A 45,753-nucleotide genomic window follows, 5' to 3' on the forward strand; every position below is an offset into this window, starting at 1 on the left:
GATTGTAATATAACAATCATCGAATGAATTAAACGCAACATAGTCTTGCATTAAAATATTACGTTTAGATAAAATCTCGTTTATTTTTTTATTTAATAAATTAATCGTTTCAATCTCTCTCACCTGATGTTCTAATTCTCTTGCTCGATAGTGTCGTGAATCGAGATGTTTAAAAACTGCAAAGACCGCAATCCCTGTCAGTCCCGCTCCAATTAATACGCCGATTAATCCAATAAGTGCAATTTCCACGTTTGTTCCTCCTACTGTATAATGATAAAATTATTTTTGCAAAAAACTACTTCGAACCAATTAATCTTTTTTTGATAGTCGTACTCGATTCTATCGAAAATAGGTCGATTGTCTTATTCTTATCGTTATTAATAGTACCATATTTCCTTGTTTCTTTGATAGTTTGACTCACGTAAAAAAATCAAAGCCTTATATTTGACCAAAACTGACCAACGTTGTATACTTTTTTTAGTTTTAGCAATCCAACCTTGTTTGTGCTAAACTAATCTACAAACAATATTTTAAGGAGGATTCACTATGAATTTAGTTCCTACAGTCATTGAACAATCATCTCGTGGCGAACGTGCTTACGACATTTACTCTCGTTTATTAAAAGACCGCATCATTATGTTGAGCGGCGAAGTAAACGACGATATGGCAAACACCATCATCGCCCAATTACTTTTCTTGGATGCCCAAGATTCTGAAAAAGATATTTATTTGTATATCAATTCTCCAGGAGGCAGCGTATCAGCTGGCTTGGCAATTTTCGATACAATGAACTTTGTTAAAGCAGATGTACAAACTATCGTACTTGGTATGGCAGCATCTATGGGTAGTTTCTTGTTAACAGCTGGCGCTAAGGGCAAACGTTTTGCCTTGCCAAACGCTGAGATTATGATTCATCAACCGCTTGGCGGTGCTCAAGGGCAAGCAACTGAAATCGAAATTGCTGCTCGTCATATCCTAAAAACACGTGAACGATTAAACAACATTTTATCGGAACGCACAGGTCAACCGATCGATGTGATCGAACGCGATACCGATCGTGACAACTTCATGTCTGCTGAAGAAGCAAAAGCTTATGGCTTGATCGATGAAGTTATGGAAAACAGTAGTTCATTGAATTAATGACTTTAAAAAAACCGAGGAGATCCTCGGTTTTTTTATTGCCCAATTTATCGTTCAAATATCTTTTATTTCACTACAATCTTGCTATTTATGAACTCGTTTAACAAGCAGCTCTTCTTATCATAAAAAAACTGCCTAACCGAAAAATTAGGCAGTTCAATGTTATTCTTTTTGTGAATACCCCGTCTTATAATCAATTTGAATCCCTTTTTGCACATTGTAAATAAATAGATTAAAAGAAATCTGCTCATCTTCAATACTTTGCGCTTCCATTTGAACTCCTCGAGCAACTAATTCTTCTCCCTTGAAATAAGGCGTCACTCGATAGCGAACATGATGGCCCGTTTTCCGAATATCATTTCCGATTTCGATCTCATGAACATTCATACCAGGGTCATTCATCGATGCTGTTCCAGTCATTAAATTTTTCAGATTATTGTTTTCACCAGAAAATTGATAGGCAATCAAATGTGCACGATTATATAACGGCTCATCTTGATAAAATTTTTGATGCCAACCAGTCGGTTTCACGTATAGCCGTTCTCTTTCCTGATGAGGCATCAGCTCTTTTCCCAGCATTCCTTCAGCAGTTCCTACTCGGTTTAATTTATCTAAATCAGAAAAACGCGTCCAAGTTCCCTTATTTAATGAGAGATCCTCCTCAGAAAAGTCGGGTTGATTGTGATTGATTTCAATCGTTTGCTGCTTGCCAGTATAAGCGGGAATCTCTGATAATTGACTGACGCTGACTTCTTTTACTACATTGTTTGAAGATTCAGGGGCTATTTGCGAATAGATTCCATAAATTCCTGCTACTATAACAACTAGCGCAGAAATAATCTTCGGACTTTGTTTCTTCGCGATGTTTTTTCAACTCCTAATTAACTTTAAATCTTTCAGTCCTAATACCGTAACAAACCGTTCAGTCTGAGAAGTTATTGCTGCCAATCAGAACAGGTTTTGTTATTTTGTTTGTTGCCAAAGCTCTTTGATTGCTGGTACATTGCCAAGCTCTGTCAGATTGCTGGGCATAATAACTGTGTTTCCGTTGTTTTCAACAACATGTTTGAATGCTTCGATACCTAAGTAGGCAATCATCTCATCGGTTAAATGACTTTCAGCAATCGCTTTGTTGATTTCTTTGATCCGAGCCGTCTCTGCTTCTGTGATCATAGCGATTCGATCAGCTTCGGCAGCAGCATCGATTTTAGTCCGTTCAGCACGAGCATCCGCATCAATCTTTGTTTGTCTTGCTCGCGCTTCTGCATCGATCTGCATCTCAGATGATTTTGCTTCAGACTCCAAAATCACAGATTGTTTCTTCCCTTCAGAAATCGTAATCAAGGATTCTTTGTCTCGACTAGCGGTAATTAATTTATTCATTGAATTGACGATTTCATCTGAAACTGAGATTTCTCCGATATTGATTCGATCAATCGACAATCCGTAACCAGAAGTAATATCTTTGACACTTTCATAAAGATTCAAATTGATCTCTTCTGTCCCATTCAACACTTCATTTAATTCCATCTTACCAATGATTCCACGTAAATTAGATTGACAATCTTGGATCATTGACGTGACAGAATCTTCATTATCATAGACAAATGCTCGAGCATCTGTCACATGATATTTGATGGCTTCATCAATTTCTACGATGACATTATCTCGTGTGATTACACTTTGTGGTTCAATTTGAATCGGGGTCTGCTTCAAAGAAACACGCCGGCGGACCACATATAAAATTGGAATCAAAAAGTGCAAGCCTGGATCTAATGTTTTCACATATTTCCCAAAACTTTCAACCACTTTTACTTCTCCTTGTTGAACGATCACGACCAACTGACTGATGATAAAAAAGACTACGATGACTGCGACTACTAATAGAATAATATTAACTATTAACAATATAATTCACATCACTTTCTTCTAGATTATTGTTGATAACCACTAATAATTCCCGGCTAGTAAAATCGATAACTTCCAACATATCTCCTAGCTCAGGTGACCCATTGATCACTTTGTAATCATACCAACTCCCTAAGATTCGAACGAGTCCAGTGATATTTGTTCCTTTACTGCGAAAAAACTTTCCCATCGTCTTTTGCATCTGATAATCTGACAAAGACTCAACTCCTTTTTTCTTAGATACTCCTACACTATAAATAGAACGTCGGTTCTTTAATCAGTATACCAAACCTTCCAGCAATAAATTCAAATAATTTTAATAGCAACTAATTCTCTCTCTTAGGCAATGATTTTTGCCGCTGATTTTATTGTCTGTCCCTAGCAAAATAATAGCAATTGATTCCTCTTCCAACAAGGATACTCTCAACTAGTGAGAAACCTCTTAAATAATCGGTGTAAGCAGCACTTCTTCCTCGTACCACTGACTTGCTTTTAAAATATTCTTTTATGCATAATCGGTTTAAAAAAAATCAACGCTCAGCCACAAACGTTGATTTTATCAGGATATATTACCCTAAGTGGAAACTTCTTCCCACATCTTCTTTAGAATAATCAATTATCTAGCGAATAGCAAGGCACATCAGCAGAAAAGTCTCCACGAGGAATCAAAAAAATCAGTATGCTCACTAAAAATTTTAGTTAGTGCCTTATCTTTTTTTCATTTTAATCATTTTTCCAGATAATTATGCTTATTTTTAGAAACTATTTAAGGATCTATGATAGAATAAATAATGTAAAAGTATTGATAAAAGATACTTTAAAAATAACTATTTGTATAAAAATAATAGAAACTAGAATGGAGATGTTATTATGAAATTAGGTTTTTTAAAGACAGATTTTCCTCACGAGCGCCGACTTCCTTTATTGCCTGAACACATCAAGCAATTCGCTAATTCAATTTATGTTGAAAGCGGCTTTGGTGATTCTTTAGGCATTCTTGATGAAGAATATCAAAAAGCCGGTTGTACTATCTTAAACCGCTCAGAGATCTTTGCCTTATGTGATGGCATCTTCTCTCTAAAAATCATCCAACCATGTGATTATGATTTGATTCGTCCAAATCAGATCATCATTGGCTGGACTCATCCACTGGGGTCTGGCAAAGAATTTATGAAAACTCAAGCAATCCCTAAAAATCTGTACATTCTTGACATTGATAATCAAAAACCGACTATGTTTTATCAAGGAAAATCCTATCCTTCAAAAATTATTCCTAAGAACTTTGTTTATCAAAACAGTTTCTACGCCGGCTATGCTGGAACACTGCATGCGCTGCTTAATTTTGGGCTTTTGCCAACTAGTGAGCACGAGATTGCTATTTTAGGTTCCGGAAATACTGCTCAAGGTGCTTTTCACGCAGTATCGAAACTTTCTTCATCTGTCCAACTTTTTTACAGAAAAACATTACCAAATTTTAAACGACAATTATCCAAATACTCTATTATCATCAATGGCATCAGAGTCGGTGATTTTGGTGATCCAATCTTATCCATCGAAGAACAAGCACAATTAAAAAAAGGAGCATTTATTATTGATATCGCTGCAGATGCAGGAAATGCCATTGAAGGAAACCGTTTTACGACTGTTGACCATCCAATCTATGAAAAAAACGGTCTCTACCACTATGCGTTACCTAATACACCTACCTTTGCTTATCGAAATGTTAGTAGCGTATTAAGCGAACAATTTAGTCACTATATTTTTAAACATGATCTCTCAGTTTTTATTGATGAGATTGCTGATCAACATCCAAATGAACCAGAAATCAAATTACTCAACAATGTCTAAAATCAACAAATAAAAAAAGTGCCGCGTCCTTTTAACATCAAGGAATCGGCACTTTTTTAAAGCGGGTGACGAGAATCGAACTCGCGACGGAAGCTTGGGAAGCTTCTGTTTTACCACTAAACTACACCCGCAACACATTAGAGAGTATAACGCTTTTTGTTCAATCGGACAACCTTTTATTTCAAACAATAAAATTGACAGATTGATCTTTTCTGATTATCTTACAGATAGTATCAGTCAACAAGAAAGGAACATCCCTTATGACTAGCCTAGCACATGTTAAACAAGCGATTACTCAGGACATGAACAATATTGTATTCATTTCTTCTGAAACATGTAGTATTTGTCATGTCGATGAACCGAAAGTCCGCAAGATTGCTGAAACAAATGGAATTACTTTTCATCATTTAGATATTATACAAGAACCAGAATTGACCGGTCTTTTTTCTGTTATGACCGTCCCTGCTGTTTTGGTCTATCACAATGGAAAAGAAGTTGCACGTCAAGCTCGTTTCATTGACTTTCGCTCATTGGAAGAATTACTGCAGCAACTGCCAAAAGATTTCCAAACGACTGATTACCAATCATTATTTAGCGAACTCTAGCTGCATATAAATAAAAGACTGAGCAGATGCTCAGTCTTTTATTTATTATCCGTATTATGGTGCAAGAAATAAATCAATGTTTGCAATTCATTGGTCAAGTCAACACTTTGGATAATAATGTTGTCTGGGGCCGTTAGACGAGCGGCAGTAAAGTTTAGAATTCCTTTAATCCCTGCTTCTGCCAATTGATCAACTACTTGTTGGCCTTGTTCAGCAGGCAGTGTCAAAATCGCAATTTCGATTTGTTGTAACTTAATCTGTTCAACCATGCTCTCTAATGGATAAACTGGGATACCATCTACGATACGTCCGACGATATCTTCTTTAATATCAAAAGCACAACTTACACGAATACTATTGCTTTGATGGAATTTGAATTTTAATAACGCACTACCTAAATTCCCCACACCAACCAACGCTACATTCGTCAATTGATCGTCGTTTAAGATTTTCCCAAAGAAATACATCAAATCTTCGACATCGTAGCCATAGCCGCGTTTGCCCAACTCACCAAAATAAGAAAAATCACGGCGAATCGTAGCACTGTCGACTTGGATTGCTTCACTTAGTTCCGTTGAAGACACTTTAGTCTTTCCTGCATTATTTAATATACGTAAATACCGATAGTATAACGGTAATCGTTTAACAGTCGCTTTTGGAATTGAACTTTCTTTCACAATAACTCTCCTTCATTAAAAAAAATCATAAATGTTTACTACTGAACTATAATAGCAAGAATGTTCATGTAATTGCAACGTACTTGCTCGAATTTTGTGAAAAAATCACGATTAATTGAAATGACCGCTTCCAATCGCAAGGTCTGTAAAAATATGGTAGACTGAATCCATTCGGAAAAATAAATTTAAGGAAGATATCCAATGATTTTATTACAAGCAAATCAAATCGCTCGCTATTTTGGAGCCGACACTTTATTTGAAAATATTCACCTTGAAGTCAACAGCAAAGCATGTATCGGTCTAGTTGGACGAAATGGTGCTGGAAAATCTACGCTATTAAAAATTATCGCTGCTATCGAAGCTCCGGATGCCGGACAAGTGATAAAAAATAAACAAGCAACTTTAGGCTATCTAGCTCAAGATACGGGACTAGATTCCAATGAAACCGTTTGGAATGAAATGCTGAAAGCTTTTGAGCATGTTCGTCAGATGGAAACGCGCATGCGAGAAGTCGAAGTGAAACTTGGCGAAACATCGGAAAACGATAGCCGCTATGCTGCTTTGTTAAAAGAATACGATCAACTTCAACATGATTTCAATGAACAAAACGGTTATGGTTATGAAAACGAGATTCGCAGTGTGCTTCATGGATTCAAATTTGATGAAGATTTTTATGACAAAGAAATCAGCACCTTATCTGGCGGTCAAAAAACACGTTTAGCTCTTGCTCGTATGCTACTTGTCAGACCTGACATTTTGATTCTAGATGAACCGACCAATCATTTAGACATCGAGACCTTAGCTTGGCTTGAAGATTACTTACAAGGGTACTCTGGAGCGCTGCTGATTGTTTCCCATGACCGTTACTTTTTAGATCGGGTCGTCAATGAAATCTATGAGATTTCACGTCATAAAATTCGCCATTATACTGGCAATTATTCTCGTTACCTAGATTTAAAAGCCGCACAACTTGCTAGTGACTGGAAAGCCTACGAGAAACAACAAGACCAGATTGAAAAACTTGAAGATTTTGTCGCTCGAAATCTAGTGCGTGCGTCAACTACCAAACGGGCACAGAGCCGGCGGAAAACATTGGAAAAAATGGATCGCTTGGATCGGCCGGATGGAAAAGAAAAATCGGCAAAATTTATGTTTGCTATCGATAAAGCTTCCGGCAATGTCGTCTTACAACTCGAAGACGCGGCGATTGGTTATGAAAAAACATTATCTGAACCCATCGACCTAGATATTCGTAAAGAAGATGCAATCGCTCTTGTCGGACCAAATGGGATTGGAAAATCTACTTTATTGAAATCCATCATTGGCCAGCTTCCCTTTATCAAAGGTGAAGCACATATTGGAACCAATGTTACAATCGGTTACTATGATCAAGGACAAGCGGATTTACATGGAAATAAAACGATTTTAGCCGAACTATGGGACGAACATCCGACTACTCCAGAAAAAGATATTCGAAACGTGTTAGGCGGCTTTTTATTCAGCGGTGAAGATGTTGAAAAAACGATTCCTTTACTCAGTGGTGGTGAAAAAGCGCGCGTCGCTCTAGCAAAACTTTCTATGAACAAAGAAAACTTTTTGATTCTTGACGAACCAACAAACCACTTGGATATCGATAACAAAGAAGTCTTAGAAAATGCCTTAATCGATTACCAAGGAACCTTATTGTTCGTTTCTCATGACCGCTATTTTATCAATCGTATCGCCAACAAAGTGATTGAACTTTCTCCTGAAGGCAGTAAGCTATATCTTGGTGATTATGACTATTATTTAGAAAAGAAAAAAGAAGAAGAAGAGCTTGCCGAATTGCGCGCAAAAGAAACGGCGCCTATTGAAGCACCCAAAAAGAAATTTCACCAAAACAAAGAACAACAGAAACTAATCCGCAGTTTGCGACGAAAGATCGAAACAATTGAAGAAACTCTTACTACTTTAGATCAAGAAATTTCTGAATTAGAACTGCAAATGAGTCAACCTGATGTTTTGAATGATCATGTTCAATTATTAGAATTGACAAACGATTTGGATACTAAAAAAGCCCAACAAGAAGAATTGTTAGCAAGTTGGGAAGAGCTTAGTTTAGAATTGGAAGCATTCGAATGATTTACAACTTTTGACCGATGACACCTCACACTTTTTTCGTTTTAATGAATAAGTGGAGGTGCTTTTATGCGACGAATACGTCCCTTTTCAATTTTACTAGGAATTTTTTTAGTGGTCATCAGTCTAGGAATCCTCTCTACCCAAATTTTCCACTTTGATCGTGTAGTCAATAGTCAACAAGACTTTTCTGCAACTGCTAATCAATACCTACAAGAACATGGGCAAGACTTTCCTTTGATTATACAAACCGATCCTCGTTGGGCACAAGAAGCATACGGCAGCGGCTCTGATCAAAATGATCTAGCTACAAATGGGTGTGCGATTACTTCGTTAGCTATGATTCTGTCTTATCGAGAACATCGAACAGTTTATCCAACCGAGATTTTACAATGGAGCGGCAACCGTTATTACGAAACTGGACAAGGAACTGCTTGGTCGATCTTTCCAGCTTTTGCGCAAAAGTATGGATTTCATTTACAAGAACTTGGGAAAAACCAAGTGAAGATTCAACAGCACTTAAACCAAAATCTCCCCATCGTTGTCTCAGTCACTCCGGGTGAATTTACGGATGTCGGACATATCATGGTCATTAAAAAAAGTGTCCAAAACGAGCAACTCATCATTTATGATCCGAATGATCGTTCTGACAAAGAGCATTACAAGCAGTTGTATTCACTTGATCGGCTTATGCCTCAACTTGCAAATGCTTGGACATTTAGCTAACCTTCTAAAACAAAAAGCTGACGCTTAAGCGTCAGCTTTTTTAGGGTCTTCTATTCTCACAGGGGAAAAATTAGGTTACATTTACTATTTGAATAAGTATAAGAACAAATCATGAATTCCTAATGAAATTTCTAAACGGAACTAATTAATCTCTTTTCTCACTGTATCCTTTTTCATCAATGGCTGTCTTTGATCCTCTCTGCAAAAAATAAGTTAAATTTATCACAATTTATTTTTGTTATTAAATTCTCATATTTTTTCTATTACAACAGATTTATACTATTCATCAAGTTATTTTATTGTACTTTGGGCGTTAATTGATGTATTAAATACCAAAAAAGGGTTTACAAACGTTAGAAATCCCTGTATATTGTGTGTGAAAACATTAAAGTAATATTTACTTAAAAAGGAGATTTTCTACATGTCAAATAACCTAGATTCCCAAGACTACTTAAATAAAGTCGATGCTTGGTGGCGTGCTGCCAACTATATCTCTGTCGCTCAAATGTATTTGAAAGACAATCCATTATTAAAGCAACCACTAAAAAAAGAAGATGTAAAAACTCATCCAATCGGTCACTGGGGCACAATCGCTGGACAAAACTTTGTTTACGCTCACTTAAATCGTGTGATCAACAAATATGATTTGAACATGTTTTATATTGAAGGACCTGGACACGGCGGCCAAGTGATGGTCTCAAATTCTTATATTGACGGTAGTTATACTGAAACGTATCCAGAAATCACAGAAGATGAAGCCGGACTTAAAAAACTGTGCAAAATCTTCTCTTTCCCTGGTGGAATCGCTTCTCATGCGGCACCAGAAACACCTGGTTCTATCCATGAAGGCGGCGAACTTGGTTATGCCCTTTCACATGCGACAGGTGCTGTCTTAGACAATCCTGATGTGATTGCTGCAACTGTTGTTGGTGATGGCGAAGCTGAAACTGGACCACTTGCCACTGGTTGGTTCTCAAATACTTTTATCAATCCTGTCAACGATGGTGCTGTTTTGCCGATTCTTTACTTAAATGGCGGCAAAATCTCTAATCCAACAATCTTATCACGTAAAAGCGATGAAGATTTGAAAAAATACTTTGAAGGAATGGGTTGGAAGCCTTACTTTGTTGTTGGAACAGATCCAGAAAAAGTGCATCCACTTATGGCGAAAGTTTTAGATGAAGTAATTGAAGAAATCAAAGCAATCCAAAGCAAAGCGCGCAAAGGCAAAGCTGAAGAAGCCAACATGCCAGCATGGCCAGTTATCATTTTTAGAACACCTAAAGGTTGGACTGGACCTAAAACATGGGCTGGTGATCAACTTGAAGGAACTTTCCGTGCCCATCAAGTCCCAATCCCTGTTGGTTCAGAAGATATGGAACACGCAGACAAATTAGTTGAATGGTTGAAATCTTACCGTCCTGAAGAATTATTTGATGAAAATGGTAAAATTGTTGACTCATTAAAAGAATTATCTCCTAAAGGTCCTAAACGGATGTCTAGCAATCCAATCACTAATGGTGGGATTGATCCAAAACCAATGGATATGCCTGATTGGAAACAATATGCAATCGATACAACAACTCCTGGTTCAGTGACGGCGCAAGATATGATTATCTTTGGTCAACAAGCTCGTGATATGATTTCAAAAAACCCAACAAATTTCCGAATCTTTGGACCAGATGAAACAAAATCAAATCGTTTGAATAAAATTTTTGACGTAACAAACCGTCAATGGTTAGAACCTAAAAATAGTACAGATGAATGGCAATCTTCAGCTGGTCGAGTGATTGATGGCCAATTGTCTGAACACCAAGCAGAAGGTTTCTTAGAAGGCTATGTCTTAACTGGTCGTCACGGTTTCTTCGCAAGTTATGAATCATTCTTACGTGTGGTAGACTCTATGCTAACTCAACATTTCAAATGGATGCGTAAAGCAAGTGCCCATGCATGGCGTAAAGAATATCCTGCTTTGAATGTCATCGCAACATCAACCGTCTTCCAACAAGATCACAATGGCTATACTCACCAAGATCCAGGTGTATTAACTCACTTAGCTGAGAAAAAACCTGAGTTTATTCGTGAATACTTACCAGCTGATGCAAATAGTTTGATGGCTGTTATGGATAAAGCGATGCAAGACAAACAAGTAATCAACTTGATCGTTTCAAGTAAACATCCTCGTCCACAATTTTATTCAGCTGCCGAAGCAGAAGAACTTGTAGAAGAAGGATTGAAAGTCATTGATTGGGCAAGTACTGATAATGGTGCAGAACCTGATTTAGTTATTGCTGCTGCTGGGACAGAACCCAACTTGGAAGCATTAGCTGCTGTTTCTATCTTAAATAAACAGTTCCCAGAATTAAAAATCCGTTTTGTCAATGTCGTTGATCTATTGAGATTACGCCATCCAGAAATTGATCCTCGTGGATTAAGTGATGATCAATTTGATGAAATCTTCACTAAAGACAAACCAATCGTCTTTGCATTCCATGGTTACGAAGGAATGGTCCGTGATATTTTCTTCAATCGTCACAATCATAACATCCTTATCCATGGCTATCGTGAAAATGGCGATATTACGACTCCATTTGATATGCGTGTCTTCAGTGAAATGGATCGCTTCCATTTAGCTCAAGATGGTGCTAATGCAGTCTATGGTGCAAAAGCAGCTGACTTCTCTCAAACTATGGATCAAACGTTACAAAAACATCATGCGTTCATTCGTTCAGAAGGAACCGATCTTCCAGAAGTAGAAAATTGGAAATGGGCCCCTCTACAATAAACAACTATAAAAAAGCATCCGGAGAAAAATTTCTCCGGATGCTTTTTTTGCTTATTTAATCTTCTCAACTAATGACTGTAAAATTTGACTCATTCTTTCACCATTATCTTCTTTGACTATTTCTTCAGATAAGATGAATGATCCTCCTACACCTAGAACATGTGGATTTTCAAGATACTCTACGAAGTTGTTTTCATTAATCCCACCTGTTGGTAGAAATCTTATGTCATAAAACGGGCCGCTCAACGCATTGATCGCCTTTAGGCCGCCATAAATATCTGCTGGGAAAAATTTTACCACTTTGATTCCATATGCTGCTGCCGATTGGATATCTCTCGGTGTCGCTGTCCCAGGGAAGACAGGAATATCTTGTGCTAGACAATACTCGATCACTTCAGGAACAACAGCTGGAGAAACAACGAACTGAGCACCATTTTCAACAGCATTTTTGGCCTCTGCTAGTGTTCGAACTGTTCCTGCACCAACCATGATTTTGCCGGATTTTGATAACTGTTTTATGGCTTCGACTGCTAATTTACTACGAAAAGTCACTTCGATCAACGGAACATTGTTCTCTAACAAAAGTTCCTCTACTTTCGCTAAATAGCTTAAATCTGTCGCTGTATAAAGCGGCAATAATTTTGTTTTTTCTAACTGTTCATAGACTGGATGATTCATATTTACTGACATTTTTTTCTCTCGCTTTCTAGACAGTCACTTTTTTTTGCTTTTAGTGATGGCTTCGTGCAATCCTTGCATATAAGTGATGCCCATCGCACGGTCGTATAAACCGTAACCAGGTCTTGCAACTTCACCCCAAAGCGTCCGGCCATGATCAGGACGGATTACACCATCAAAACCAACTTCCACCAGGGCTTCCATAATCGCATACATATCAAGAGAACCTTCTGTTGATAAATGAGCCGTTTCTTTAAATTTGCGATAGCCTAAAAATTCTACATTGCGGAAATGAACGAAATTAATTCGATCTCCTACTTCATGAATAATTTTCACCATATCGTTGTTAGGGTCTGCCCCTAATGCACCAGTACATAACGTGATGCCATTATACGGTGAATCAACCATGCTGACGATTCGTTTTAGATCCTCTAAATTTTTCGTGATTCTTGGGAATCCAAAGATTTCCCAAGGTGGATCATCCGGATGAATCCCCATTTTTACATCGGTTTCTTCACAAACAGGAATAATTCTTTCAAGGAAATATTTCAAATTATCAAATAAATCTTCTTCGGTTACGCCATCATACATTTCGACTAAAGAATTGAATTTATTTAAGCGTTCTTCTTCCCAACCAGAAAGCTGAAACCCTTTAGACTGGCTGCTGATTAATTTATACATGTCGCCTGGTTCCATATTATCCACTACAGCTTGATCGTATAATAACGCTAGGCTACCATCTTCATTTTCATAATTCAGTGTTGTTTTTGCCCAACCAAAAATCGGTTTGAAACTATAACAGATCAAATGAACACCACATTCAGACAAATTTCTAATCGTTTGAATATAGTTATCGATATAGTGATCTCGTTCAGCGGTTCCCGCTTTGATCGCATCGTGGATCGCAACACTTTCAATTCCTAATAGTGCCAACTGTTCTTTTTCAATCGATTCTTTTAATTCACGAATTTCTGATACTTCCCAAACATCTCCAGGAAGCTTGTTTAGTAATGTTCCTACGACTCCATTAATTCCTGGAATTTGGCGGATGTTGTTTAAGGAAATAGAATCTCCTTTTTCTCCATACCATCTAAAGCCCCACTTCATTGATTCCGTCCTCCTGACTTTCTAAAAATCATCTTCATCATCTACTTCATCAATTTCTGAAACATGCCAAACATCTAAACTATTTGCTCCTTGAGCAAGTACAGCTGACGCGATTTCTTCAACTGGCGTACTTAAAATTTGATGATTGATTGTTTCTAACAACATCGGCAGATTCACACCGCCGATTACATAGACTTTTGCTTGAAGTTCTGGTTCTAAACCGTTCGTAATCAAAACAGATTGATTATACGGGCTAGCACTTACTAAATCTGTTAACACGATCACTCCTGCATCATCATCGACCTCTTTAATAGCTGACTCAATTTGTTTCCCCAATTCCTGGACATCATCGCCGGGGTTCAAATTGACTGTAGCGATATTATTGGTTGTTCCTACAATCACTTCTGCAGCGTCTTTTAAGCCATCACTTAATTTCCCATGTGTAGCGATTACGATTCCTAACATAATATCCTCCTCACTTTTCTTACTGAAACAAATTTGTTACAGCAGTGATGTTTTCCATATTTAATTGTTTTTTCTTTAAATCAGCAGGATTTAGATAAAACACAGCTGTTTCTTGATCTTTCCGTGCACTAAAAAGATAATTTATCGTTTGATCAACGGCCTGGTACTCAATCGTTTCATCCACTATTTTATTCTTAGGCATTTCTCCTAATAAATGCAATGGCGCTGAGGCACCGACACTATCTAAGTAATAGATCTTACTATTTCTTTTGACTTGTTTTTGCAACTCGTCTAAGCCTTTACTGCCATAACTTCCTTCATCTAAAAAAGCATAAGCCACCGTTTTTGTTTTATTTTCTGCAATCATTTTTAACATTGCTAATAGTGATGAGGTATTTCGAACTAACGTTTTTCTATTGGATAATCCTTTAGTTATTTTTCCTAATAAGGCAAAATAACCTGCATAGATCGCCATGATTCCCAAGGTACGAATAGAGTTAAATTGAAACGAATCTGGTGAAATCCGCATATAGATCAATGTTCCAATTACGCCTAAGAAAATCATGAGCAGCGTAGTCGCCAAAATAAATACCGTCGTTTTTTTGGCTTGATCTTTACGATTAAACAGCTGATAAGAGCCTACACTTTCAGGAGGGGTATCATAGAAGGTGCAAATCACTTGATCTGCTTGTTTAATGTCCCCTACATAAACATTGCGCGACGCATATTTTTTTTGACGATCGTATTCAATCACATGCACATCTTCCCGCATTTTGGCAATGTCTGTCACTAGAGCTGCGAGAAATCTTTTTTTACTTTTTTCTGTTCGTCGCAATCGATAAACATATTGATAACGAAACAGCCAGTCTTTAAACACCTCTGTTTGCTCCATCTATTCACCCTCCTGTCGTTAGATTTTATAACCCAAATTGTTTTAAAACATCTTTTAAGCTTGATTTTGGTGCAGAAGGAGTTGCTTGGAAATAAATATCTTCAACACCATAGTTTTCATTCATATCTTTTAATTTCTCTGCGTCTGCTTTATTCAAATAAACAGATTTTGTAACTAGTAGATCTTTCTCTGGATCTTTTTGAGCGATTCCGCCGATATTCAATTCCTTCATCGGTACACCGTGTTTTACTAGGTCGTAAATAACGCCGACTGTTTTCGCGATCAAAATACAGTTGTACTCTTTAAAATTGAATTCATCCCAATAAAATTTGGCTTTTTCCGGTGTGATTACAATTGTTTTTTGTCCAGTCCGGCTACCGGCATTTTTATATAGATCTCGCATGAATTTATCTTTTGCTACAACTTCATCCACGACAAAGATTGAATTTACTCCACTTTTTTGTGATAAAGTCATCATTACTTGTCCGTGGATCAATCGTTCATCCACCCTAGCTAAATTAATTACGCCCATTTCAAACACTTCCTTTTCAAATTATAAGATTCCGATTCCAGCTAAAATAATTAAGATTAATGTTAGCCAGAGCAATGCTTGTGTTACTTTTAATCCTTTTTTCGTATAGAACCAATAAACGCCCATAACAACTACCAATGGCAAAAGTCCAGGTACAATCTGATCAAGGATTTCTTGAATAACAAACTTCCGACCAGAGATCACAAATTTCAATGTCGATTCAACTTTTACATAATTTCCGGCTAAAATCCCCATCATAAACAATCCCAATACAGACAATGCTTCGATCGCTGTTTGAACACCTGTACTTTGCATCAATCCTGTTGCGTTTCGACCCATAGTAAAAGATTGTCTGGCAAAGAAGACACCTAGTGCTGCCTGATAAATAGCAAAGAACACGAATGGGAACAAAGCGCCTAATGCACTACCTTGTTGTGCCCAGGGAACTGCAATTGCAATAAAGATATATTGAACTGTCCCAGAATCAATCGCATCACCGATTCCTGCCAAAGCACCCATCAATCCAGCTTTTGTGTTATACATTAAATCATCTTGCATCAAGACTTCTTTCTTCTCATACTCTTCTTGAGCACGCTGTTGCTCCATAGAAGACATTAATCCTGTGATAACACCGCCGCCCCAACTTAATTGAGTATTGAAAAAGAGCAGTTGCCGCTTATAAGCAGCTTTCAAGGCATCATCGTCTTTGTATAATTTTTTCAAGATCGGCATCATCGCATAAAGCAAGGACGGCGCCAAGTAACGTTCAAAAGAGTGAGGAATTTCGTTGGCAAAATGCCATCTTAAATACGCTTTAGTGACATCTTTACTAGTAATTTCTTCAGGTGCTAAGCTTTTATTTGCTGTTGTATTCGATACTTCAGTCATATTTTTTCCCTCCTAGTTTATTAAAATCCGTCATCATAATCATCGTCATCATCAAAAGTGGCCGATGAACTTTTTCCTGCTGATTCAGCTGCAGGAGCAGCTCCTTTGCCTTTTTGTGATTGAACGAAGATCAATGCGATTACGATTCCAAAGATTGCGTAAGTAACCATCGTGATTTCAATGGATTTAAACACAACACTCATGAAATACGCTAGGAAGAAAAAGACCATGTAATCTTTTCGACCGATGACATACACAGTAGTCGCGATACCGATAGCAGCCAATCCGCCACCTACTACTTCGAGGATATGGATGACAACTGTTCCTTCAAGGGCATTGATGACATCTGCAATAATTGGTGCTCCTAAATAAAGTGCAATAAATACTAATGGAACAAACAAAATAAATGAAGCAATTGTCGGATATAAAATGATCGAGCGTTTGATTGCTTTTGTATTTAAATCTTCGACCGCTTTATCTGTATACTTTCCTAAGAAGGTATTGATAAAGAAGCGGAATTGGTACAAATAACTACCTAGCAATCCAACCGGCACGGCAACAGCGATTGCCGCTTCTGGTTTTAAGTTTCCTAATAATGCTACTGGAACCGCAATTGCCGCAGCAATCGATGGTTCAGCTGGCATTGATCCGCCGGGTGAAAATACTCCCATATAAATCATTTGCAAGGCAGCCGTTACGATCATCGCTTGAGCAACGTCTCCCATGATAATCCCTACGACTAAACCTGTCATAAGAGGCGAGAAACGTAAGGTTAAAGTAGCTCCCCCTCCTAACCAACGCGACATTACCGCAGCGACCCACAAAGCAATCAACAAACTCTGCATTACACTTAAAGTATCCATAAGCTCCTCCTAATTCCTATTAATCTACCTTTTCTCATCTTGAGAAAGCAGGCTTAATAATATTTGACTATCCTTCTGAAGAAACCAAAAGAATCGTTGTTTATTCTTGATTGATATAATTTTCTAACTCAAAAATTGATTCTTTCAATAAATCTGTGGTAATCGGTATCGGTAATAAATGAACTTTTTCCTTTGAATCCACAAAAGTTACAATCTGATCAATCACTGTTTCATCTTCTGGTAAAAGTTTCATCTGACTTAACGACATCGGTAAATCTAATTCTCGATAAAACGGAATTAATGCAGCAATTTGTTCCCATTTTTTCTCTACAGCTAACTGATAAAAAATACCATAGGCAACTTTCTCTCCATGCAAGAAATGATGACTAGCAGGAAGGTATTTGCTCAATCCATCATGCATCGCATGAGCAATAGCATTTCTAGCATATTTATCACCTAAACCACCAACTAATCCTGCCACAGCAAAAACAATTTCAGATAGATGGATGAACTCTTCTGTCGCTTTGCCAGCTTTCATATCTGCAATTGCTTTTGCAGAATCATTCAGAATTGCTGTTTTACAAAGCTCTGAAGTATAGCCGGCTAACTGCAAGAAAGGTTCATTTTTTAAATGTTCTTGCTGTAAAATCGCGTCTGATTCATACCATTTTGCGATAGTGTCCGCGAGCCCTGCCACAAAATAGTTCACAGGAGCATCTACGACCAACTCAGGATCAGTAATAAAGAACGCCGCTTGACGCAAAAAATGTTCACTTTTTCCTTCTGATTCTCCGTTTTCCTTATACATTACTGCAAGGGGTGTCCAAGGAGCACAATTGCTAGCAAGTGTCGGAATCACGCCAAAATTCACATTTACCATGTGAGCAGCATATCCGACTAAATCGGCTAATTTTCCGCCGCCGACGCCAATAATAAAATCAATTTGGTTTTCCTGAACAACTTTGGCGATTTGTTCTGCGCCGTAATAACTACACTCGCCGGTATATTGAAAAAATTGGAAATTATACTCAGTTTTTTTTAAAAAACTTAGAAACGGTTCAGCTTTTTCAAAAGAGCGTTGTCCACGGACAACTAAAACATTTTTTGCTGAGAATTCTTGTAATATCTCTGGTACAAAATCAATTGCGCCAACATGATAACGATAAAATTGTGGACCAACTTTAACCTTTAAATCTGTTAACATTGATTTCCTCCTTAGTAGCAAGCATGAGAATCACTTACATAAAATGATACGTCGTGGTAACTCTCATATTCGCTCATTAAAAACTGTGTTAATAGAAATTTTCTACGTTAACTAAATTCTTTGCTCGTTGCTTGAACAGCTCGTTCAGGAATTTTCCCTGCAACGACATCTTCAACATCATGAAGACATTTTGCTCCCATTTCTTGTAGACATTCCATTGTGTAAGCTGATGTATGAGGCGTCATGACCACGTTACTAAAAGCCAAATAAGGGTGATCTTTTCGACCAGGTTCTTCTTCTAAAACATCTGTTGCTAAACCAGCGATTTTCCCAGATGATAAAGCGCTAACAATTGCTTTTTCATCAAGTAACGCGCCGCGAGCGCTATTAGATAAGTAGACATTATCTTTCATTTGTGCAATTTCTTTAGTAGAAATCATATGATAATTTTCTTCATTCAAGCTCGCACATAGACAGATGACATCTGCTTCTTTTAATAATTGCGGCAAATCAACTTTTTTAGCTCCATAACTTTCGATGTGCAATGCTGATTGATAAGGATCATAGGCCAAAACATTGCATCGGAACCCGTTTCTTACTATTTCTACTACACAACTGCCTGTATTACCGACACCAATGACACCGACTGTCTTATTAAACAATGTGCGGCCAACAAATTTTGCACGATCTTCCCAACGATCATTTTTTACACTTAAATCGGCTTCAATAGTTTTTCTTAAAAGAGCCAATAAATTGGTCACATTATTTTCTGCTACCGCATCTCTTTCAACTAATGCCGGAATAATTGAAACAAGGGTATCGTGCTTTTTAGCTGCTTCAATATCAATATTATTGTATCCAATACCATGTCTTGTAATTAAAATAAGTTCATCTTTGTGCTCAAAAAATTCTTGCGTAAAAAATGGTGTGACACTCGCAATAATGATATTGTATCCTTGTAACAATTCCGCTAATTCACGTCCGCCAATTTCTCCATCTACGGTAAACGAGCGAACTTCGCCGATTTTTTCAAGCCGTTCCAATTGATCATGAAAAATTTTTCCGAAACTACTTGAATTAACGATTGCAATTTTGTATTCTCCCATCCTTAAGCTCCTTTAACATTGCTACTCCTGACTGACAACTCCACCCTTTCAACTAAGTCAGTTATCCTCCTAGGCAATCCCCCTTTCACTGTTTTATCATCAACTATCAAAAAATATTTTATGATAGCGCATACATCTTATAATTCCATTATACAAAAAAATATTTTTTTGTAAACAGAAAAAATAAAAAACTTTTTTGTTGATTTTTTATTTTTTAGCTAGTATCTTATGGATAAAGACGTATTGGATGAAGGAGGTAGACAATATGGCGAGCCCAATTCGCTTACAAATTAAATCAATGTATACCGATTTTAGTCCTAAAGAACAAGCAATCGCTGATTACATACTAGAAAATCCTAGCAAGGTTAGCCATGGTTCCATTAGTGATCTTGCCTCTGAGTTAGGCATTGCTGATTCAACTTTTTTTCAATTCACAAAAAAATTAGGCTTCAACGGGTTCAAAGATTTTAAATTGGCCTTATTAAAACAAGAGAATGACCTATCTGCTGTCACCATCCATGAAAATATTCAAAAAAATGATTCTGAATTGATGATGGCTCAAAAAGTCTTCAACTCAAATATGAAGACATTAACTGATACGAGAAAATTATTAAAAGAAGAAGATCTAATAAAAGCAGTCCAACTAATCACAGCATCTCGACGACTCTATTTCTTTGGTGTTGGAGGCTCCGAAATTGTTGCTACCGATGCCTATCACAAATTTTTACGCTCCCCCATTCCTGTAGGCCACAGTACAGACTATCATATTCAATTAATGGAAGCTTCCTTGTTAACTGAAGAAGACTGCGCGCTGCTAATCTCACATTCAGGTAAATCGAAGGAAACGATCCATATCGCAGAAGCTGCAAAAAAAGCTGGAGCTAAAATTATTATTGTAACTAGTCATGCAAATTCTCCCTTAGCAAAATTAGGGGATGTCGTCTTTATCTCAATTTCTGAGGAGATTGAATTTCGTTCTGAAGCATTGGCTTCTCGAATTGCTCAATTAAGTATCATTGATTCTCTTTATGTGATTATGATGTTCCGCAACCGCGAGAATGCGCAAGAAACGATCTCAAAAGTTAGAGAAGTCATCTTAGGTTTAAAAGATTCTAAATCGGATTGATCAATAAAACTTCCTTTTAAAAAGGCTGGACGAATGATTCGTCCAGCCTTATGTTTATTCAACTAAATATCAGCAACTATGCTTTGAGTGATAAATGTTATTTCCGATACATCTTAAATTCCAAGTAGAGATCATTATAAATCCCTAAATACTTAGCCCCTAGATTTTTATAGACTTCTAGATGGCTGATGGTTTTATCATCTGGATAAAATTGTTTATCGCCAGAGATATTTTTTGGCAGCATCGCTAAGGCTGTTTTGTTTGGCGTTGAATAACCGATATATTCTGCATTTTGTTGGGCAATCTCTGGTTTCAACATAAAATTAATAAAATCGTAAGCACCTTCTTGATTCTTAGATGTTTTTGGAATCACGATATTATCAAACCAAAGATTTGAACCTTCTGGCGGAATAACGTAATGAAGATGTTCGTTTTCTGCCATCATGTCAGCTGCTTCGCCAGAAAAGGTTACCGCTACTGCACTTTCCTCATTAGCCATATACATTTTGATTTCGTCAGCCACGATGGCTTTGACATTTGGTGTTAGAGCATTTAATTTTTTCGTTGCTTGTGTTAAGTTTTTTTTATCTTTGCTGTTGATGGAATGACCAAACGTTGTCAAAGACAAGCCCATGACCTCGCGAGCGCCATCGATTAACATGATATTGTTCTTCAATTCCGGTCGCCAGAGATCTTCCCAATGTTTGATCTTGTCCCCATCAACAAATTTATCATTGTAGACAATTCCTAATGTTCCCCAAAAATATGGAATCGAATAGCGGTTCTCTTTATCAAAATCCAAATCTAAAAAACGAGGATCGATATTTTTCAATCCATGGATTTTAGTATGATCCAATGAGGACAGCAAGTGTTCTTTTTTCATCTTTTGAATCATATATTCACTAGGAATTGCAATATCATAGGCTGTTCCGCCTTGTTTGATCTTAGCTTCCATCGCTTCATTTGAATCAAATGTTTCATAATTTACTTTATATCCATATTCTTTTTCAAATTGTTTCAGCAGCTCAGGATCAATGTAATCTCCCCAATTATAAATATTCAACACTTGCGAACTCGCATTGGAAGAGTGATTTAAGCGAACAACTGAAAAGGTCAGCAACAAAATGATTGCAATAACCCCGATGAAAAGCGACTGCAATTTTCTCATTTCAGTACTGGCACCTCCTCAAATTCCCGTTTCCGTGTTTTTTTCGAGGTGTCTCGACTGATAAAATAATATCCTACCACTAACAACAAGGAGAAAATAAAGACAAGCGTTGATAGGGCATTGATTTCTAAACTGATTCCTTGACGAGCACGTGAATAGATTTCGACTGAAAGTGTCGTAAAGCCGTTACCGGTCACAAAGAAAGTCACTGCAAAATCATCTAAAGAATACGTAAATGCCATGAAATAGCCGGCAATGATCCCCGGTGTCAAAAAAGGCAAGATGATATCACGCAACACCTGGAAATTATTTGCGCCTAGATCTCTGGCAGCATCGATCATTGAGTCATTCATCTCTTTTAATTTTGGTAACACCATCAATACCACGATTGGAATACTGAAAGCTACATGGGAAAGTAATACACTGACAAATCCAAGTTGGAAATTTTTCAACACACCGCCCAACATGGTAAATAAAATCAGAAAGCTCGCACCTATAATAACATCTGGTGAGACCATCAAAATATTATTCAGACCTAGCAGAACATTGCGTGAATTACGTTTGCGTGTATAATAAATCCCCATCGCACCAAATGTTCCAATCATCGTTGCCAACAAGGCAGATAAAAAGGCCAGAATAAAAGTTTGTACCACGATGATGATCAAACGCCGATCCGAAAAAAGATTTTGGTAATGTTCCCAAGTAAAACCAGTAAAAGAACTCATGTTTCCAGCTTGATTAAATGAATAGAAAATCAAATAAAAGATCGGGATATACAATAAAATAAACACAAGAATCAGATAAATCGTCGACCAAGAAAATCGTCTCTTTTTCATTTCACTCGACCTCCTTTACGTTTTTCCCCTGTCACCATCATTACAAGGAACATTGCCACAATCAAAATGACACCGATTGTTGAACCCATTCCCCAGTTTTGTGTGACTAAGAAATGCTCTTCGATTGCTGTTCCCAGCGTAATCACACGGTTTCCTCCAATCAAACGTGTTAACATGAAAAGGGAAAGTGATGGGATAAAGACCGCTTGGACACCGCTTTTTACCCCATTTAAAGAAAGAGGAAAAATCACCCGACGGAATGTATCAAAATTATTTGCTCCTAAATCTCGACTGGCACTGATCAAAGAAGGATTAATCTCATCCAGCGCATTAAAAATCGGCATAATCATAAATGGCAATTCGATATAAGCCGCCACAAACATGAAACTAAAGTCGGTAAATAATAGCTGTTTTTGTCCAATTCCAATGAAACTTAAAAAATCATTGACTGAACCATTTGTACTAAAAATACCAATGAAGGCATATGCCTTTAGTAATAAATTGATCCAAGTAGGTAAAACAACTAGCAATAACAGTAATTGACGATGTTTCAACTTTGATAAAAAATAGGCTGTCGGATAACTGATCAAAAGGGTCATCAAAGTAATCAAGAAGGCAAATAATACAGAATTGATCGTCATCATCAAATAGGTCTTTGAAGTCAGATAAGTATGGTAATTACTCAACGTAAGGTTCCCATGCATATCAAAAAATGATTGGTAGACAATCAAGATCACCGGTGCGATGACAAAGAACAAAAGCCAAAAGAAATAAGGAATCGAATAAAATCGTCGCATATTTTTCATTGTACGCTCCTCCTAATCCTCATAGCTGTCTAGACGCGCTTCAAAATCTTCTTCGCTTTCATTAAAACGCATCACATGGATATCCTCAGGTTCAAACGACAACCCAACTTTGCTGCCTTTTTTGGCTTTTTTAGTTGAATGGACCATCCATTCGTTGCCATCAGCATCGATACAGTTCATTTCATAATGAACACCGCGGAACAATTGAGTATCGACTGTTACGACCAATTTCCCTTTTTCAGGTGTTGTCAACGTTAAATCTTCTGGACGTAAAACCACTTCAACCGGTTCGTTTGGACGCATCCCACCGTCGACACATTCAAATGTTTTACCGACAAATTTAACTAAATTGTCTTCAACCATCTCTCCAGCTACAATATTGCTCTCCCCAACAAAATCAGCAACAAAATGATTGATTGGTTCATCATAGATATCGACTGGCGTGCCGCTTTGAATGATTTTTCCTTTGTTCATCACAAAAATCTCATCACTCATAGCCAGCGCCTCTTCTTGATCATGAGTGACAAAAATAAAGGTGATGCCCAAACGTTTTTGCAATGCTCGTAGTTCATACTGCATGTCTGTCCGTAGTTTTAAATCCAAAGCAGATAACGGTTCATCTAATAACAAAATTTTTGGTTCATTGACGATAGCTCGTGCGATTGCCACCCGTTGACGCTGCCCCCCAGACATTTCTGTGATTTCGCGGTTTTCATATCCAGGTAATTGGACTAACTTCAACGCTTCCAAAACTTTTTTTTCGATTTCTTTTTTTGATAATTTCTTTATTTTTAATCCAAAAGCAACATTATCAAAAACATTCATATGAGGAAACAATGCATAATCCTGAAAAACTGTATTCACTTGCCGCTTATTGGCTGGGATATTATTCATCTTCTTTCCTTCAAAATAAATATCACCCGCACTGACATCTGTAAATCCGGCGATGATTCGCAAAATCGTTGTCTTTCCACAGCCGGAAGGCCCCAATAAGGTATAAAAACGACCTTCTTCAATATCAAAATTAATTTTTTTCAATACCGGATCATCATCGTCGTATTGTTTACTGATATCTTTAAAAGAAATAATTGTATTTGCCATGACTTCACTCCTCGTTTTAAAGGGATTTATTTTTTTATTCAAATGATCCTGATTCTCGCTTTATCGATCATTCTATTTGTTCATCTATTCAAAAAATTTATACTTAGTTTCTTTAGGAATCTCGCTCCTCTTCGCTTGATTAAAGTCGCGGATTTTTTTTACAAATAAGATTCTGTTGCAACGATCAATACTTTACTGATACCAGAGGCTTGATTTTGTAAGCGATGGGGTTTGCTGGCTTCGTAATAGATACTTTCGCCTTTTTTTGCTTCATACAGTGTTTCACCAAATTGCAATGCAATCTTTCCTTCTAACACATGGATGAACGTTTCAGAAAGCGAGGGAGTAAATTGTTTATACTGCCCTTCTCGTTCCAACGTTAACAAAATCGGCTCCATCTCATTTTCATTTGATTCGGGAATCAGCCATTTAATATGATACCCATGTTCTTCGTCTGTATAAAAAGTTGTATCTGATTCTTTATAGACAATCTTTTGATCCCCCGTCTTTTGTTTAAAAAACTCAGCCGGTGTCACGCCTAAAACTTCTAAGATATCAAAAAAAGTCTCCATTGACGGAGAGCTTAGATCACGTTCTAATTGAGAGATATATCCTTTAGATAGATCCGTTCGTTCCCCTAGCTCTTCTTGTGTCAAGTTCTTTTGAATCCTTAAATTACGCAGCTTTTCACCAATCTCCATGATTATCACCTCTTGATTTTGATTATTTTAAAAAAAAATTTACTCGCTGCATCTTTTTAGCTAGAATTATTTTTAAACAAAAAAATAGAAATACCTAAAGCTTCATTAGTTTGCTAAAAGTAAACTTATAGTTTAATATTGCCCTACTAAAGTATACGGACTTTTTGTTAAAAATCAAGTTCTTTTAACGATTTTCATCCCGCTCTTTTTCCAGTATATATAGAGAAAAGAAATTTGCTTTTTCCCTTATTTCCGCTAAGATAATAGTAACTGATTGGACGATTCGGTTTTTACAATTTACATTGCTGAATCGTTGGGTTACATTTATATTTATTGATTACTAATGGGTCAACTACATTTAAACAGACCTTTTCTGATCCGTTAGGCACAGCGCACGTATTTATTAACGTATGGGGCTTTCCCTACGACATTATTTGTTGGAATAAAATTAGGAGGAACAAACATGACTGAGTATCGGCGTTTACGAGTATTGAAAGATGAGACCGTTCACACACAAATTGAAACCTTCACTAAACCTGAAATCGATGAAGGACATGTTTTAATTGCGGTAAGCTATTCTGGAATCAATTATAAAGATGCCTTGGCTACTAAAGCCAACACAGGTGTTCTAAGAGATTATCCAATGACTCCGGGAGTCGATCTAACGGGTAAGATTATCGCTTCAAACGATGATGCTTTTCATAGCGGTGACTTAGTCTTAGTAACTGGTTTTGGTTTAGGAGTCAAACAAGATGGCGGCCTAAGTGATCTTCAAGTAGTTCCTGCCTCTTGGTGTGTAAAATTACCTGAGACACTGTCAGAAAAACAAGCGATGACTTTTGGAACTGCTGGATTTACAGCAGCACTAGCAGTCGATGCATTACAAAAACACGGTTTGACCGAGAAAAGTCGCGTCCTTGTGACTGGGGCAACTGGTGGCGTTGGCGGATTTGCCTTACACTTTTTAAGCCAAATTGGCTGCCAAGAGATTACTGCTTTGAGCCGTAAAGATTCCCAAAATGATTATTTGAGACAATTAGGCGCAACAACAGTCACTTCACCTGCCGAATTATTCCCAGAAAAAAATCGGCCGTTGAATAAACAGCTTTTTGATTTTGTAATCGATGCAGTTGGTGGAGAAACACTGGCACAGGTTATTCCTTTTGTTAATTATGGCGGAAGTTTAGCTCTTTGCGGAAATGCTGGTGGGATTAAATTAAACACAACGGTCTTACCATTTATTTTACGAGGTATCAATCTACTCGGTATCGATTCAGTTGAAGCTTCTATGGACCAACGAAAAAAACTTTGGCAAAAAATGGCTGGGGAATGGGCAGTACCAACTGCTCTTCAAGTACAAGAAATTCAGTTGGAACAAGTTCTAGAAACAGCAGATGCCCTGCTCTCTGGAAATCATGTGGGACGTACAATTGTTGCTTTAGGAGGAGACGTTCAATGAGGATCTTAGTTACTTCCGGTGGGACTTCAGAAAAAATCGATGATGTCCGTGCCATCACCAATCATTCCAGTGGAAAATTGGGCAAGGCAATCGTGGAGAGTTTTGCAAAAGACCAAGTCATCGTTGATTTGATTACCACTCGGCTTGCTGTCAAACCAGAAGGACCCACAATCAATCTTCATTACATCGAAACAACAGCTGACTTGGAAAAAAAATTAAAAGAATTGATGACCACACATTCCTATGATGCGGTGATTCACAGTATGGCTGTCAGTGACTTTACTCCAGAAAGCTCGGTCACTTTAGAAGATTTAGAATCAGCGATTGCTTTGCAAACTGATTTACCAACAACATTGCTTGAAATTGCTAATAAACGAACGACGAAAAAGATTTCTTCTGACACAGATCATTTAGTGATCGTTTTAAAGAAAAATCCGAAAATTATCTCTTTGATCAAAAAATTGCAGCCGCAAACGATTTTAGTAGGATTCAAACTCTTGGTTGATGTCCCGATGATCGAATTATTGAATGTCGCAAAAGAAAGCCTTGAAAAAAATCACGCCGATTTTATCTTAGCAAATGATCTAACCGAGATTCACGGAGAAAAACATCATGGATATTTGATTAATCAACAGCAAAAAGTCAAAGAGGCTCATACAAAGACAGAGATTGCTGAATTAATCAAAAAAGAAATTATGGCCTTGGAGGGACCACGATGAAAACTATCTTATTGGGTATCAGTGGCAGTATCTCAGCCTATAAAGCCGCAGATATTACCAACGAATTGACGAAAATGGGCTATAAATTAGACGTTGTGATGACTAAAAATAGCACAGAGTTCATCACACCATTAGCGATCCAATCACTATCCCACCGCCGCGTCCATCTTGACGTGATGGATGAACCTGATGCGGCTTTGATCAATCATATTGCTCTAGCCAAAAATGCCGATCTTTTTTTAGTAGCACCGGCTTCAGCTAATATGGTCGGCAAATTAGCAAATGGGATTGCCGATGATTTACTATCTACTGTTGCGTTGGCTTTATTGCCTGATACGCCTAAAATCATAGCACCAGCGATGAATACCTACATGTACCAAAATCCGATTGTCCAACGTAATCTCAAAACACTAAAAGACGTCGGTTACCAAGAAATCGTACCAAGAGAAGCTTTACTAGCTTGCGGTGATTATGGTCGCGGTGCTTTAGCAAATGTTTCTGATATCGTACATGTAGTAAATTCAAAATTAAAGGAGTAACAAATGAAAGAGAACAATGTAAGAGGCTTTACTTTAACGGCGATGTTTTTAGCAATCATGATTATTTTAGCGGTCACGCCGCTTGGCTTTATCCCAATTGGTCCAATCAATGCGACGACGATGCACATTCCAGTCATCATTGCTTCGATTGTTTTGGGACCGCGTATTGGAGCAGGATTAGGAACGATCTTTGGGGTGATTAGTTTGGCACGATCGACGATTCTTATTACACCGATGTCCTTTGTCTTCTCTCCTTTTATTGCAAATCCATTGACAAACCAAGGAGATTGGCGCGCTGTACTAATCGCTATCATCCCTCGGATGTTGATTGGTGTCGTACCTTATTTTGTCTATCGAGGACTTCATCACTTGATGAAACAAAAAGCACGCCCTATCAGTTTATTCATTGCTGGAGTAGCAGGCTCTATGACTAATACTATTTTGGTGATGAATCTGATTTTTCTTTTCTTTAAAGATAGTTATGCCAATGTCTTACAAGTTACAGCAGATGCTGTTTATGGAGTCATTTTAGGAATTATTTTTGGCAGCGGCTTAGTTGAAGCTGTCGTTGCCGGTATCGCAACAATGGGAGTCTGTGCCGTCTTGTTACGCTTGATGAAAAAATAAAAAAACTTGCTAGAAACCAATTTAAGTTTCTAGCAAGTTTTTTTATTTTGGTTCTTCTCCTAAAATCCGAACTTCTGTTTCTAAAGCCACATCAAATTTTTCTTTAATCGTTTGTTTGATATGGGCAATCAATTCAATATAATCAGTTGCTGTCGCGTGATTGATATTCACAATAAATCCTGCATGTTTTTCAGAAATTTGCGCGCCTCCCCAAACTAAGCCTTGTAAGCCTGCATCTTGGATCAGTTTACCTGTAAAATGTCCGACTGGGCGTTTGAACACACTGCCACATGAAGGATATTCCAACGGTTGTTTCAACTCACGCAGCTCAGTAAGTTCAGTCATTCTTTTTTTGATCTGCTCCGGCTCACCAGAAGTCAAAGTAAATCGCGCACTCAATACGATCGCTGGTTGTTCTTGAATCGCAGAATGACGGTAGGAAAAGTTCATCTGATCTTTGTCCCATGTCTCAAACGTTCCATCTGCTAATAGTACATCAACAGATTCAAAAACATCCTCTAATTGACCATCATACGCACCGGCATTCATAAAGACGGCTCCACCGATACTCCCAGGAATACCACAAGCAAATTCAAAGCCAGTCAATGCATGATCCAACGCAACATAAGTGGTATCGGTTAGTTTGGCACCAGCTTGAGCAATAATCGTATGATCTTCTACACGAATGGTCGTCATATCTGACAACATGATTACCACACCGCGAATCCCACCATCTTTGACAATCAGATTGCTGGCATTGCCTAAAACAATCCATGGTAGATTATTTAAACGACAGTAGTCGACTATTGCTTTTACTTCTTCATTGTCTTTAGGAAATGCTAAAGCATCCACCGGACCACCAGTTTTTGTAAAGGTATAATTCATTAACGGTTCATCCAAAAGGATTTTCAAGTTAGGTAAGGTTTCTGTCAATGCTGATATTTTCACTTTGATAAGCCTTTCTCGTTCACTACGGGTAAATTTTTCAAACGTCTTTGCTATTTTAGCACGCGAGAAAAAAACTTGCCACCCCTTATAATTGATGACGAATATGTTGTTGAAGCATCTGAGCACATAATTCATGACTCAACAAAACATTTTTTTGTCTTAAATCAACGTCTTTTCCTTTCAAAGCAGCTATAAAGTGCTGGACCAACTGTTCAAATCCGCGTTTTTCTAATGTCGTCGTCCAATCACCAAAGCGCTGGATTTCTTCTTTTTGTCCACGTTTGATAGCCAAATCCGTCAATTGATCCACAATCATCGTTTGTTTTGATGAACTTACATGATAGCGTTCCATTTTTCCTCCGCTCATCAAATCCATTGATAATAGGCATTCACTCGTCGCTGTTGAAAGCTGCATCTGAGCATAGACCATCTTCCCATTTTCCTCACGAATCTTTGAGTGTACGCTCATGATTTCATCGTCTAATAAATAAACTGCTGTATCAACTAAATGAATGAACAAATCATAAATGCCGTATTGTGTAGCCATCCCATGATCTGGTTCGTTTTTTTCTAAGTGAATAACGCGTTTTTGTTCTAATTGTTTCAATTGTTCAACCATTGGCGCAAAACGACGATTAAAACCGACCATGAACAAAAGATTTTTTTCTTGAGCAAGTTTTTGCAATGTCTGGACTTCCTGAAAGTCTTCACTAACAGGTTTATCAATAAAAACTGCCACTCCTGCTTCTAAACATTTTTTAGCGATTTCAAAATGCACACTGGTCGCTACGTGGATAAAACAAGCGGCAATCTTTTCTGCCAACAATTGATCGATTGTTTCAACCGTATTCTCAAAATTATGTTCTTTTGCAAGTGCCTCTCGTACCTTATCATTGCGTGTCGCAAAAATAAACGTCGCTTCCTTGCGTATTTTTGTATAGGTGGGTAAGTAAGCTTTTTGTGCGATCCCGCCAATACCAATCACTCCGGTTTTCATACTAACACTCCTTACATATTCTATTATCTTATTCTTCATCTGTTTATTTTTAAATTAAAAAAGATTCTGCTCTAGTTGAAATAAATGGAACTTTCTTTGCTTTCTCGACTTTTTTCGTTACAATTAGTCCATGATTGAATCTATTATTGTTGGAGGAATGTCTTGTGAAATTGATTTCTTGGAACGTCAATGGGCTACGTGCCGTGATGAAAAAGAATTTTATGGAAGTTTTTAATGAATTAGATGCTGATTTTTTCTGTCTGCAAGAAACAAAATTACAAGCTGGTCAGATCGAAATGGATCTACCTGGCTATTATGACTACTGGAACTACGCTGAGAAAAAAGGGTATTCTGGCACGGCGATTTTTACCAAACATAAACCAATCAGTGTCGCTTATGGTCTAGGTATCGAAGAACATGATCAAGAAGGCCGTGTCATTACTTTAGAATATCCTGAATATTACGTAATCACCTGTTACACGCCAAATTCACAAAATGAATTAAAGCGGCTGGACTATCGTATGACTTGGGAAGATGTCTTTTTAACTTACTTGAACCAATTAAAAGAACAAAAACCGGTCATTTTTTGCGGAGATTTGAATGTCGCCCATGAAAACATCGACTTAAAGAACTGGAAGACCAATCAAAAAAATGCAGGGTTTACTCCCCAAGAACGCGAGAAATTTCATACCTTATTAGAGAATGGGTATATCGATACTTTCCGATATTTTTATCCTGAACAAGCCGGCATTTACTCATGGTGGAGCTATCGTTTTAATGCACGTAAAAATAATGCCGGTTGGCGTATCGACTATTTTATCGTTTCTAACCAGTTGCAAGATCAATTACAAGACGCAAAGATTCATACCGAGATTTTCGGCAGTGACCACTGTCCAGTTGAATTAGATATCAACCTTTAAAATTTCTGAATCTTTTTGACACAAGGCTTTTATCAATGAATAGTGTTAAAACAAGACGAAGAGGTGAACCTATTGAATTTTATCGCAATGGACTTTGAAACAGCAAACTATCAAGCCCACAGTGCCTGTTCATTGGCACTTGTAATGGTAAAAAATAGTCAAATTGTTGGCGAGTATTATTCGATGATCAAACCAGAAACTGACTTTTTTTGGAAAAATATCCAGATTCATGGTATTCATCCAGAAGATGTCGCAAATGCCCCAAAATTTCCTGAAGTATGGCAAGAAATCCAACATTATTATCAAAATAATCGTTTAATTGTCGCTCATAATGCTGGGTTTGATACGAAGGTCTTAGCTGGCTGTCTAGACTATTATCAACTCGATCAACCTTCATATCTTTCTCTTTGCACAGTCCGAACAAGTCGGCGGTTGTTTCCTGAGATGCCAAATCATCGCTTGAATACTGTCTGTAATAAGCTAAACATCCCATTAGAGCATCACCATGACGCTTTAGAAGATAGTCGTGCCTGTGCAAAGATTTTACTTTATCAAGAAGATCACTTTGGGGTCGATCCGTTGAAGAAATTAGTTTTACCCATGTAAGCGAAGCCTTTAGCTTCGCTTTTTTAATTGATCAATCTGCTCATTAATAAGACATCAAGAAAGTCGCCATGCAATGTTTTTGCTCCACGTGCCATCGTCGCTTCTGTTATAAAACCAAATTTTTCATACAAATATCGTGCGCGCTCATTTCTTTTTTGAACCGTTAATTCTAAACGACGTAAAGAAGATTCCTTTTCACTCCAGTCGATGACTTCTGCTAGCAAGGTACTTCCCAGACCGATTCCCCAAAATTCTTTCAACACACTTACGCCAATTTCACCAATATGTGCCACGGCAGATTCCCTTGCCGCTTTGACAGAAGCCATCCCGATTATTTTTTCATCCGCAAAAGCCAATAAAAGCAGATTATTTTCACTTTCATATAAATCTGCTAATTGCAGCGCCAACAACTCTGTGTTTAACCCTAAACCTGCTTCATCCATAATCAAAAAATCTGTTTCTTGGGCAATTTTGTGACTGACTTGTAATAATTCTGCGGCATCGTCAGGAATGGCTTCTCTTGACGTAATCTCAATGTCGCTCATTTTGTTTCCCACGCGTTTAAGATACATGCCTGAAATTTTTCCGCTTTATCTCCATGGATGAGCCACTCGACTTGACGCAGCTGTTCCTCTTGCTCATCTTTTGCTAGAATCAGTTCCAAATAATCTTCTGGCAAGTATTCTCCTAATTGTTTGCCCCATTCGATTACTGAAAGGCCTTCCCCTTCAAAATAATCATCTAGCCCTAAATCATCTGCCCCAGACTCAATTCGATAGACATCCATATGATAAAGCGGCAAACGCCCTTGTTGGTACTCACGAATAATCGTATAGGTCGGACTTTTTATCATTTGATCAATTCCTAAACCTAGAGCGATTCCTTTAGTTAATGTTGTTTTTCCTGCCCCAAGGTCACCGGTCAACACTAAATTATCACCTGGTTCTGCTACTGAACCAATAATTTTTCCTAATTTTTCTGTTGCATTTGTATTTAATAAAGTTAACACTATTTCCCCTCTTTTCTTTTACCAATTCAGTATACCGATTTAAAACAAGAGAGCAAAGTAAAAAATTCCCTGATTCTGTGATGATCGAACAAACAACAGCTGATTCTGTATCAAAAATAAGTTTTTGACAGTAAAAAAGCAAGAATTCGAGGGTAGTCGAATTCTTGCTTTTTATAGTTACTGACCAAAAAGATTGATTAGTTCATCAATGATTGGGCTGCTGTGATGATTGAAAGTTTATAGACATCTTCTTCATTAGAACCACGAGAAAGATCAGAGATTGGTTTATTCAATCCTTGTAAGATCGGTCCAATTGCTTCGAATCCACCGAAACGTTGTGCAATCTTATAACCGATATTTCCTGATTGTAATTCAGGGAAAACAAATACAGTTGCTTGACCTGCTACTTTTGATTCAGGAGCTTTCAGCTGTGCCACACCTGGGATATAGGCAGCATCAAATTGTAATTCTCCATCAATCAAGTAATCTGGTGCTAATTCTTGTGCAAGTTTTGTTGCTTCTGCAACTTTTTCAACTTCTGGTGCTTTTGCAGAACCTTTAGTTGAGAAGCTCATCATTGCAACTTTTGGTTCGATATCGAACAATTCTGCAGTCTTAGCTGATTCTACAGCGATTTCTGCTAATTCTTGTGCACTTGGGTTCACGTTGATGGCACAATCAGAGAACAAATATTTTTCTTGATCACGACCACGAACCATCAAGAACGCTCCACTTGTACGACTAACGCCTGGTTTTGTTTTAATGATTTGTAAAGCTGGACGAACAGTGTCCCCAGTTGAATGAATTGCTCCAGAAACCATCCCTTCAGTAATGCCCATATAAGTTAACATTGTACCAAAATAGTTTTCATCTTTAAGCATTTTTTCAGCGTCTTCTTTGCTGACTTTTCCTTTACGACGTTCAACAAAAGCTTCTACCATTTCATCCCAACGATCAAAGTTGTCAGGATCGATGATTGTGAAGTTCTCTAAAGCGATTCCACGAATGCTTGCAGCTTTTTCGATTTCTGCTAAATTACCAATTAAGACAGGTTCAATCAATTCTTCTGCCTTTAAACGAGATGCCGCACCTAAAATACGTGCGTCAGTTGCTTCAGGAAATGCCACTTTAATGTTGCGACGAATAATTTTAAATTTCAAACTGTCAAATAGATCCACGATAAAACCCTCCAGATATTTATTTCTTATTAATCATACAACACTTCATCCAAAAAGAAAAGAACAGAATAAAATACCTGTACTACTAATTAGAATCTAGTAAATATGAATTAAGCACATTTTCACAAACTGTCTCTATAACAGAAACCGTTGTCATATCACACTGTTTCAGGTAATTGCCAATCAATCGGCGTCTCTCCCCAATTCGTTAAAAATTGATTTGTTCTTGAAAATGGCTTTGATCCAAAGAACCCGCGATGAGCCGATAGCGGGGAAGGATGAACAGATTTGATAGTGGCATGTTTACTAGTGTCGATCATTTTGCTTTTTTCTTGAGCCGGTTTCCCCCATAAGATAAAAACGATTGGCTTTTCTCTTTCATTTAATCGCTCAATGATTGCATCTGTTAATTGTTCCCAGCCCTTTCCTCGATGAGAATATGCTTGCCCTTCTCGAACGGTTAAAACAGTATTCAACAATAACACGCCTTGTTTTGCCCAGCTTACTAGATTGCCGTGTTGTACGGGAGGGATTCCTAAATCATTTTGCATTTCTTGATAAATATTACGTAATGACGGAGGGATTTTCACTCCTGGTTGTACAGAAAAAGACAACCCATGGGCTTGATTGATTCCATGATACGGATCTTGTCCTAAAATAACGACTTTGACTTTGTCAAAAGAAGTTAACTCCAACGCTTCAAAAATATGGTACATATCCGGATGAATCGTTTGCGTCCGGTATTCTTCTTTTAAAAATTCTCGTAAATTCAAATAATATGGCGCTTGAAACTGATCTGCCAAAACTTTCTGCCAATCATTATGGATGATTTCTTTCATGCAATCCACTCCCAATTTTTATTAATTATGGCTGATTCTTAGTCAGAATATGCTTGCACGACTAATTCTTTTTTAAGAATCTGCTCGATAAGCTTTCCTACTCTAGGATTATGGTACACTATCGGTGTACGATAGGAAAGCTAGGTGAATAATTTTGATAAAACTCATTGCCTCTGATATGGACGGTACACTGTTGAACAATCAAATGCAAGTCCCAACAGCCAATATCAAAGCCATTCAGAAAGCTCAAGCACAAGGAATCGAATTCATTGCAGCAACTGGACGTGGAATGAGTCATGCAAAAATTTCGTTGGACGAATCAAATATACGTGTACCAATGATCTTATTAAATGGTGCCCACGTTGTAAACGCTGACCGGGAGACCATCTTTACCATCCCAATCGGAAAACAAAAAACATTGGACGTGATGGATACTATTGAAAAGGCTGGACTTTACTATGAAGTTTTTACTGCTGAACATGTTTATTCAGCAAATCAACCAATGCGGATTGACTTTTTCGCTGAACATATCTTAAGTAAAGTTCCAGAAATGTCAAAAAAAATGGCAATCGCTGCCTCTTCACAACACTTGTCTTTGACGCCTATTACTTTTGTTGAAGACATCCGACAAACATTAGCTACTAATAACGAAGAAGTTTTAAAAATCATCACGTTTGACAAAAAAGGACCGGAACAACTGAAAGGAATTACTGGTGAATTAGAAAAAATAGGCGATCTTGCTATTGCGGCTTCTGAATTGACCAATATTGAAATCAATCATGTCAACGCACAAAAAGGGATTGCTTTAAAGCAATTTGCTGAAGAACGTGGGTTTACAGCTAGTCAAGTTATGGCACTTGGCGATAATTTTAACGACGTTAGCATGTTGACGTATGCAGGTAAAAGTTTTGCAATGGGCAATGCTGCAGAAGCCATCAAAAAAATCGCTAATAACATCACTGATACCAATGAAGAAAACGGCGTAGCAACGGCAATCGATCGAATCCTTTCTGAATAATCAAAATCAAAAGGTGTGACTAGCATGACCGAGTTTTTTATTCAAGAAAAACAATTAAGCTCCACGACACGAACGATCGTCAAAGACAACAACGGTGTGCCTTTATATTTGATGGTAGGACACTGGGGACGTAAAGGAAACGTCCTCTCCCTCTATGCAATGGATGGTCAAATCGTCGCTTACATCAAACAAGCCAGTGTTATTTTTGGGCGTAAGTTTGAAATCTACTATAAACATACAAAAGTAGGTGTGCTGCATAAGATTTTCCATTGGCCAGGCGACTTTTATTATATCCAGCAGCTCCACTGGGCCGTTTATGGCGATATTTACAATCACAAATATAAGATCAACCACTTTAACCAATCAATTATGACAATGGACAAGGCGACTTTACTGACTGGTGACTATTATGTCTTGGATGTCACTGATCCAGCTGATGCCCCTGTTTGTATTTGTGTTGCGGCAATCATGGATTACTGGTTGTATAATCGTAACAAACATGCCAATCCAGAAACAAATCTAAAAGTAACTTTTTCTCAAAATTAAAAGAACTATGCCGCTGTTGGCACAGTTCTTTTTTGTTGATCAGTTTTGATTGCTAATTGTTGATAGGTTTGACTTTTCGCTGCATATGATCATACATATGTCCGCTAATCATTATTTCTCCTGCATCAGCAAAACCTTCCCGTAAGTATAAGCGTTTGGCATTGGGATTTGCTTTATCGACATTTAAGCCGATTACTCGCTCTCCTTCATGCATCGCTAACCGATCAACTGCTGTCAATAATTTAGCGCCGATTCCCTGACCCCGAAATTTTTCATCAACTGCAATCGAATCTAAATACCACTCGTTAGGAAAAGCTTCCGTATCACTGAACATTTGGGTATCTTCTTTTATTCCTTGAGAATGGAGATATTTTTTTAACGGTCGATCAATAATCGCTTCTTTGTCTGCAGGATAGCCAAATACTGCACCAGCGATAGTTCCATCAATTTCCTCCACCAAGCCGCGAGCATAGCCGAAGCGATAGGTTGGATCTTCAAAACAAGTCGCAATGGCATCCAAAGTTTTTTCTTCCCCAAACTCAGCTAAAAAGTCCAGCTCCATATCTTTTAAAATAACCAATATCAGTTTAGCGACATCTGCGCCATCTTCTTTTTTAGCAAATCGAATCATTTTAAAACCTCTCTTTTAATAACGTTTAATTCTACTATTTTAGTGTAACATGCAAGCTGGGTTTATGAAAGCGGAGATATTTTGTATTCACTAAAAAGTCTGATATGATACTGAAGAAATGATTTTTGGTTAAAAACAGCCAATTTATCTTTGACGATTTACGATACAGATTCAAACAATCAGGAGGACTATCATGAAAAAGATCATAAAAATTTTTTTAGGGATAATTAGCGTACTTATCATTGTTTTTGGAGGTTATTTAATCAATTTATTTGCCAGTTATGACCGCTTGCCAGATGGCATCGCCTTAGATCCTAAAAATACCCAAAAGCAGTCGTTAAAAATAAACAAGAAGTATCGAGCTATGAGTCATAATATTGGCTACGGTGCTTATCCGCCAAGTTATAGCTTCTTTATGGATGGCGGAGACTATTCACGTGCCTATGATAAAAAAACGGTCAAAGAAAACATGACAGGGATCGTCCAAACAACTAAAGACTTAGCACCGACCTTTGCATTTTATCAAGAAGTCGATCAAAACGGTGATCGTTCTCAACACGTGGACGAAGTTGCCTTTTTGAAAGAGCATTTAGCTGCCTACAATAGTCTTTATGGACAAAACTACGATTCCGCTTACCTGTTCTACCCATTTACCGATCCAATCGGTCAGGCAAAATCAGGCTTGGTCACACTGAGTCAAGCTGAGATTACCAGCAGTAAACGCTATTCATTGCCGATTGAAACAAATTTCAATAAATTTTTTGATTTGGATCGTGCCTTTACAGTCAGTCGAGTCCCCGTTCAAAACGGCCATGAATTCATCGCGATTAATACCCATCTATCTGCTTTTACGAAAGATCGCTCGATTCAAGCAGCCCAATTAAATAAAATCTTTTCGGTGATGGAAAATGAATACAAAAAAGGCAACTATGTAATGGTCGCTGGCGATTACAATCACGATGTATTGGGAAACAGCCCTGATGTCTTCAATACGAGTAAGAAAAGAGAAACATGGACACATCCTTTTCCAAAAGATCAATTACCATCTGGGTTTCATCTTCCGACAGGAAACTTAGCTGCAGAACGTCGCCCTTCTGCTCGAGCCTTGGATAAACCATACAAGAAAGGAGAATCTTATACCACATTAATAGATGGCTTCTTAGTCTCAGATAATATCACGGTAAATGATGTCCATGTTAAAGACATGCAATTCAAATATTCGGATCACAATCCTGTATATTTAGATTTCAGTCTAAAATAAGGGTTCTTTTTCTACCAGATACTTTTAAGGAGGAGCACAATGAGGTTTGAAGAAATCACTACAGATAAAAAGAGAGTTATTGATTTGCTTCTTTTAGCAGATGAGCAAGAAGACATGATTGACCGTTACCTTGACGAAGGTCGACTGTTTGTCTTATATGATCCCGCTATCGTTTGTGCAGCAGTCGTCATAAGCCTCAATGACAAAGAATGTGAGTTAAAAAATATCGCGACCCTTCCAAGTGCCCAAAGACAAGGATATGGCAAAGCGATGATCCAATTTCTACTGACTAAATTCACTCGTTATCAAACAATGTACGTAGGAACCGGTGATGTCCCGGAAACTTTGGCATTTTACCAAGAATGCGGTTTTCACCGCTCCCATCGGATAAAAAATTTTTTCACAGATTATTATCGTGAACCAATCATCGATCATGGAATTCAGTTGACCGATATGATCTATTTGCGTATCGACCAGTCATAAGCAGAAAAACGTACTGCGAATCTAAAAGCCAATGCCTTTAGATTCGTAGTACGTTTTATTTATTAGCGAGTATTTCCTTGTTATAAGTGGCCCATAGTTTACAAAATACTATCAGCCTAACCGAATGTTTTTAATGATTTCTTCTGCTGTTGCTAGATTCATCCATTGAGCATTTCTTAAGCGTTTAGCCACTTGTGGGATTTCGCTAATAGTGGCTCCGGCGGTGATTGCCAGTGAACGGCTTTGCATCGCCATATGCCCTTTTTGAATTCCTTCTGTCACTAATGCTTTTACTGCTGCTAAATTTTGCGCTAAACCAACAGCTACGATGATTTCTCCTAATTCTGCTGCACTTGAGACTTCTAATAATTTCAAGCTCAGTTGTGCCTTAGGTAAAACCTTAGTTGCTCCGCCGACAATACCGACTTTTAGCGGTAACACCAATGTTCCAATTAGCTGATCGTTTTGGATAGACCAATCTGTTAATCCCTCATAGCGTCCATTTCTTGCAGCATACGCGTGACAAGCTGCTGCTACTGCCCGCGTGTCATTACCTGTTGCTAATACGACCGCATCGATTCCGTTCATGATTCCTTTATTGTTCGTTGCTGCCCGATAAGGGTCCAACTTGCTATAATCACTAGCGGCCACAATTTTTTCAGCAATCGCTGGTGTAAGTTGTTCTACAGGAATCTCACAACGAGCTTCAATCAACGCATGAGTAGCATAATTACTCAAAATACTAAACAAAATATCTACATCCAAAATCAATTCTCTTAATTCTTGGGCCACAGCCTCTAACATTGTATTCAATATATTGGCCCCCATCGCATCCTTTGTATCGACCACTAGATCGATTGAAAGATATCCTGCTTCAAAGGTCCGAATATTGATTGCTCGTAATCCTCCGCCACGTTGGTAAATAGAAGGATAACTTTCTTGAGCCGCAGAAAAAAGTAATGATTCATTTTCACTGAGTATTTTTTTAATTTTTTCAACTTCTGTGACATTTTGCAAAACGATTTGTCCAATCATTTCCTGGCTGAGCACATGTGTAGTGAGCCCGCCAGCTTTAGCAATGATTTTTCCGGCATTGCTCGCAGCAGCAATTACCGATGGTTCTTCTGTCACCATTGGTATTAGTTTTTCTTTCCCATTAATGACAAAGTTTTGGGCAACACCTAAAGGAATCGAGTATTCACTAATTTGATTTTCGATTAAATTAGTAGCGACTTCTTCTGGCAATACCATTTGATTGGCTAATTGGGCCGCCTCTTTAGCAGTTATTTTCTCTTCTTTGACTAACTTTACCAGTCGTTCCGTTTGGCTCATTTGATAAAACTTTTTTTGGGCAGTTTCCTGGTCTTCTGCTTTAGTAATCATCAACGCCAAGCCTAGTCCTCCACCGATACAAAGACTGGCGATCCCACGTTGTTTCTCTTCTTGAATCAATTCAGAAACCAAAGTCGTAACGATTCTGGTCCCACTAGCTCCGATTGGATGCCCCAAAGCAATCGCACCGCCATAAATATTTATTTTTTGGTCAGGCACCTTCAATTCCTTTTGAACAGCAACTGAAGCCGAAGCAAAGGCCTCATTGATTTGAAAAATATCTACCTCATCGATTCTGCGATTCACTTTTTTTAGTAATTTGTTGATAGCTGAAACAGGCGCCATCCCCATGATACTTGGATCGATTCCAACTTCGCTATACCCGTTAATGACTGCCAAATAAGCTAAACCATGTTCAATCGCATAAGATTTTGCAGCTAAAATAATTGCTGATGCTCCATCATTTAATGTTGAAGCATTTGCTGCTGTAACGACACCGTCTGCTTTAAAAGCTGGTTTCAAAGAACTGATCTTTTCTAATGTTGAATCATAACGAATTCCTTCATCTTCACCCATCGTACGACCATCTGGAAGGGCAACAGGAACAATCTCTGAGTCAAACTTACCAGCTGTACTGGCGTTGGCTGCTTTCATTTGCGACTCATAGGCATATTGATCCTGAGCCTTGCGAGTAATGTGATATTCTTGGGCCACTTTTTCTGCTGTCAACCCCATATGTTCCCCACTAAAGGCATCCGTCAAGCCATCATAAATCATACTTGATTTTGGCTCTTGCCATTCTTGAGTGTCATAATCAAAACTTGTTACTTTTGGTGCTTGCGACATATTTTCTGTTCCACCAGCAAGTACAACTTGCGCTTCGCCTAATAAAATTTGTTGCATTCCAAAAATAATTGCTTTCATACCAGAACCACAGACCTCATTGATCGTAGTAGCTGGTGTATTATGAGGAATCCCCGCTCTTACCGCTGCTTGTCGAGCCACATTTTGGCCATTTCCTGCTTGTAAAACATTTCCTATAAATACTTGTTCAACTTGATCTGGCACAAGTTCTGCACGTTTGATCGCTGCTGTGCTCGCAATCGCAGCAAGCTCGACGGCTGAAATGGGTGCTAATTTCCCCTTATATCTGCCAATTGGTGTTCGTACAGCACTTAAAATCACTACTTCTTCCAAGGATGCACCTCCAATAATTTCATTAAAAATCAGACGTAAGTATAGCATAGATAGTTTTATAATTTCTTAAGATTCAAACCCGACTAATTCCTACTTTTCTATGATATATTTACTTCTGGAAGAACGAACTATCTAATAAGTAATCAAAACGACGAATGAATCGGTGGATCATATACGATGAAAGGATAGCTCAAAAACTCTTGCTTTTTATAAAAATGAACGCCATCATTGGAACTAGGAGGAACACTATGACGATAGGGATTGATAAAATCAGTTTCCATGTGCCGAATTATTATCTTGAGATGACTGATTTGGCCCATGCCCGTGAAACAGATCCCGATAAATTTCACATTGGTCTTGGGCAAGATCAAATGGCACTTATTCCTAAAACACAAGACATCGTTACTTTAGGAGCCAGTGCCGCGGCAAAAATTCTCACAGCAGAGGATAAAGCAACGATCGACATGGTGATTGTCGGAACAGAATCTAGTACGGATTTTTCAAAATCAGCCGCTGTAATCATCCATAATCTATTAGGCATTCAGCCATTTGCTCGTTCTTTTGAAATCAAACATGCCTGTTACGGTGGGACGGCTGCTTTACAACAAGCCCATGACTATGTTGCTCTACATCCAGATCGAAAAGTTTTAGTAATCGCTGCTGATATTGCTAAATACGGCTTATATTCTGGCGGGGAACCCACACAAGGCTGTGGAGCTGTTGCTATGCTCATTACAAAAGACCCGCATATATTGGCCTTTAACAATGACAGTGTCTTTTACTCTGAAGATGTCTACGATTTTTGGCGACCGGCTGGCCATGATTACCCGCTAGTTGATGGTCATTTATCAAACCAGATTTATATTGATTCATTCACGAAGATTTGGAAACAAAATAAAAAAGTCAATCAAACAGATAGCACGGACTATGCAGCTTTGACTTTTCATTTACCTTATACAAAAATGGGCCGTAAAGCGTTACGGGCTATTTTTCCAGAAATGACTGAAACGGAACAACACCGCCTTGAAGCCCGCTATGACGAGGCAATCATTTATAGTCGCCAAGTCGGAAATCTTTACACAGGTTCATTATATCTCGGTTTAGCTTCTTTATTAGACAATAGTGATCTAACTGCTGGTCAACGTATCGGTTTATTCAGCTATGGTTCTGGTGCAGTCAGTGAATTTTTCTCCATGACACTGATGGCTGAATATCAAAAATATCTATTAGCTGAAGACCATCGCTTCTTGCTTGCTAATCGCAAACGATTGTCCATGGATCAATACGAGAAGATGTTTACTGAAAAATTGCCAACTGATGGACAGACATATACTTTTACTGATTCGACAGCTTTTGCTATCCAACAAATCAGTAATGATATTCGCTATTACAATAAATAAACAAAAAAATTTCCATTCTTAGTAGAGAAACAGCCGCAGCATAAAATGCTGCGGCTGTTTTTAGGCAAAAAAAAAAATAATCCAGCGGTCTAATGGCTAAGTGTTTTTGCTTCATTCCAGATTTCTGGAATATTCACACCTTTTTTCTAGGTCTTAAACGTTTTTGTGGTTGAATTGCGTTCAAGCCTCACCATTAAGTGGAGAAATGGTTCTACTGTCTACATTTCTCTTCCCCGCTAGATTAGAGTAACTTTGTAAGGAAAATTCAAATCCCTACTTCCTTCCTGCCATTTCGGCATTCATTTTGAAATGAACAGTCATTCGTCCATTTCGGTTGTATTATTTAACAACCATAGGGACCTATCCCTTACATTTATAGTTATATCATACTTTATAATTTTTTGCAACCGTTTACATTTAATTTAAGAATCTTTTTAATGTTATAATTTTAAAGATAGTCATTATCACTTTCTACAGAACTTATTAGCGAGCTTGGAGGTACAGCTATGAATATTTTATATATCTCGATTTCAGGGAATACACGAGCTTTTGTCAAACGATTAATAACTTATGCCGAAGAACAGCATCAACTCTCTGCAGAAAATCCTTTGATCAAAGCAAAAGAAATTTCAGAAAACACACCTTTTACTGTCGAATCAACTCCTTTTTTCACCTTTGTTCCTACCTATTTAGAAGGCGGCAACGGTGTAGATAACGGAGACAAAGAAATATTGACTGAAGTCATGCGAGAATATTTAGAGTACGAAAATAATTATGAAAAATGTTTAGGTGTTGTAGGCAGCGGCAACAAAAATTTCAATTACCAATACTGTTTAACCGCCAAACAATACAGCCAAGCATTTGGCTGTCCTTTTTTAGCCGATTATGAATTAAGGGGAACCTCAGCAGATCTACAACGGGTCTACCAAATATTAAAAAATAATTTCTTAAGCTAACCGATCATTCATTATTCTATTGACTTTTTCTCATGTTAGGCGCATTCTTTTTAGATAGATACTTCAGATAAGAAAGGCGTGTAGTAATTGAAAAAGGTTGCAATTATTGGTGTTGGACATGTTGGTAGTACAACTGCCTATACTTTGATCTCAAAAAATATCGTTGATGAATTGGTCCTCTTTGACCCTAAAAAAAACATTATCGAAGCTGAATTAAATGATCTGATGGACGGTCAGATGGAACAAGAACATCAAGTTCGATTGATTGCTCCAGATTTAGCAGAATTAGCAGATACTGATGTAATTATTTTTTCTGCTGGTGACATCACTATTTTTGAAGGCAATTCTGATCGTTTCGCTGAATTAAATTTAACTAAGAAAATTGTAGAAGAATGGGCTCCAAAAATTAAAGCTTCTGGATTCAAGGGTATTTTATTGAATATCACCAATCCTTGCGATGTAATCACTCAATATTTGCAGGAATTGACCGGATTGCCTCAAGAACGCGTGCTTGGTACGGGAACTTCGCTGGATACTGGCCGAATGAAACATGCGGTTAGTCAAGACTTGAATATCCATCCTTCGACTATTGATGGCTTTGTCGTTGGAGAACATGGTGAAAGTCAATTCGTTGCGTGGTCCAGTTTAAAAATCAATGATGTCCCAATTACTGATCTATTGGACTCTGAAAAGTTGACAACTTTGGAACAAACTGCTCGTAATGGCGGTTGGATTACTTTTAGAGGAAAAGGATATACTTCTTATGGTATCGCTATTCAAGCAGCACGGATCGTTGAAGCCTTTTTGACAAATCACTCATTGATTGTACCTGTCAGTCACTATCACTCCGCTGAAAACTGTTATGTTGGTTCACCTGCCACCATTTCAAAACAAGGGTTAATTAAAAGTTTTCCTCTACATTTTTCTGAAACCGAACAAATAAAATGGCAACAAACAATCAAGAAAATTTATTCCATGAATAGTACAATCTAAAAAAAACTACGACATAAATTAAAACCAAAAAATATCCAAATTATTGATGTAACGCTACTAAATCGTAGGAGTAATACATCAATAATTCGGATATTTTTATTCTATAATCTACCATTTTTAAACTTTTTATCATTGCTAGTCTGTTCTTTTATCGAATCGAATCAACTTTGCATTAGGCGTACGATAGTTAAAAACCGCTTGATTTTCTAATGGTTCAAAATAATTCTTGATTGCTCGAGTTACCGAGTTATGACAAACTAATAAAAATACATTCTCTGTATCTTGTTCCAATTCTTTTAGCAATGGGACAACGCGAGCATAGACATCCATCAAAGATTCCCCATTAGGATAGCGCATTGCAAATTGAATCCGTCTGTTTAAATAATCCACTTGCTTTTCACTAGTCCCATCGTAATCCCCATAGTCTAATTCAATCAGACGTTCATCCCTTTTCATTGGCAACTGGTTTCTTTCACTAACAAGACGAGCAGTTTCTTTTGCCCGTTCTAATGGAGAGTGGATAATTTTTGTAATTGGAACTGTAAGTTCAGCCACTTCTTCTGCTAATAAAATAGCTTGTTGATAACCTTTTTCTGATAAAGCAATATCACTTCTTCCTGAAACAATTCCTTCTTTATTCCATTCAGTTTCCCCATGTCTTGCTACATAAAGCAAATGAAACAATCCTCTCTATCTTAAAAATAAAAAAAACTATCCACTAGAGTGAATAGCCAAAATGCGTGGCGACGTCCTAATCTCACAAGGGGCAACCCCTCACTACAATCGGCGCTAAGAAGCTTAACTTCTGTGTTCGA

The 45,753-nt window shown here is 37.8% G+C and carries 48 protein-coding genes, 1 tRNA gene and 1 rRNA gene (1 of these 50 cut by a window edge); 20 read left to right on the forward strand and 30 right to left on the reverse strand.

Annotation, left to right across the window (positions count from 1 at the left end):
- Positions 1 to 249 carry the 5' end (the start) of a hypothetical protein gene (locus tag P7D84_RS09110; protein ID WP_311806158.1) on the reverse strand. The gene continues 267 nt to the left of window position 1, outside the view, so 249 of the gene's 516 nt are visible here — the first part of the coding sequence; its start codon is at positions 247 to 249; its stop codon lies off the left edge, out of view.
- A gap of 297 nt (positions 250 to 546) precedes the next feature.
- On the opposite strand from P7D84_RS09110, the gene clpP reads away from it, so the two are divergent.
- Complete coding sequence (gene clpP, locus P7D84_RS09115) at positions 547 to 1,140, forward strand: ATP-dependent Clp endopeptidase proteolytic subunit ClpP (protein WP_137603537.1); 594 nt, start codon at positions 547 to 549, stop codon at positions 1,138 to 1,140.
- Positions 1,141 to 1,302: 162 nt separating this feature from the next.
- Here the strand turns inward: clpP and P7D84_RS09120 are convergent, their stop codons facing one another.
- From P7D84_RS09120 to P7D84_RS09130, 3 genes are all read right to left on the reverse strand, one after another.
- Positions 1,303 to 2,004, reverse strand: a complete 702-nt coding sequence (locus P7D84_RS09120) for a DNA/RNA non-specific endonuclease (protein ID WP_376716922.1) — start codon at positions 2,002 to 2,004, stop codon at positions 1,303 to 1,305.
- A gap of 99 nt (positions 2,005 to 2,103) precedes the next feature.
- On the reverse strand, positions 2,104 to 3,048 hold the full coding sequence (locus P7D84_RS09125; protein ID WP_137603539.1) for an SPFH domain-containing protein: 945 nt from the start codon (positions 3,046 to 3,048) through the stop codon (positions 2,104 to 2,106).
- On the reverse strand, positions 3,035 to 3,265 hold the full coding sequence (locus tag P7D84_RS09130) for a hypothetical protein (RefSeq protein WP_246022690.1): 231 nt from the start codon (positions 3,263 to 3,265) through the stop codon (positions 3,035 to 3,037). The genes P7D84_RS09125 and P7D84_RS09130 overlap by 14 nt, the downstream gene beginning before the upstream one ends.
- Before the next feature lie 653 nt (positions 3,266 to 3,918).
- Here P7D84_RS09130 and P7D84_RS09135 point away from each other — a divergent pair.
- On the forward strand, positions 3,919 to 4,896 hold the full coding sequence (locus P7D84_RS09135; protein ID WP_311806160.1) for a Rossmann-fold NAD(P)-binding domain-containing protein: 978 nt from the start codon (positions 3,919 to 3,921) through the stop codon (positions 4,894 to 4,896).
- 60 nt (positions 4,897 to 4,956) lie between these two features.
- Here the strand turns inward: P7D84_RS09135 and P7D84_RS09140 are convergent.
- A tRNA-Gly gene (locus tag P7D84_RS09140) sits at positions 4,957 to 5,027 on the reverse strand.
- 129 nt (positions 5,028 to 5,156) lie between these two features.
- Here P7D84_RS09140 and P7D84_RS09145 point away from each other — a divergent pair.
- Entirely contained in the window at positions 5,157 to 5,501 is a 345-nt protein-coding gene (locus P7D84_RS09145) for a thioredoxin family protein (protein ID WP_137603541.1), read from the forward strand.
- Between the two features lie 38 nt (positions 5,502 to 5,539).
- Here the strand turns inward: P7D84_RS09145 and P7D84_RS09150 are convergent, their stop codons facing one another.
- The gene (locus P7D84_RS09150) at positions 5,540 to 6,178 is read right to left on the reverse strand and encodes a redox-sensing transcriptional repressor Rex (RefSeq protein WP_137603542.1); all 639 of its coding nucleotides are present in this window, start codon (positions 6,176 to 6,178) and stop codon (positions 5,540 to 5,542) included.
- A 201-nt stretch (positions 6,179 to 6,379) separates the two neighbouring features.
- Between P7D84_RS09150 and P7D84_RS09155 the strand changes: the two genes are divergently transcribed.
- From P7D84_RS09155 to P7D84_RS09165, 3 genes are all read left to right on the forward strand, one after another.
- The gene (locus P7D84_RS09155; RefSeq protein WP_311806162.1) at positions 6,380 to 8,299 is read left to right on the forward strand and encodes an ABC-F family ATP-binding cassette domain-containing protein; all 1,920 of its coding nucleotides are present in this window, start codon (positions 6,380 to 6,382) and stop codon (positions 8,297 to 8,299) included.
- Between the two features lie 66 nt (positions 8,300 to 8,365).
- Positions 8,366 to 9,022 (forward strand): C39 family peptidase, encoded by a 657-nt coding sequence (locus P7D84_RS09160; protein WP_137603544.1) that lies wholly within the window; start codon positions 8,366 to 8,368, stop codon positions 9,020 to 9,022.
- 421 nt (positions 9,023 to 9,443) lie between these two features.
- Positions 9,444 to 11,807 (forward strand): phosphoketolase family protein, encoded by a 2,364-nt coding sequence (locus P7D84_RS09165; RefSeq protein ID WP_311806164.1) that lies wholly within the window; start codon positions 9,444 to 9,446, stop codon positions 11,805 to 11,807.
- A 51-nt stretch (positions 11,808 to 11,858) separates the two neighbouring features.
- Here the strand turns inward: P7D84_RS09165 and P7D84_RS09170 are convergent, their stop codons facing one another.
- The 9 genes from P7D84_RS09170 to P7D84_RS09210 all read right to left on the reverse strand — a co-directional run bounded on the left by P7D84_RS09170 (position 11,859) and on the right by P7D84_RS09210 (position 19,542).
- On the reverse strand, positions 11,859 to 12,497 hold the full coding sequence (locus P7D84_RS09170; RefSeq protein WP_311806166.1) for a bifunctional 4-hydroxy-2-oxoglutarate aldolase/2-dehydro-3-deoxy-phosphogluconate aldolase: 639 nt from the start codon (positions 12,495 to 12,497) through the stop codon (positions 11,859 to 11,861).
- Positions 12,498 to 12,521: 24 nt separating this feature from the next.
- Positions 12,522 to 13,592: a mannonate dehydratase gene (gene uxuA / locus P7D84_RS09175; protein WP_311806168.1), complete on the reverse strand. Its 1,071-nt coding sequence runs from the start codon at positions 13,590 to 13,592 to the stop codon at positions 12,522 to 12,524.
- 21 nt (positions 13,593 to 13,613) lie between these two features.
- Positions 13,614 to 14,057: a PTS sugar transporter subunit IIA gene (locus tag P7D84_RS09180; protein ID WP_311806170.1), complete on the reverse strand. Its 444-nt coding sequence runs from the start codon at positions 14,055 to 14,057 to the stop codon at positions 13,614 to 13,616.
- A gap of 19 nt (positions 14,058 to 14,076) precedes the next feature.
- A complete protein-coding gene (locus P7D84_RS09185) occupies positions 14,077 to 14,949 on the reverse strand; it encodes a hypothetical protein (protein ID WP_311806172.1) in 873 nt (290 codons plus the stop codon).
- A gap of 25 nt (positions 14,950 to 14,974) precedes the next feature.
- Positions 14,975 to 15,481, reverse strand: coding sequence for a PTS sugar transporter subunit IIB (locus P7D84_RS09190; RefSeq protein ID WP_311806174.1), 507 nt, complete (start codon positions 15,479 to 15,481; stop codon positions 14,975 to 14,977).
- 21 nt (positions 15,482 to 15,502) lie between these two features.
- On the reverse strand, positions 15,503 to 16,369 hold the full coding sequence (locus P7D84_RS09195) for a PTS system mannose/fructose/sorbose family transporter subunit IID (protein ID WP_311806176.1): 867 nt from the start codon (positions 16,367 to 16,369) through the stop codon (positions 15,503 to 15,505).
- Between the two features lie 20 nt (positions 16,370 to 16,389).
- The gene (locus tag P7D84_RS09200; RefSeq protein ID WP_311806178.1) at positions 16,390 to 17,232 is read right to left on the reverse strand and encodes a PTS mannose/fructose/sorbose/N-acetylgalactosamine transporter subunit IIC; all 843 of its coding nucleotides are present in this window, start codon (positions 17,230 to 17,232) and stop codon (positions 16,390 to 16,392) included.
- Between the two features lie 100 nt (positions 17,233 to 17,332).
- Positions 17,333 to 18,436, reverse strand: coding sequence for an iron-containing alcohol dehydrogenase family protein (locus tag P7D84_RS09205; protein ID WP_311806180.1), 1,104 nt, complete (start codon positions 18,434 to 18,436; stop codon positions 17,333 to 17,335).
- Between the two features lie 107 nt (positions 18,437 to 18,543).
- On the reverse strand, positions 18,544 to 19,542 hold the full coding sequence (locus P7D84_RS09210) for a D-isomer specific 2-hydroxyacid dehydrogenase family protein (RefSeq protein ID WP_311806181.1): 999 nt from the start codon (positions 19,540 to 19,542) through the stop codon (positions 18,544 to 18,546).
- A 265-nt stretch (positions 19,543 to 19,807) separates the two neighbouring features.
- Here P7D84_RS09210 and P7D84_RS09215 point away from each other — a divergent pair, with 265 nt between their 5' ends.
- Positions 19,808 to 20,668, forward strand: coding sequence for a MurR/RpiR family transcriptional regulator (locus tag P7D84_RS09215; RefSeq protein WP_311806182.1), 861 nt, complete (start codon positions 19,808 to 19,810; stop codon positions 20,666 to 20,668).
- A 97-nt stretch (positions 20,669 to 20,765) separates the two neighbouring features.
- Here P7D84_RS09215 and P7D84_RS09220 read toward each other — a convergent pair whose 3' ends face one another.
- The 5 genes from P7D84_RS09220 to P7D84_RS09240 all read right to left on the reverse strand — a co-directional run bounded on the left by P7D84_RS09220 (position 20,766) and on the right by P7D84_RS09240 (position 25,280).
- Positions 20,766 to 21,836 (reverse strand): ABC transporter substrate-binding protein, encoded by a 1,071-nt coding sequence (locus P7D84_RS09220; protein ID WP_311806184.1) that lies wholly within the window; start codon positions 21,834 to 21,836, stop codon positions 20,766 to 20,768.
- Positions 21,833 to 22,672, reverse strand: a complete 840-nt coding sequence (locus tag P7D84_RS09225; RefSeq protein WP_137603547.1) for an ABC transporter permease — start codon at positions 22,670 to 22,672, stop codon at positions 21,833 to 21,835. Before P7D84_RS09225 ends, P7D84_RS09220 begins: the two co-directional genes overlap by 4 nt.
- Positions 22,669 to 23,478, reverse strand: a complete 810-nt coding sequence (locus P7D84_RS09230; protein WP_311806185.1) for an ABC transporter permease — start codon at positions 23,476 to 23,478, stop codon at positions 22,669 to 22,671. The genes P7D84_RS09225 and P7D84_RS09230 overlap by 4 nt, the downstream gene beginning before the upstream one ends.
- 12 nt (positions 23,479 to 23,490) lie before the next feature.
- Positions 23,491 to 24,579 (reverse strand): ABC transporter ATP-binding protein, encoded by a 1,089-nt coding sequence (locus P7D84_RS09235; RefSeq protein WP_137603549.1) that lies wholly within the window; start codon positions 24,577 to 24,579, stop codon positions 23,491 to 23,493.
- Between the two features lie 158 nt (positions 24,580 to 24,737).
- Entirely contained in the window at positions 24,738 to 25,280 is a 543-nt protein-coding gene (locus tag P7D84_RS09240) for a helix-turn-helix domain-containing protein (RefSeq protein ID WP_311806186.1), read from the reverse strand.
- Between the two features lie 463 nt (positions 25,281 to 25,743).
- Here P7D84_RS09240 and P7D84_RS09245 point away from each other — a divergent pair, with 463 nt between their 5' ends.
- The 4 genes from P7D84_RS09245 to P7D84_RS09260 are packed head-to-tail and all read left to right on the forward strand — an operon-like array spanning position 25,744 to position 28,624.
- Entirely contained in the window at positions 25,744 to 26,739 is a 996-nt protein-coding gene (locus P7D84_RS09245) for a YhdH/YhfP family quinone oxidoreductase (protein ID WP_311806187.1), read from the forward strand.
- A complete protein-coding gene (locus P7D84_RS09250) occupies positions 26,736 to 27,458 on the forward strand; it encodes a phosphopantothenate--cysteine ligase (RefSeq protein WP_311806189.1) in 723 nt (240 codons plus the stop codon). Before P7D84_RS09245 ends, P7D84_RS09250 begins: the two co-directional genes overlap by 4 nt.
- Entirely contained in the window at positions 27,455 to 27,997 is a 543-nt protein-coding gene (gene coaC, locus P7D84_RS09255; protein WP_137603553.1) for a phosphopantothenoylcysteine decarboxylase, read from the forward strand. The genes P7D84_RS09250 and coaC overlap by 4 nt, the downstream gene beginning before the upstream one ends.
- A 3-nt stretch (positions 27,998 to 28,000) precedes the next feature.
- Entirely contained in the window at positions 28,001 to 28,624 is a 624-nt protein-coding gene (locus P7D84_RS09260; protein ID WP_311806191.1) for an ECF transporter S component, read from the forward strand.
- A gap of 42 nt (positions 28,625 to 28,666) precedes the next feature.
- Here P7D84_RS09260 and murB read toward each other — a convergent pair whose 3' ends face one another.
- Both murB and P7D84_RS09270 read right to left on the reverse strand, forming a co-directional pair.
- Complete coding sequence (gene murB, locus P7D84_RS09265; RefSeq protein ID WP_137603555.1) at positions 28,667 to 29,572, reverse strand: UDP-N-acetylmuramate dehydrogenase; 906 nt, start codon at positions 29,570 to 29,572, stop codon at positions 28,667 to 28,669.
- Positions 29,573 to 29,657: 85 nt separating this feature from the next.
- Entirely contained in the window at positions 29,658 to 30,569 is a 912-nt protein-coding gene (locus P7D84_RS09270) for a Gfo/Idh/MocA family protein (protein WP_311806193.1), read from the reverse strand.
- Positions 30,570 to 30,733: 164 nt separating this feature from the next.
- On the opposite strand from P7D84_RS09270, the gene P7D84_RS09275 reads away from it, so the two are divergent.
- Together P7D84_RS09275 and P7D84_RS09280 are read left to right on the forward strand one after the other, a co-directional pair.
- Positions 30,734 to 31,489: an exodeoxyribonuclease III gene (locus tag P7D84_RS09275; protein WP_311806195.1), complete on the forward strand. Its 756-nt coding sequence runs from the start codon at positions 30,734 to 30,736 to the stop codon at positions 31,487 to 31,489.
- A gap of 72 nt (positions 31,490 to 31,561) precedes the next feature.
- Positions 31,562 to 32,095, forward strand: coding sequence for a 3'-5' exonuclease (locus P7D84_RS09280; protein ID WP_311800307.1), 534 nt, complete (start codon positions 31,562 to 31,564; stop codon positions 32,093 to 32,095).
- A gap of 23 nt (positions 32,096 to 32,118) precedes the next feature.
- Here the strand turns inward: P7D84_RS09280 and P7D84_RS09285 are convergent, their stop codons facing one another.
- The 4 genes from P7D84_RS09285 to P7D84_RS09300 form a co-directional block, all read right to left on the reverse strand.
- Entirely contained in the window at positions 32,119 to 32,640 is a 522-nt protein-coding gene (locus P7D84_RS09285) for a GNAT family N-acetyltransferase (RefSeq protein ID WP_311806197.1), read from the reverse strand.
- The gene (gene tsaE, locus P7D84_RS09290; RefSeq protein ID WP_311806199.1) at positions 32,637 to 33,104 is read right to left on the reverse strand and encodes a tRNA (adenosine(37)-N6)-threonylcarbamoyltransferase complex ATPase subunit type 1 TsaE; all 468 of its coding nucleotides are present in this window, start codon (positions 33,102 to 33,104) and stop codon (positions 32,637 to 32,639) included. The genes P7D84_RS09285 and tsaE overlap by 4 nt, the downstream gene beginning before the upstream one ends.
- A 197-nt stretch (positions 33,105 to 33,301) precedes the next feature.
- Entirely contained in the window at positions 33,302 to 34,282 is a 981-nt protein-coding gene (pta, locus tag P7D84_RS09295; protein WP_137603561.1) for a phosphate acetyltransferase, read from the reverse strand.
- A 158-nt stretch (positions 34,283 to 34,440) separates the two neighbouring features.
- Complete coding sequence (locus P7D84_RS09300; RefSeq protein WP_311806201.1) at positions 34,441 to 35,121, reverse strand: uracil-DNA glycosylase; 681 nt, start codon at positions 35,119 to 35,121, stop codon at positions 34,441 to 34,443.
- A 154-nt stretch (positions 35,122 to 35,275) separates the two neighbouring features.
- Between P7D84_RS09300 and P7D84_RS09305 the strand changes: the two genes are divergently transcribed.
- Both P7D84_RS09305 and P7D84_RS09310 read left to right on the forward strand, forming a co-directional pair.
- On the forward strand, positions 35,276 to 36,139 hold the full coding sequence (locus tag P7D84_RS09305) for a Cof-type HAD-IIB family hydrolase (RefSeq protein WP_137603563.1): 864 nt from the start codon (positions 35,276 to 35,278) through the stop codon (positions 36,137 to 36,139).
- A gap of 24 nt (positions 36,140 to 36,163) precedes the next feature.
- A complete protein-coding gene (locus tag P7D84_RS09310; RefSeq protein ID WP_311806203.1) occupies positions 36,164 to 36,685 on the forward strand; it encodes an LURP-one-related/scramblase family protein in 522 nt (173 codons plus the stop codon).
- 52 nt (positions 36,686 to 36,737) lie between these two features.
- Here the strand turns inward: P7D84_RS09310 and P7D84_RS09315 are convergent, their stop codons facing one another.
- The gene (locus P7D84_RS09315; RefSeq protein WP_311806205.1) at positions 36,738 to 37,316 is read right to left on the reverse strand and encodes a GNAT family N-acetyltransferase; all 579 of its coding nucleotides are present in this window, start codon (positions 37,314 to 37,316) and stop codon (positions 36,738 to 36,740) included.
- Between the two features lie 193 nt (positions 37,317 to 37,509).
- On the opposite strand from P7D84_RS09315, the gene P7D84_RS09320 reads away from it, so the two are divergent.
- Together P7D84_RS09320 and P7D84_RS09325 are read left to right on the forward strand one after the other, a co-directional pair.
- Positions 37,510 to 38,577, forward strand: a complete 1,068-nt coding sequence (locus P7D84_RS09320) for a hydrolase (protein ID WP_311806207.1) — start codon at positions 37,510 to 37,512, stop codon at positions 38,575 to 38,577.
- A gap of 39 nt (positions 38,578 to 38,616) precedes the next feature.
- Positions 38,617 to 39,060 carry a GNAT family N-acetyltransferase gene (locus P7D84_RS09325; RefSeq protein ID WP_311806209.1) on the forward strand — a complete coding sequence of 148 codons (444 nt, stop codon included), beginning with the start codon at positions 38,617 to 38,619 and terminating at the stop codon, positions 39,058 to 39,060.
- Positions 39,061 to 39,171: 111 nt separating this feature from the next.
- Here the strand turns inward: P7D84_RS09325 and P7D84_RS09330 are convergent, their stop codons facing one another.
- On the reverse strand, positions 39,172 to 41,589 hold the full coding sequence (locus P7D84_RS09330) for a hydroxymethylglutaryl-CoA reductase, degradative (protein ID WP_311806211.1): 2,418 nt from the start codon (positions 41,587 to 41,589) through the stop codon (positions 39,172 to 39,174).
- 248 nt (positions 41,590 to 41,837) lie between these two features.
- Between P7D84_RS09330 and P7D84_RS09335 the strand changes: the two genes are divergently transcribed.
- The 3 genes from P7D84_RS09335 to P7D84_RS09345 all read left to right on the forward strand — a co-directional run bounded on the left by P7D84_RS09335 (position 41,838) and on the right by P7D84_RS09345 (position 44,938).
- Complete coding sequence (locus tag P7D84_RS09335) at positions 41,838 to 42,989, forward strand: hydroxymethylglutaryl-CoA synthase (protein WP_311806213.1); 1,152 nt, start codon at positions 41,838 to 41,840, stop codon at positions 42,987 to 42,989.
- A gap of 506 nt (positions 42,990 to 43,495) precedes the next feature.
- Positions 43,496 to 43,945, forward strand: coding sequence for a class Ib ribonucleoside-diphosphate reductase assembly flavoprotein NrdI (gene nrdI / locus P7D84_RS09340; protein WP_311806215.1), 450 nt, complete (start codon positions 43,496 to 43,498; stop codon positions 43,943 to 43,945).
- An 87-nt stretch (positions 43,946 to 44,032) separates the two neighbouring features.
- Positions 44,033 to 44,938: a lactate/malate family dehydrogenase gene (locus tag P7D84_RS09345; RefSeq protein ID WP_311806216.1), complete on the forward strand. Its 906-nt coding sequence runs from the start codon at positions 44,033 to 44,035 to the stop codon at positions 44,936 to 44,938.
- A 135-nt stretch (positions 44,939 to 45,073) separates the two neighbouring features.
- On the opposite strand, the gene P7D84_RS09350 is transcribed toward P7D84_RS09345, so the two are convergent.
- The gene (locus tag P7D84_RS09350) at positions 45,074 to 45,613 is read right to left on the reverse strand and encodes a histidine phosphatase family protein (RefSeq protein ID WP_311806217.1); all 540 of its coding nucleotides are present in this window, start codon (positions 45,611 to 45,613) and stop codon (positions 45,074 to 45,076) included.
- A 63-nt stretch (positions 45,614 to 45,676) separates the two neighbouring features.
- Positions 45,677 to 45,753, reverse strand: a 5S ribosomal RNA gene (gene rrf / locus P7D84_RS13890); the annotation flags it as partial.

The organism is Enterococcus dongliensis, from assembly GCF_031927985.1.
Classification (GTDB): Bacteria; Bacillota; Bacilli; order Lactobacillales; family Enterococcaceae; genus Enterococcus_A; species Enterococcus_A dongliensis.

Coding starts and splice junctions, on each gene's coding strand:
- clpP (WP_137603537.1), top strand. CDS start 547: ATGAATTTAGTTCCTACAGTCATTGAACAATCATCTCGTGGCGAACGT.
- P7D84_RS09135 (WP_311806160.1), top strand. CDS start 3,919: ATGAAATTAGGTTTTTTAAAGACAGATTTTCCTCACGAGCGCCGACTT.
- P7D84_RS09145 (WP_137603541.1), top strand. CDS start 5,157: ATGACTAGCCTAGCACATGTTAAACAAGCGATTACTCAGGACATGAAC.
- P7D84_RS09155 (WP_311806162.1), top strand. CDS start 6,380: ATGATTTTATTACAAGCAAATCAAATCGCTCGCTATTTTGGAGCCGAC.
- P7D84_RS09160 (WP_137603544.1), top strand. CDS start 8,366: ATGCGACGAATACGTCCCTTTTCAATTTTACTAGGAATTTTTTTAGTG.
- P7D84_RS09165 (WP_311806164.1), top strand. CDS start 9,444: ATGTCAAATAACCTAGATTCCCAAGACTACTTAAATAAAGTCGATGCT.
- P7D84_RS09170 (WP_311806166.1), bottom strand. CDS start 12,497: ATGTCAGTAAATATGAATCATCCAGTCTATGAACAGTTAGAAAAAACA.
- uxuA (WP_311806168.1), bottom strand. CDS start 13,592: ATGAAGTGGGGCTTTAGATGGTATGGAGAAAAAGGAGATTCTATTTCC.
- P7D84_RS09180 (WP_311806170.1), bottom strand. CDS start 14,057: ATGTTAGGAATCGTAATCGCTACACATGGGAAATTAAGTGATGGCTTA.
- P7D84_RS09185 (WP_311806172.1), bottom strand. CDS start 14,949: ATGGAGCAAACAGAGGTGTTTAAAGACTGGCTGTTTCGTTATCAATAT.
- P7D84_RS09190 (WP_311806174.1), bottom strand. CDS start 15,481: ATGGGCGTAATTAATTTAGCTAGGGTGGATGAACGATTGATCCACGGA.
- P7D84_RS09195 (WP_311806176.1), bottom strand. CDS start 16,369: ATGACTGAAGTATCGAATACAACAGCAAATAAAAGCTTAGCACCTGAA.
- P7D84_RS09200 (WP_311806178.1), bottom strand. CDS start 17,232: ATGGATACTTTAAGTGTAATGCAGAGTTTGTTGATTGCTTTGTGGGTC.
- P7D84_RS09205 (WP_311806180.1), bottom strand. CDS start 18,436: ATGTTAACAGATTTAAAGGTTAAAGTTGGTCCACAATTTTATCGTTAT.
- P7D84_RS09210 (WP_311806181.1), bottom strand. CDS start 19,542: ATGGGAGAATACAAAATTGCAATCGTTAATTCAAGTAGTTTCGGAAAA.
- P7D84_RS09215 (WP_311806182.1), top strand. CDS start 19,808: ATGGCGAGCCCAATTCGCTTACAAATTAAATCAATGTATACCGATTTT.
- P7D84_RS09220 (WP_311806184.1), bottom strand. CDS start 21,836: ATGAGAAAATTGCAGTCGCTTTTCATCGGGGTTATTGCAATCATTTTG.
- P7D84_RS09225 (WP_137603547.1), bottom strand. CDS start 22,672: ATGAAAAAGAGACGATTTTCTTGGTCGACGATTTATCTGATTCTTGTG.
- P7D84_RS09230 (WP_311806185.1), bottom strand. CDS start 23,478: ATGAAAAATATGCGACGATTTTATTCGATTCCTTATTTCTTTTGGCTT.
- P7D84_RS09235 (WP_137603549.1), bottom strand. CDS start 24,579: ATGGCAAATACAATTATTTCTTTTAAAGATATCAGTAAACAATACGAC.
- P7D84_RS09240 (WP_311806186.1), bottom strand. CDS start 25,280: ATGGAGATTGGTGAAAAGCTGCGTAATTTAAGGATTCAAAAGAACTTG.
- P7D84_RS09245 (WP_311806187.1), top strand. CDS start 25,744: ATGACTGAGTATCGGCGTTTACGAGTATTGAAAGATGAGACCGTTCAC.
- P7D84_RS09250 (WP_311806189.1), top strand. CDS start 26,736: ATGAGGATCTTAGTTACTTCCGGTGGGACTTCAGAAAAAATCGATGAT.
- coaC (WP_137603553.1), top strand. CDS start 27,455: ATGAAAACTATCTTATTGGGTATCAGTGGCAGTATCTCAGCCTATAAA.
- P7D84_RS09260 (WP_311806191.1), top strand. CDS start 28,001: ATGAAAGAGAACAATGTAAGAGGCTTTACTTTAACGGCGATGTTTTTA.
- P7D84_RS09270 (WP_311806193.1), bottom strand. CDS start 30,569: ATGAAAACCGGAGTGATTGGTATTGGCGGGATCGCACAAAAAGCTTAC.
- P7D84_RS09285 (WP_311806197.1), bottom strand. CDS start 32,640: ATGAGCGACATTGAGATTACGTCAAGAGAAGCCATTCCTGACGATGCC.
- P7D84_RS09300 (WP_311806201.1), bottom strand. CDS start 35,121: ATGAAAGAAATCATCCATAATGATTGGCAGAAAGTTTTGGCAGATCAG.
- P7D84_RS09310 (WP_311806203.1), top strand. CDS start 36,164: ATGACCGAGTTTTTTATTCAAGAAAAACAATTAAGCTCCACGACACGA.
- P7D84_RS09315 (WP_311806205.1), bottom strand. CDS start 37,316: ATGATTCGATTTGCTAAAAAAGAAGATGGCGCAGATGTCGCTAAACTG.
- P7D84_RS09320 (WP_311806207.1), top strand. CDS start 37,510: ATGAAAAAGATCATAAAAATTTTTTTAGGGATAATTAGCGTACTTATC.
- P7D84_RS09325 (WP_311806209.1), top strand. CDS start 38,617: ATGAGGTTTGAAGAAATCACTACAGATAAAAAGAGAGTTATTGATTTG.
- P7D84_RS09335 (WP_311806213.1), top strand. CDS start 41,838: ATGACGATAGGGATTGATAAAATCAGTTTCCATGTGCCGAATTATTAT.
- nrdI (WP_311806215.1), top strand. CDS start 43,496: ATGAATATTTTATATATCTCGATTTCAGGGAATACACGAGCTTTTGTC.